The 57,671-nt window shown below is 34.3% G+C and carries 40 protein-coding genes (2 of these 40 only partly in view); 7 read left to right on the forward strand and 33 right to left on the reverse strand.

The genetic code is table 11. The features are described from left to right. From IW18_RS08820 to IW18_RS08850, 8 genes are all read right to left on the reverse strand, one after another. Window positions 1–33 carry the start of an ABC transporter permease gene (locus tag IW18_RS08820; RefSeq protein ID WP_041517223.1) on the reverse strand. The gene continues 1,236 nt to the left of window position 1, outside the view, so only the first 33 of its 1,269 coding nucleotides appear in the window; its start codon is at window positions 31–33; its stop codon lies off the left edge, out of view. A 3-nt stretch (window positions 34–36) separates the two neighbouring features. Further along, window positions 37–432: a hypothetical protein gene (locus IW18_RS08825; protein ID WP_041517224.1), complete on the reverse strand. Its 396-nt coding sequence runs from the start codon at window positions 430–432 to the stop codon at window positions 37–39. A 13-nt stretch (window positions 433–445) separates the two neighbouring features. Beyond that, on the reverse strand, window positions 446–703 hold the full coding sequence (locus IW18_RS08830) for an excalibur calcium-binding domain-containing protein (RefSeq protein ID WP_041517225.1): 258 nt from the start codon (window positions 701–703) through the stop codon (window positions 446–448). A gap of 8 nt (window positions 704–711) precedes the next feature. Beyond that, the gene (locus tag IW18_RS08835; protein WP_041517226.1) at window positions 712–936 is read right to left on the reverse strand and encodes a DUF4236 domain-containing protein; all 225 of its coding nucleotides are present in this window, start codon (window positions 934–936) and stop codon (window positions 712–714) included. Between the two features lie 89 nt (window positions 937–1,025). After that, window positions 1,026–1,184 carry a hypothetical protein gene (locus IW18_RS23195; protein WP_160113197.1) on the reverse strand — a complete coding sequence of 53 codons (159 nt, stop codon included), beginning with the start codon at window positions 1,182–1,184 and terminating at the stop codon, window positions 1,026–1,028. 151 nt (window positions 1,185–1,335) lie between these two features. Next, complete coding sequence (locus tag IW18_RS08840; protein ID WP_041517227.1) at window positions 1,336–2,004, reverse strand: response regulator; 669 nt, start codon at window positions 2,002–2,004, stop codon at window positions 1,336–1,338. Window positions 2,005–2,010: 6 nt separating this feature from the next. Beyond that, window positions 2,011–3,705, reverse strand: a complete 1,695-nt coding sequence (locus tag IW18_RS08845) for a tetratricopeptide repeat-containing sensor histidine kinase (RefSeq protein ID WP_041517228.1) — start codon at window positions 3,703–3,705, stop codon at window positions 2,011–2,013. A gap of 54 nt (window positions 3,706–3,759) precedes the next feature. Next, window positions 3,760–3,954 carry a hypothetical protein gene (locus tag IW18_RS08850; protein ID WP_041517229.1) on the reverse strand — a complete coding sequence of 65 codons (195 nt, stop codon included), beginning with the start codon at window positions 3,952–3,954 and terminating at the stop codon, window positions 3,760–3,762. 346 nt (window positions 3,955–4,300) lie between these two features. Here IW18_RS08850 and IW18_RS22655 point away from each other — a divergent pair, with 346 nt between their 5' ends. After that, the gene (locus IW18_RS22655) at window positions 4,301–5,308 is read left to right on the forward strand and encodes a hypothetical protein (protein ID WP_052480118.1); all 1,008 of its coding nucleotides are present in this window, start codon (window positions 4,301–4,303) and stop codon (window positions 5,306–5,308) included. A gap of 162 nt (window positions 5,309–5,470) precedes the next feature. Continuing rightward, window positions 5,471–5,887 carry a lipocalin family protein gene (locus IW18_RS08860; protein WP_041517230.1) on the forward strand — a complete coding sequence of 139 codons (417 nt, stop codon included), beginning with the start codon at window positions 5,471–5,473 and terminating at the stop codon, window positions 5,885–5,887. Between the two features lie 94 nt (window positions 5,888–5,981). On the opposite strand, the gene IW18_RS08865 is transcribed toward IW18_RS08860, so the two are convergent. Beyond that, window positions 5,982–8,327, reverse strand: coding sequence for a mechanosensitive ion channel family protein (locus tag IW18_RS08865; RefSeq protein ID WP_041517231.1), 2,346 nt, complete (start codon window positions 8,325–8,327; stop codon window positions 5,982–5,984). Between the two features lie 368 nt (window positions 8,328–8,695). Between IW18_RS08865 and IW18_RS08870 the strand changes: the two genes are divergently transcribed. Together IW18_RS08870 and IW18_RS08875 are read left to right on the forward strand one after the other, a co-directional pair. Continuing rightward, a complete protein-coding gene (locus IW18_RS08870) occupies window positions 8,696–10,297 on the forward strand; it encodes a Na+/H+ antiporter (protein WP_041517232.1) in 1,602 nt (533 codons plus the stop codon). A 298-nt stretch (window positions 10,298–10,595) separates the two neighbouring features. Continuing rightward, on the forward strand, window positions 10,596–12,050 hold the full coding sequence (locus tag IW18_RS08875) for a glycosyltransferase (RefSeq protein ID WP_041517233.1): 1,455 nt from the start codon (window positions 10,596–10,598) through the stop codon (window positions 12,048–12,050). Between the two features lie 432 nt (window positions 12,051–12,482). Here IW18_RS08875 and IW18_RS08880 read toward each other — a convergent pair whose 3' ends face one another. The 13 genes from IW18_RS08880 to IW18_RS08940 form a co-directional block, all read right to left on the reverse strand. Then, the gene (locus tag IW18_RS08880) at window positions 12,483–13,511 is read right to left on the reverse strand and encodes a hypothetical protein (protein WP_041517234.1); all 1,029 of its coding nucleotides are present in this window, start codon (window positions 13,509–13,511) and stop codon (window positions 12,483–12,485) included. Continuing rightward, window positions 13,502–14,740 (reverse strand): hypothetical protein, encoded by a 1,239-nt coding sequence (locus tag IW18_RS08885; protein WP_041517235.1) that lies wholly within the window; start codon window positions 14,738–14,740, stop codon window positions 13,502–13,504. The genes IW18_RS08880 and IW18_RS08885 overlap by 10 nt, the downstream gene beginning before the upstream one ends. A 177-nt stretch (window positions 14,741–14,917) precedes the next feature. Next, window positions 14,918–15,832, reverse strand: coding sequence for a DMT family transporter (locus tag IW18_RS08890; RefSeq protein ID WP_205625284.1), 915 nt, complete (start codon window positions 15,830–15,832; stop codon window positions 14,918–14,920). Between the two features lies 1 nt (window position 15,833). Further along, window positions 15,834–16,973, reverse strand: a complete 1,140-nt coding sequence (nagA, locus tag IW18_RS08895) for an N-acetylglucosamine-6-phosphate deacetylase (protein WP_041517236.1) — start codon at window positions 16,971–16,973, stop codon at window positions 15,834–15,836. A 9-nt stretch (window positions 16,974–16,982) separates the two neighbouring features. After that, window positions 16,983–20,186 (reverse strand): LamG-like jellyroll fold domain-containing protein, encoded by a 3,204-nt coding sequence (locus tag IW18_RS08900; protein WP_084607932.1) that lies wholly within the window; start codon window positions 20,184–20,186, stop codon window positions 16,983–16,985. 195 nt (window positions 20,187–20,381) lie between these two features. Continuing rightward, the gene (locus IW18_RS08905) at window positions 20,382–21,572 is read right to left on the reverse strand and encodes an AGE family epimerase/isomerase (RefSeq protein ID WP_041517237.1); all 1,191 of its coding nucleotides are present in this window, start codon (window positions 21,570–21,572) and stop codon (window positions 20,382–20,384) included. 307 nt (window positions 21,573–21,879) lie between these two features. Beyond that, window positions 21,880–23,904 carry a GDSL-type esterase/lipase family protein gene (locus IW18_RS08910; RefSeq protein ID WP_205625285.1) on the reverse strand — a complete coding sequence of 675 codons (2,025 nt, stop codon included), beginning with the start codon at window positions 23,902–23,904 and terminating at the stop codon, window positions 21,880–21,882. A gap of 134 nt (window positions 23,905–24,038) precedes the next feature. Beyond that, complete coding sequence (locus tag IW18_RS08915; RefSeq protein WP_041517238.1) at window positions 24,039–25,280, reverse strand: MFS transporter; 1,242 nt, start codon at window positions 25,278–25,280, stop codon at window positions 24,039–24,041. Window positions 25,281–25,539: 259 nt separating this feature from the next. Continuing rightward, a complete protein-coding gene (locus IW18_RS08920; RefSeq protein ID WP_041517239.1) occupies window positions 25,540–26,700 on the reverse strand; it encodes a galactose oxidase in 1,161 nt (386 codons plus the stop codon). Between the two features lie 29 nt (window positions 26,701–26,729). After that, complete coding sequence (locus IW18_RS08925; protein WP_041517240.1) at window positions 26,730–27,650, reverse strand: dihydrodipicolinate synthase family protein; 921 nt, start codon at window positions 27,648–27,650, stop codon at window positions 26,730–26,732. A 101-nt stretch (window positions 27,651–27,751) separates the two neighbouring features. After that, window positions 27,752–29,206: a RagB/SusD family nutrient uptake outer membrane protein gene (locus tag IW18_RS08930; RefSeq protein WP_041517241.1), complete on the reverse strand. Its 1,455-nt coding sequence runs from the start codon at window positions 29,204–29,206 to the stop codon at window positions 27,752–27,754. Window positions 29,207–29,223: 17 nt separating this feature from the next. Further along, window positions 29,224–32,658 (reverse strand): SusC/RagA family TonB-linked outer membrane protein, encoded by a 3,435-nt coding sequence (locus tag IW18_RS08935; protein ID WP_084607933.1) that lies wholly within the window; start codon window positions 32,656–32,658, stop codon window positions 29,224–29,226. Window positions 32,659–33,198: 540 nt separating this feature from the next. Then, a complete protein-coding gene (locus IW18_RS08940) occupies window positions 33,199–34,431 on the reverse strand; it encodes an ROK family transcriptional regulator (protein ID WP_041517242.1) in 1,233 nt (410 codons plus the stop codon). A gap of 257 nt (window positions 34,432–34,688) precedes the next feature. Here IW18_RS08940 and IW18_RS08945 point away from each other — a divergent pair, with 257 nt between their 5' ends. Genes IW18_RS08945 through IW18_RS08955 form a run of 3 tightly spaced genes read left to right on the forward strand, consistent with a single transcriptional unit; the run spans window position 34,689 to window position 36,797 of the window. Beyond that, a complete protein-coding gene (locus IW18_RS08945) occupies window positions 34,689–35,285 on the forward strand; it encodes a TetR/AcrR family transcriptional regulator (RefSeq protein ID WP_041517243.1) in 597 nt (198 codons plus the stop codon). 6 nt (window positions 35,286–35,291) lie between these two features. Beyond that, complete coding sequence (locus IW18_RS08950; RefSeq protein WP_041517244.1) at window positions 35,292–35,519, forward strand: hypothetical protein; 228 nt, start codon at window positions 35,292–35,294, stop codon at window positions 35,517–35,519. Window positions 35,520–35,540: 21 nt separating this feature from the next. Continuing rightward, window positions 35,541–36,797 carry an MFS transporter gene (locus IW18_RS08955; protein ID WP_089081929.1) on the forward strand — a complete coding sequence of 419 codons (1,257 nt, stop codon included), beginning with the start codon at window positions 35,541–35,543 and terminating at the stop codon, window positions 36,795–36,797. Between the two features lie 113 nt (window positions 36,798–36,910). Here IW18_RS08955 and nagB read toward each other — a convergent pair whose 3' ends face one another. The 11 genes from nagB to hepC (IW18_RS09010) form a co-directional block, all read right to left on the reverse strand. Further along, window positions 36,911–38,839, reverse strand: a complete 1,929-nt coding sequence (nagB, locus tag IW18_RS08960; protein ID WP_041517245.1) for a glucosamine-6-phosphate deaminase — start codon at window positions 38,837–38,839, stop codon at window positions 36,911–36,913. Window positions 38,840–38,886: 47 nt separating this feature from the next. Beyond that, window positions 38,887–39,678 carry a gluconate 5-dehydrogenase gene (locus IW18_RS08965; protein ID WP_041517246.1) on the reverse strand — a complete coding sequence of 264 codons (792 nt, stop codon included), beginning with the start codon at window positions 39,676–39,678 and terminating at the stop codon, window positions 38,887–38,889. 272 nt (window positions 39,679–39,950) lie between these two features. Then, entirely contained in the window at window positions 39,951–41,078 is a 1,128-nt protein-coding gene (locus IW18_RS08970) for a DUF4861 family protein (RefSeq protein WP_240475544.1), read from the reverse strand. Window positions 41,079–41,335: 257 nt separating this feature from the next. Then, window positions 41,336–45,379: a hybrid sensor histidine kinase/response regulator transcription factor gene (locus tag IW18_RS08975; RefSeq protein ID WP_041517247.1), complete on the reverse strand. Its 4,044-nt coding sequence runs from the start codon at window positions 45,377–45,379 to the stop codon at window positions 41,336–41,338. 343 nt (window positions 45,380–45,722) lie between these two features. Beyond that, window positions 45,723–47,099, reverse strand: coding sequence for a sulfatase family protein (locus tag IW18_RS08980; RefSeq protein ID WP_041517248.1), 1,377 nt, complete (start codon window positions 47,097–47,099; stop codon window positions 45,723–45,725). Between the two features lie 441 nt (window positions 47,100–47,540). After that, entirely contained in the window at window positions 47,541–48,503 is a 963-nt protein-coding gene (locus IW18_RS08985) for an ROK family protein (RefSeq protein ID WP_052480125.1), read from the reverse strand. A gap of 184 nt (window positions 48,504–48,687) precedes the next feature. Beyond that, window positions 48,688–49,023: a hypothetical protein gene (locus IW18_RS08990; protein WP_123902526.1), complete on the reverse strand. Its 336-nt coding sequence runs from the start codon at window positions 49,021–49,023 to the stop codon at window positions 48,688–48,690. 14 nt (window positions 49,024–49,037) lie between these two features. Beyond that, window positions 49,038–50,924, reverse strand: a complete 1,887-nt coding sequence (locus IW18_RS08995; protein ID WP_041517250.1) for a RagB/SusD family nutrient uptake outer membrane protein — start codon at window positions 50,922–50,924, stop codon at window positions 49,038–49,040. Between the two features lie 16 nt (window positions 50,925–50,940). Next, a complete protein-coding gene (locus IW18_RS09000) occupies window positions 50,941–54,093 on the reverse strand; it encodes a SusC/RagA family TonB-linked outer membrane protein (RefSeq protein WP_041517251.1) in 3,153 nt (1,050 codons plus the stop codon). Window positions 54,094–54,940: 847 nt separating this feature from the next. After that, the gene (hepC, locus tag IW18_RS09005; RefSeq protein WP_041517252.1) at window positions 54,941–56,914 is read right to left on the reverse strand and encodes a heparin-sulfate lyase HepC; all 1,974 of its coding nucleotides are present in this window, start codon (window positions 56,912–56,914) and stop codon (window positions 54,941–54,943) included. A 5-nt stretch (window positions 56,915–56,919) separates the two neighbouring features. Continuing rightward, window positions 56,920–57,671 carry the final stretch of a heparin-sulfate lyase HepC gene (gene hepC / locus IW18_RS09010; protein WP_041517253.1) on the reverse strand. The gene runs 1,228 nt beyond the window's last position, so 752 of the gene's 1,980 nt are visible here — the last part of the coding sequence; its start codon lies beyond the right edge, outside the window; its stop codon occupies window positions 56,920–56,922.

Genomic DNA, 57,671 nt, shown 5'->3' on the forward strand with positions numbered 1-57,671 from the left:
TTTTAAACTAAATAATTGTGTAAGTGATTTCATAATTTAAGAGTTTAGTTGACTAATAATTTCTTCTTTACCAATGTTTTTCTGAACGCAGTCAATAAGATAATCAGATAAATCATTAATATTTTCATCCATAAAATCAAATTTTCGGCAATACTTTCTAAGCATATTTAATTCGTCATCGGTAACTTTTCCGTCAGCCCAAATAATTCGGGTAAAATCATATAAATACTCAATTTTGGTATTTAGAGCTTCGGGAACAATAAACTCAGTATTAACAGGGTTGAGAAAAAGTTTGTCAAGTTCTTCTTTAGGAATGCCTCTTTCATCTGCAAAATGATACAGCATTTGAAGTTCTAATACATCAAACTGATCGTCGGATAGTGCCATTTGATACAATCTCAAAAAATGGCTTTTAAGTTCTAGTGTTATCATGTTTTTGGGTTTATTATTTTAAAGATTCACATGCTTTTCCGTTACCATCTCGATCCAGATTTTTGTAACACGTTTTGTTACTGTTATAAGTTGCCTGTGCTTGTGCTTGAGTTTTAAAATCGTCACAGGTTTTTGTGGGACAATTTGAGTTTGATCCTGAACTAGAACCTGAAGTTATTTCTGATGAATCTCCTGAATCTGAACAAGAAATTATAATGCCTGCTAGCATTAATGTGGAAATAGAAATTATTTTAATTTTTTTATGTTTCATTGATTCTATTATTTTAAGTGATAAATTAAAAAAGTGATAAATCCTGTAAAAATAAAAAGCACAAGGCATCCGCTATTTTGATATCGTACTCCTGATATGCCCGTTTTTACAGAATAGCCACTTTTGCCAAATGTTCCCATTTTTGTTCTTAAACTTGGAGAGATGCCAGATTTACTAATATTTAAGCCAAATCCCCCGCCAAGTCTAATTCTTTTTTGAAATCGAAAACCCATGATTTTAAGTTTAGTTTATTAAAGTTTTTAATAATTCAGAAACTTCTTTTGACTCTTCTCTTATTTCATGTCAATCGAAGTAGAAAACTTTACTTTCTTTTTTTGTAATGGTTATTAGTTTTTGAGTTCTTATACTTTCCTCCTTTATGAGAACTTCCTTTTCCATTTTTATAATGACCACTTTGTGCTTCAATAGTGCCTCCTAAAACAAGGAAAAACAGACTGAATAAAACGACTAATTTTTTCATAATTTAATTTTAAATTGATTTAATAATTCAAACTTAAACCTATTTGAAACCAGTATTTTACGGAAATCCATAATGCATGTTTTTTTAATTTTGGGCAATAAAAAAAGCCCCCGAAGGAGCTTTATAATTTAAAAATGGCATTATAATAATATTAGATAATTCCCATATCTTTTGTAATAGAAACCAGGTGAACGGTATTATTTGCCTTAAAAAAGTCTTTTAGTTTAGAAAGTCTTTTTTCCATGGCACTTTTGCTATTGGGTTTTTTACCTGAGTCTTTAAAGATTTGTACAATCTCATCCTGTGGAGTTCCTGAAGATAAATGTTTTAAAATTTCAATGTCTAAATCGTCTATTTCAAAATTGCTTTTTTCCTGAAGCGCAGATGCAACATCATGCGAAATAAATTTTCGATCTGAAGTTGAGGTTAGATGAATTGCTTTTTTTAAGTCTTCAATACTATTCCGTCCTTTTAATACAAAACCATCAATTTCGGCATTATCAAAAAGAGATTTTATACGATAGCTTTTATCTTCGACAGAATAGGCAATAATTTTAATATCAGGCTGAAGTTCACGAACCTTTTCAATAAGTTCGTCACCACAAGTAATTTTTACTTCACGATGATCTTTTTTAAAAGAAAGATCACTGATTAAAAGATCGTACGGTTCATTGTCCAGAATTGCTTTTCTTATTTTTAAAAAGGCATCATCGCAATATTTTGCGTGTTGAAAATTTACAATCTCTAAATCTTTTAAGGTTTGCTCGATGCCTAAGTTTATATCTTCAAGATCTTCGGCAACTATTACTTTTTTAAACATAGGCTTTTATTTAGGCAGCGTTATTTTTACTTTAAAACCTTTATCAGGTTCAGTGTCAAAAGTAATAGTTCCTTTTACGGCTATAATACGGTTTTCCATATTTTGCAAACCATTTTTTTTAATTTGTTCCTTTACACAGCCTTTTCCGTTATCTGAGTAATTGATAACGATATTATTTGCGATAATTTCAAACTTAAAAAAAACGACAGAGGCCTGGCTATGCTTTTTCATATTGACCATTAATTCCTGTAATACTCTGTGAATCGAGATTTTTTTAATATCGTCAATAGTATCCCAGTTTATTTTCTCGATGCCATTAATACTAATATTTGTATCATCATTATTATAGGTAGAAAGTATTTCTTTTAAATTTTTCCAATAATTTGGTCCGGTATCGATATCATTATTTTCTCTCGAAATTCCGCGAACACGCGAATAAATATGATCTAATTTTTGAATTAAATTTTCTTTACTGTCTTCATTTGTAAGAGACTGTGTTTGCGTAAAAGTAATGGCTTGAAAAACATCATTTGCTAGTTCGTCATGAATGTTTTTTGCAATTCTGGTTTCGGTATCATAAGCAGTTTCCAGTTTAATAATTTGGGCTTTGTTTTTATGGTTTTTTTTGACAAAAAACAGCACTAATCCCAGAATAATAAATCCGGAAAGAAATGAGATTTTTTCGATTTCAGATTTTTGCAGCGCAACTTCATTCTCTACTTTCTCTAAGCGAAGTTTCTGATTTTCGTCTTTTTCTTTTTTAGAATCGTATTTTATTTTGGCAAACTTGTTTTTAAAATTGTTTCTAATTCTAATAATACTATCGTTTATAGAAACATATTTTTGAGCGTATTGAGTTCCCGAATTACTAGAAATTAATAAAGATAATGCTCTCAAACGTTCGTCTACGCTGTTAAGTTTCGTTGCTGTTTCGTATGCTATTTTAGCATATTGATTTGATTTTTTAATATCGGTTTTTTCGAAAAATTCTGCTAAATGAAGATAGCTTCCAATAATTCCATAATCATCATTGGCTTCTGTTCTTAGTTTTAAACCTTCGTTAAGAAGCTGAATTCCTTTATCGTTTAATCCTTTTTTAAAATAGGCAAATCCAAGATTATCAATAACTCTGGCTTTACTTTTTACAAATTCATCAAGTGCTTTTGTTTTCAAGATCGATTCTAAGAGTTCAATAGCTTTATCATATTTTTGCTGTTTAATATAGATTACGGCAATATTATTTAAAGGAGATTGTTTTGATACTTCGTCTTTTGCCTCTTTTACTGCTTGATTATAATAAGAGATAGCGTCATCATATATAAAAAGCTCTTTATCAGCAATGCCAAAAAGATTGTTAAGAGCTACGATATAATTATTGTCATTTTTAACATAAGGTAATGCTTCAGTTAGTGTTTCTTTACTCCCATAATAATCACTATTTACTTGCTGTATATTGGCCATTTGAAGTAAACTGAAGACGATGTTTGAACTGTCTTTTGAAGATTCAAATAGTACTTTTGATTTATTAAAGTTATAGAAAGCACTGTCATAATTGCTTTTTTGAAGTTCATTTAATCCTATTTCTTGTAAAGTTTTAGCTTCTTTTTTAAAGTTATTGGGTTTAATCAGCACGGTTGTTTTCTCTTTGCAGGAAATAAGCGAGAGAAATATAAATATAAAAAAAAAGGGGGAACGCAGCATAAATGTTACTTTCCCCGAATTTAGTAATTAATTGAAATATTACAGTTTTTTTTATTATTTTTTTGGTGGTTTGATATTTACCGGATCATCATCTGGTCCTTCTTCCCCAGTTGCTTGTGTTGCATTTGGTTTTGTAATCTCTTTTTTTACCTCTGTTTTTTTAGCTGTTGTTTCAAATTCGTCTGCTGTACAAGAAAAAATTGTAAGACTCAATAGCGCGCACGCTCCCAATGTAAATAGTGTTTTCATTTTTTTATGATTTAAAATTTAGTTAAAGGGCATTGCCGTTCAAAAAGGTTCTGAACTTTGTTATGGCAATACCAAATTGCTTTGGGAAGTGAATTGCGTAGAACTATAAAACTTTATTTATACTTCCCGGAATAAACTCCGCTTTACGGTTTTCCGCACTTTTAATTAAACCAGTTTTGTACATTTGTTTTAACCGCGATTTAAAACGATAACTGATTTTGTTATGGCAAAGTAAAGACGGTTTTCCGCCAATGTTTATACGGATTTCCGGGATGTCTTAACTTTCCTGTCTAATCCGAAAAATCCGGAGAAATCCGATATAAAATCCTGAAAATCCTGAAGGCTTATGAGAAAAATTACTTTAGAAGAGATTGAAAATAATTACAAAGAAGCAATTAGAAATAAATTTAAAATTGAAAGAGTCGAAGGGAAGCATTCGCATTATTTAAGCAATCCTTCGCAAGCACTTTTAAGAGATTTGTGTTGGGAAATTTTTAGTTCAGAACCAAAAACGGATGATTTAAGTACATATCGTAAATTTTTTAGAACCGATTTTACTCCGGAAGAAAATACTTCAAGGCAGTACACAGATAAATTTAAAAAAGTAGGAGGATTTTATAAAGGAGATAAAGATCCAGCCAATATTAGTACCGTAGAATTAGCAGCAATTTTGGTAGACTTTCATCCAAGACCTCTTAATAAGTTTAAAAAAGAAATTGGTGAAGAAGATATGAAACTGATAGATGAACTTAGAAATACTGACTTTTCTCCTAAAGAAGTTTCTACTGATGAATTGGTAAAAGAAAGCGAGATAGAAAATTTTACGGATTCTAACGTCGATTTTGCAGAGACAGATTCAGTACCAATACAAAATCAATATTTAGAACCAGTAACTTTGAAAAATAAAGAGCCAAAATTAGAGCAAACACCTGAAGCAACATCAATACAAACTTTTGGAGAGTTAGTTGATAAACCGAAAGGGAAAAAAAATAGATATTTTGCAATTGCGGCTGTTTTAATATTATTAGTTGCAATAATATTTTTAGCATTGCCAGAAAAACAATGTATGCAATGGTCCAATGATCATTACGAAATAGTTGATTGTGATTTGAAAATTGAAGGTATTGGTATGCCACCTCGTATTGAACTTCTAGATAAGAGCCTTGTAAATTTGAAAAAAATAAATGTTTGTGATACCACAACTTGTTTTGATAAAAATGGACAAGCTATGATTTGGTATGCGAAGACAGCAAATGGAATTGACTTTTTTAATGGTCATGGCAGGCATCCTGAGAATAACAGCCCGTTGAGACCAGTTACCCGCTATATTTTGGATAAATATGTAAAAAAGTAAACGATGTAAATGACTTTTCAAGACGTTGACTTAACGAAATTTATTTAAGTAAGAAATTACATTGTTTAAAAGGGTGATTATGTAAGTAAAACCAAATATTGTATAACGACTTTGTTTCATGATGAGATTAATTTAGCATAAATAATTTTAAAGAAATCAAACATGAAAACTAAAAGAATATTATTCGGATTATTATTGAGCATTGGTTTATTTGCATCGTCGTGTAGTAGTGATGATAATGAAGGGGAAACAATCATTCCTATTCAAGGGAAATACAATCTTAGCCAAACAGGATCAATTGTTGGGGACAAAGAAGTGCTTTTTGATGCACCACAAAACGCAAGCGGATGCAGTAGAGATTATTTAGATCTTAGATTGAGTAATGCTGCTGTTATTGGAGATTATAATGGTAGTGATTGTGCTTTAACAGAAACTACGGGAACTTATGCAAGATCTCATAACGATTTAACAATTAGTGTTGGTAATGTAAGCTCAACAAGCGATATTATGAATCTTACGAACAAAGAATTGAAATTGAAAGACAAAACTACTGGTATAATTACTGTTTATACAAGATAGTTTGAACTGCAAATCTTAATTTAGGTTTGAATAAAAAAATCCGTCAAGCACTTAGCGTGACGGATTTTTTATAAGTCTGAATTTTGAACAGTTTTTACGTAGATAAAGTCAAACCTTTAGCTTTAAAGTTACTAAACAAAACTTGTCTCGCACTGCTAATAGTTTCTTCGGTTCTATAAATACTACACCAAAATTTCACCTGTAAATTGAATTTTCCTTCAGAAATAGCAGTGTAATAAAGTTGAGGTGTTTTTGTATTGTTTACCAATTGCATGCTTTCCAATGATTCTAATACAATTGCATTAATTTCTTCGGGCATAATATCTCCAGTAACTTCAATCGCAATTTCTACCAATTTAAAGTTGTCTGTATACGTCCAGTTAGTAATATTTTGAGATAATAAATTACCATTCGGAATAATGATTTCCGCACCGTTGGCAGCATTTATTTTAGTAGTACGTAATCCCATCGATTTTACACGACCAGATTCTGAACTAATATTGATAACATCACCAATTTGAATGGGTTTGTCAAAAATTAAAATAATACCCGAAACAAAATTATTAACCACATTTTGAAGTCCCAGACCAACTCCAACTCCTAGAGCACCCAGTAAGATACTCAATTTATCTAATGGCATTCCAGATGCAGCAACGGCCAAAAGATAACCACTTATTAATACAACAAGTCTTGTAATTAGTAATTTAGAATGTTGTCTTTTGTTGACGTTTTCTTCGTTTTCATCATCAATTTCGCCAAAAAAGTACGCGACATAATTTTGCAATAAGTGCGCCATCCAAATAATGATAAAAAACAAGACAATGTTTCCTAAAGTAAAAGTGATACTTCCAATTGTATTTGGATGACTTAGTAATGCTGCTAAACCAGTACGCAAGGATTCCCAAAAGTTTAAATTGGATGCAATTACAACCACCCACATATAAGTGATTACAATTATAAAAGGTTTTTTGAGCGTGTCTGACAAACTTTCAAAATCAAAAATCTTTTCGATACCGCGTTTTACTCGCGTCGTATAAATTTGCAAGAGAATAATCTCTAAAACTATTTTTAAAAGAACACTTAAGGCAACAATTTGTGTAAGCGAGATAAAAGCCGTTAAACTCAACATATTTGCGAGTGAAACTCTTCCAAAAAGATTATTAAGTAATGCTAAAATATTTAAACCAATAAAAATTATAGTTGCCCATTTAAAAAAGCCCTTAATATAAAGCTGATCTTTTATACTTTTTAGTTGAACGAAACCGTAACGGATTCCTAAAATATTGATGATAATAAAAGCGCAGCGTTGTATAAAACCTACAGCAATAAATAAGTCTAAGAAACATAGAACAAGAAATAATACCAAAAGTAATACCCAATTGCGCATGGCAATTTTTGACCAACTGCTCTTAAAAATAAAAGTAAGAAGTCCCAACAGCGCAAGCTGAATTAACTCTATAAACATTGCAGGCGCATATAAATTGCTTACAACGGCAATGTTTAAACCAATAACTGCAACGGGAATTATAACGCCTTTGTTTAAATATTTGAAATTAAATTGTGATAGATTTTCGGCATGACCATTATTGTTGAGGTATTTTAAATTACGGGCAATGTACCAACTTAATAATCCCATTAGTAAAACTAGTGTAATTAATCCTCCGGCTCTGTAACTTAAATAATAGGCCGCGACATTTTCTTCAATAATTATTTTAGCTTTAATATTTTGCCCAACTATTTTTTTAGCCGTAGAATCAGTACTCCATAATGCAGGATATTCTTTTTTTAGCATACTAATTCCTGATTTTTCAAGTTTAGTATCCACCATAATTAAAGCATTCGAAACGGCAATTTTTCTTTCGACAGTAAGCCTTTTATTGGTGTTTAAAATACCCTGATTTTTGGTCATTAAACTATCAGTACTTAAGTATCTGTTTTTAAGATTGGCTAATTCTTGCTTAAATTGTTTACGACGAATGGTATCTTTTATAAGTACCATTAAGGTTTTGTCTTTGCGTAAATCGATTACTCTATTTTTAATTTTTTCAAGAGCCAGATTGCGGGCATTGATTGCTGCATTTTGTTCATCCAGTTCTTGCTCAATCTCTTTCAGTACGATACCATACATTTGTTGGTTGCGAACGTTAGGATTTGAACCCTTTAAACTTGCCAAAATAAGATCAAGTTTGCTTTGAGTTCTTTTAATATCTCCAAACAAATGATGACTATTACCATCAAATTCAGTGTCGTTATGTGCAGATTCTAAAACCTCTCCAGCTTTTTCAATGGCCATTAAAAAATCACTATCGGTAGTGGTTTCTTCAAATAGTTTAGATTTCGTTTCAGTTTTTGGCGGAGTTGTTTGCGAATAGGTAAGTGGTGCGTAGAAAAAGACTGCTAATAAGGCAAGTAGGTAAATATAATTTCTTTTTTGGATCATAATTTATGGCAATGAATTTAAGGGTCAAATGTAGATTTTTTTAAGATAAATATGATTGACAGAATAATAAAATTAGGTTAAAAGAGATTTTGGTTTTTGCCACAGATTTAAAGGATTATAATGATTTATGGCGTAGCAACTTTGTAAAAGATTTAAACTTTGACAAAGTTTCAAAAGTAAACGAGATATAGTTTTACACAAAGATACTCACGCAAACTAAAAAAGAAAATCTGTTCAATCTGCTAAATCTGCGTGCAAAAATAACTACAAGCATAAGAAAAAATCATTTTAATCTGCGGCTAAAAAAAGAAAAATTAAAAATATTATATTCGTACTCTCATACCACAAATACCAAAAACAATTAGAAAATGGAGAATATTACCGTAATTATCATGTTACTATTTGGAGTCGCTTTCCTGAGTCTCGTTAGTAAAAAATACAATTTTCCCATTCCAATTGTGTTGGTGCTTTGTGGAGTAGTCATTAGTATTATTCCTGGACTTCCGGTAATTGCTTTAAGTCCCGAGGTTGTTTTTATTGTTTTTTTACCGCCTCTTTTATACCACGCTGCGTGGTACACGAGTTGGTCAGATTTTAAACAAACCATAAGACCAATTACTTTGGCAGCTGTAGGTTTAGTGTTTTTTACCACTTTTGCCGTAGCAGTTGCTGCCCATTGGCTGATAGATGATATTTCCTGGCCGTTAGCTTTTTTATTGGGAGCCATAGTTTCTCCGCCCGATGCTGTTTCGGCAACTTCTATAACAAAAGGTTTGGGTTTACACCCCAGATTAATTGCTATTCTTGAAGGCGAAAGTTTGGTAAATGATGCCAGCGGTCTTGTGGCTTACAAATATGCTCTCACCGCTATTACTGCCGGAAATTTTGTGCTTTGGCAAGCCGGACTAAATTTTGTTATCATGTCGGTTTTAGGAATCGCGATTGGTTTAGCCGTGGGTTATGTAATGAGTTTTATTCATAAAAGGTTTGTTTGCGATGAGGTGATCGAAGCCACTTTAACTTTATTGACGCCTTTTGCATCTTATTTAATTGCAGAACATTTTGAAGCTTCGGGAGTTTTGGCAGTAGTGGCAACAGGACTTTTTCTATCGGCGAGATCGGGAACGATTTTTACGCACGAAAGCCGAATGACGACGGGAACAATCTGGAGCGTTTTAACGAATATTCTAAACGGATTAATTTTTATTTTAATCGGATTGCAACTGCGACAAATTATGGAAGGAATAGGAGATTATTCCGGTTGGTCTTTATTTGTTTGGGGCGCTTCGGTAAGTTTGGTCGTAATTCTGGTGCGTTTTTTATGGGTAATTCCGGCAACTTTATTGCCAAGGGTAATCAGTAAAAAAATTCGTTTACAAGAAGAATTCGATTTCCGAAATATGATTGTTTTCGGTTGGTCCGGAATGCGTGGCGTGGTGTCGATGGCGGCTGCCTTGGCGCTTCCGCTGATGATGAACGAAACGGAGAAATTCCCATTGCGAAACCTTATTATTTTTCTTGTATTTTGTGTGATCCTTTCGACTTTGGTCATTCAGGGATTAACTTTGCCGTGGCTGATTAAGAAATTAAAAATTGAACGTTATTCAATTCTTGCCGAAGAATATGAAATACGAAATACCATTGTTTCGCAAACCATTACACATATCGAAGATAATTTTTCATTACTTAACGATGACTTGCTGCACAATATAAAAAGCAAATACGAGGTAAAATTCAACCGTCTCCAAAAAACAGAACTTCCTGCCAACTTCTTTGGAAAAGGAAATTTAATAGGTGGCGAGATCTTCAACGATTTTACTAAACTTCAAATTGATCTTTTGAATGTTGAACGTAATAAACTAGAATCCATGCACAAATTTGGTTCCGTCAATGAAGAGATTTTCAGAAAGATTGAGAAGGAACTGGATTTAGAAGAGACTAGATTGTGGATGGAGATGTATGAGGAGTAATTTTTAATGAAAAATTACGTTTGATATCAAGAAAGACTAATTTTTAGAAAGACTTTTTAGTTTATTCTTTTTCTCAAAATCCAACAAAAACTGTATACTGTATCCTAAAATCGTATAATAATTACACACATAAAAAACACTAAAAACACTTAAACTGCTAGAAACCAGTTAAAATAAATAATGGCACAAGCCTTGCAAAATGGGATAATGTAAAATCCTTTCCGATACATGAAAATAAAGCATCGGAGGGGAAACAATAAATAAAAGCCCAATAGCAAGCAATAAAAAGTAGTGCCATATGAAAAGTGAAACCCTAACATCAGAACAGTTTTATACTTCAAATCCAGATCTTAATACCGAACAAGCCTTAAAAAGTTCCATTTTTCGTATTAGTAATGACAATGTCGCATCAAAAAAAGTAAGCGAACGAACCAAAAGTAAGTTTGGGTTGTTCGTTTTGGTGAGTACTTTTATTTTACTATTTGTTGGAGCATATTCGGTGTATCATTTGCAAGCTGATTTTGATCAGTTTCAAATCGATCGAATAAATTCTTCTTGGGGATTGCCTTTCCTGATTGTTGCAGGAATATTGTTTTTCTTTCAAACAGGAGTTTTTCTATACAATTTATACTTGTATTATAACTACAAACCAATCGAATCCGTTTCGGACGAAATGTTGCCAACGGTTACGGTAATTGTTCCTGCATACAACGAGGGAAAACTGGTTTGGGATACTTTAATGAGTTTGGCAGAAAGTGATTTCCCTGCTCATAAATTAGAAATTTTAGCAGTTGACGACGGAAGTAAGGATGATACTTGGTACTGGATGCAACAAGCCAAAATAAAATTAGGAGATCGTTTAACGATTTTTCAACAGCCAGAAAACGCAGGAAAACGTCACGCATTGCACCGTGGGTTTGAACTGGGAATGGGAGAAATTTTTGTAACAGTTGATAGCGATTCAATTGTGAAAAAAGATACGCTGCGTAATTTAGTAAGCCCGTTTGTGGTGGACGAAAAATGTGGAGCAGTTGCCGGAAATGTTCATGTGTTGAACAGTAAAAAAGCAATTTTACCAAAAATGCTTAATGTAAGTTTCGTAATGAGTTTTGAATTCATGCGTTCTGCCGAAAGTAAATTGGGTTCTGTACTTTGTACTCCGGGAGCAGCAGCGGCTTACAGAAAAACTTCGGTTTTTGCTTGTCTGGATGAATGGATTAACCAAACATTTATGGGACAACCATCAGACATTGGTGAAGATCGTGCAATGACCAATATGATTTTAAAACAAGGTCAACATGTATTGTTTCAAAGAAATGCTTATGTATTGACAAACGTTCCGGAAGAATACACTGGATTGTACAAAATGTTTATTAGATGGAGTAGAAGTAATGTTCGTGAGAATATTGCAATGGCAAAATATGTTTTTACTGATTTTAGAAAAGAATCTAAATTTGGTTCTCGACTTTTATGGTTAAACCAAGCTACAAAAATTGTTATGGCATATCCGTTCATGCTTTTTATGTTCTTTTTTATCGCTATGCATCCATTATTGTTTTTGAGTTCTACACTTTTGGGAATCTTAATTGTATCGAGTTTTCCGGTTTTGTTTTACGCTAAAAGATATAATCTTGAAGATTCGCTTTGGGCATATTCATACAGCGTGTTTTACACTTTCAGTTTATTCTGGATTACGCCTTATGCTATTGTAACGGCAAACAAAAGAGGTTGGTTGACACGTGGTTTAGTTTAAAAAATACTATTATTAAAAATAGAAATTGATTTGTTTTTGAAAACTCCTATTCATTTTGAATAGGAGTTTTTTTTTTGTTACGTCGATTGGAATTAAACCCGACAGTCCCGAAGCGTCGGGATAAAACCTGTCGGGTTTGCTGTTGAGAGGTATTCGTTTTTAAAAGAACTTCTCTCGGAGCTTTGGGATAGCTTAGTTTGACAAGGGAGTTTGTGATGTCGATTGGATTTAAACCCGACAGGTTTTAAAAACCTGTCGGGTTTGTCGTTGTGAGGACTTCTCCCGAAGCTTCGGGACCGCTCAGTCTGACACAATAGTTGGATAAATAAAAAAAGCTCTAAAGTTTTAACTTTAGAGCTTTTAGATTGAAATTTTAAGTAATCAGAAAACTTAAATTACTTATATAACTTATATGGTTTAAAAAAAAGAATACTAATTCTGTTCTGCAATTGTAGACTTATTCAGTTTTAAAACTCTAATTTTTTTATTGGTATTATCAGATAAAAATAAACGATCGTTAAGTTGTACAACACTTACAATACTTCCAAATGCATTTTGTCCTAAAACATCCGAAACATTTACGCTTGCCGTAAAGTTACGGTTCATAAAGTCTGATTTTGGATAAAGACGCAAGTAATTAACGCTTCCAACATTTTCAGAAGTTACAGCCCAATCTTTACTAAAACTTACTGAAGTTGGTTTAGCATCAAAAGTTGAAGTAACTGGTTTGATTGGTTCCGTTAGCGATTTGGCAGCATTGGCTTTAATCTCAGCAATGTTATAGTACAAATAACTTTTTGCATCTCTTCCTGCAACAACTAGATTTCCTGCTTCAACATCCATCGAATAGAATTGGTCAAAACCGTTTAAAGTATTCAGTTTTGCAATAGGAGTTAAGTTCCAGTTACTAGTTTCTGTGATTTGAGAAGTTTCGAAAACTTTAATTGAAGTTTCTTTTTCTTTCACGAAAACCAATCCGTCTCTTACCACAACGCCAAAAACGTGCACAAAAGTTTGCCACCATTGACCGTTTCCTAGAATACTAATTCCTGCATTTGTAGCTTCGTCCATAACAAAAAGTCTGGACTCACGGCTTCCAATATAAATTCTACCATTATCAACAGCTACAGAAGTAATTTCGCTTAAAGGAGTTGTAGTTGTTCCTTTTTTAAATTCTGTAATTGTTTTAATGTGAGCCAGTGTTACAGCATTAAAAACTTCGAGTACATTGCCATTTGCTACATATAATTTTTCGTTGGCAATTGTCATTCCTCTTGGTTCAAGAGTTCCCGTTCCGTTTCCAATTTGAGCCGCAGTTATTGTTGCTTCATCAGTTGGGTAGAAGTAATTAAATGTTGTTGGATTTGCGTCTGCGGAATCTTTGCTACAATTAGTAAACAAACAAAGCAGTAGTAGTAAAAACGGTATTTTGTTCATGATAGTTTTGTAGGTTAGTTCCATTTTCCTTCTCCTTTATATTTTAGTAAAAATGGATTTTTAGGATTGATTTTAAACACAGGTTTTTTGTAATTACCTTTTAAATACGCTGTTTTAGAGTATCCTTTTAAAATGTCCGGATCTATAAAAGGAAGATCATTTAAAGAAATCAGGTATTTGTAAAAATCGGTTAACATTTCCTGTTGTCCTCCACCTTCGCCACTATTGGCTAAATTACTACTATGACTATACCCACAGTGGTGTGAATATTCGTGTGACCAAACCGACATTTCGCCGTTCCAGTGTCCGGTTACATAACCAGATTCCCATTGCGAAGCTAAGGCTCCACCTCCCCAGGCCGAACCACCGCCAACCATCGCCATATTTAGCGTTCGGCTATCGATGTATGTGTTATATGCTTGTTCAATTTGAGCTTTGGTAAAATAATCGTAAACACCATCTTTGTCTTCGGCGTTTCCGTGCCAGTTTAAAGCGCCGTTTATAGCCGTTCCAGCTGTTGCTGCCTGCTCTTTTTTATAACGGTCAAAATTCATAAACGTGTCATAATACAAAGGATGACTTATCGCGTACGAATAATTAATAATCATTGTAATGGCTTCTTTTGCCAAAACAGGATTCATTGGTAAAAATTTATTAGGATCATCAGCAGGATTATTAATATGGTACTGTGTGCTGAATTGAACTAGTCGATTTGATTTGATTTTTTTGAATTTTGCAAACAAAGGATCACTAGATTCTACCGAGAACTGAATAGCGCCAGAAGAGAATCCGTCAATTTTGTCGATAGTAACCGTTTTACCGTTTTCCAGTTGATAATCATGTTTTCCGTTTACTAAAGGAATTTGATGAAATGAACGATGAAAAGCGGGAACTTTTGTAAATTCATAAATTAAAAAACGTTTGTCGTAGTTGGCTAGTTTGGCGTAGATTTTTACATCTGTAAGTCCAACTGGAGAATAGAGGGAAACCTGAACAGAATCTTTTCCTTTTTGAATGATTTGCATAGGTTGATTTACACGAAACCATCGGTCTTTATTGTCGTACATTTTCGAAGAGCTTTCGTTGTCTTCAAACATTGTCATTGGGGAATTACCAACCGGTAAATTTGTAGCGTCAATTGTAGGTAAATAATTGGCTTTGTAGTTTTCTCCTTGTGAGTCGTCGTCGCTGCATCCTAAAATTATGCTCGCGAGAACAACAAAAGGGAAAAACCAGGAAATGGGTTTTCTCATTGGGTTTTGTAGATTAAATTTGGGGTTAAATTTTAATAGAGCAAAACTACCAATATCCTTGTAGAAAACAAGGGTAATGACAGAAAATTGCTATTTAAGTTTGTTGTTTGATTTGATTTTTATACGATTTTATCACTATTAATGTTTTTGTGTTTTTGAAAAATAGATCCTCGTTCATTATTTTGTTTTTTTATCAACTGAAAGACTGGTGTATAAACCAATTATAACAAAGACAACACCAAATAGTGTGTATAAAGTAAGCGGTTCTTTGACCATAAAATGGGCAATTAAAAATCCGAATATCGGACAAAGAAAAAGCCAGTAGGAAGCTTTTATTGGGTTGATTTTTAAGAGATACAACCAAAATTGAACGGCGCCAATAGATACTGCTATTGCAAGCCATGATGTTGAAAACCAAAAATCACTATCAAAAATATTTTTGTTGGCCTGATAGGTTAAAAATAAAACCGGAAGCAGAAACACTGCGCCAATAATGGTTTGCCACCCATTAATGGTAAGAATGTGTAATCCGTTCCAGTTTTGTTTTGAATAATAAATTGTTCCTAACGAGTAAGCAATCATACTTGTAACTAAAATAAGTATGCCGCCGGGGGTTGCAAAACTGCTTTGTAATAATGGGTATGCCGCTAGAAATACGCCAATAAAACAAAGAACTAAACTCAGAATGTTTTTAAACTTGATTTTATGCGATAACCAAATAGCCGAGATCAGAACAATAAAAACAGGATTAGTTGCAACAGCTAAACTCCCCAAGCCAGCGGATACTTTTTCCATGGCAATGACGTACAAACCCAAATAAAAAGTGATATTAAACAAACCATAAATACTGATTTGAATCCACTCTTTTTTTTGTGGAAGTCGTTTTGTCATTACGATATGTGAAATGAAAAGCATAATGCTCCCGGCTATAATAAATCTAAAAATAGAAATCACAAAAGGTTGCGCGGCATGTAATCCAATTTTGGTTGCAGTAGATGCTGAAGCCCATAAAAAGGAAAAAATAAGTCCGGCAAAAATGATCTTAAATTCTTTGATTTTATTGGTAATCGGAAGCATTTTTTCTTTGATCATTTTAGGAAATAGTTGTTGAGGTTTTAGAAAAATCTAAAGTTTCTATCTCAGATAAATCATCATTAAATTGTACAAAAGTCGCTGGAAATCCAGTTTTTATTTTTCCGAATTTATCCGCTAAACCAATCGCACTTGCTACGTGTGAAGTTGCCATTTTAATCGCTTCATCTGCCGAAACTTCTAAATGATTATAGGCATTCTGTACTGCTTCAAGCATCGAGATTGTTGCTCCGGCTAGATTACCATCGTCATTTCGATAAAAGCCATTGTCTAAATGTGCATCGAAATTATCCCAATTAAAAACTTCTACTTTTCGGCCTAAAAAGGTAGCATCGCTAATTAAAAAGAATTTGTCTTGCTTTAATTTGTAAGCCAATTTTGCAGCTGCATAATCGCAATGTGCACCATCTAAAATAACAGGAGCAAATACATTTTCGTTTTCGAGGGCAGCACCAACTAAACCTGGTTCACGATGACCGAATTGTGTCATTGCATTAAATAAATGCGTTACGAGTTTTATGCCTTTCGAAAAATAAACCTGAGCTTCTTTGTGTGTAACTGTCGAATGTCCAATTGAGATTGCAATGTCACTTTCTAATAACATATTGAGTTGTTCGTCAGTAAAACATTCCGGAGCAATCGTGATAACTTTAATAACACCTTTTCCAAGTCTGATAATTTCTTCAAGCTCAGCATTTGTTGGTTTTCGAACCTGATCAATACTATGTGCACCACGTTTTAACGGATTCAAAAACGGACCTTCTAAATGCATTCCAATTATGCCATTATCATGCTTATTTCTGTAATCGCGCACAGCTTCAATTCCCTGTAGAATGGTTTCGTGAGAAGACGATATTAAACACGGAAGTACTTGCGTAGTTCCATATTTTAAGCTAGCATCATAAATATCCTGAATCGCTTCTTCGGTTGGAGTTTGGCTAAAATATAGTTTTTCTCCACCGTTAATCTGAATATCGATAAAACCCGCAGCAATATGTTTTCCCTTTAAATCAATTGTTTCAAGATCATTAGGAATGTCTTTTTGAACTGCTGTAATTTTTCCGTTTTCGATGATAATTACTCCGTTGGCAATAATTTCATCGCCTGTGTGTACGGTCGTATTGATAATCGCTTGTTTCATTTTTTAATTTTATTTCTTTATTATTTTTCGGCTTATGGTAGTATTTGTATCATTTACATTTACAAGATAAATACCTTTGGCTTGATTTCCCAATGAGAAGAAAGTTTCTTTTTCATTTGATTGTAAGACTTCGCTACGAATCATTTTACCAGACAAATCAAATATTTGTATTACCACTTTTCCTTTAGGATTATTAATGCTAACTTTTATTAAATCTTCGGTAGGATTTGGATTTATAGTAATGTTGAAGTTTTGATTTTCAGTTGTGTCAACTTTTGCAGGTTTTTTACTGAGCGTATTATTATTGGCAGCAACAAATGTATCAGCACCATTAGTTAACCAATTTAAACTAAAGCGAACAAAATACATTTGATAGGTTGAACTTTCGCCATTTTCATAATAAATACCAATAGTTCCGTCAGGTAAAATCGTTAAACTTGAATATGCAGATGCTCCTGCAAAGATAGTTTTTGGCGAACCCCAAGTTGTTCCTTCGTCAGTACTCATTAAAACGCTCACATTTTTTCGACTGCTTGAAAACGGAATTGAATGTAATAAACGATTTTTATCGTAACCGTCAAGGGTAGAAGTATAGCGAATAAAATCGCCATCGCAATTTGGATCTGTTATGCTCGTTTGATTGTAAGCTGTTCCCCAAGTTGCACCTTTATCTGTAGAAACATTAAAACGGCGTGTTCCTGAGTTACGAATACTCATCATAATATTACCATTGTTCAATTCAACAACTTTAGATTCGTCACCGTCTAATTCGGCTCTTCCGGTAGATGCTGTCCAAGTAATTCCGTGATCTGCGCTTGTAATCATATAATTGTTGATATGTTCAACACCAGATACATTTTCGCGTACGGCAATTGCCGCTACAATTTTTCCATCACGCAATTGATGCGCTCTTCCTGATGCTACAAATAAGCCTTTCCAGTTTGGATTTGGACCATAAATTTGGCTTGTAATATCAACAGGAGTTCCCCAAGTTACACCGTTGTCTGTACTATGAATTACTAAAATTTTTGCAGGCGCAGCATTTGTAGAAGCAAAGAAACCTTTCTCAGCAGAAACCAAACAAATTAATTCGCCAGTGGTTTTGTCTAAAACCAGAGCAGCATCTCCCGCGCCAGTCGAAGCACCAAAATTTGCAATCGTTAAAGGTGCCGACCATGTTTTTCCATTGTCTGTACTACGACGAACTACAGGATCAATTTTGGCGGCTAAATCTCCTGCACCATTCCATCTTTTATCCGTTACAGTTACCAATGAACCATCGGCAGCAGTAATAATTGCCGGAATACGATAGTTAGATGAACCTGCATCTCCGGGTGTAAACAAAAGAGTATTGGCTAATAAAATTACGCGATTACCCGTAACAGTATTGGTTGTTGTATTGTATGTAATGCTATTGGCTACAATAGATTCGCAAGTAGCATCTAATATATTTCCTTCGGTTGCAGATGCCGAAACATCATAGGTTATAAAAAAATAATTGTCTCCGCTTGATAAAGCTTTTGAACCATTTGTAACAAGATTTCCGCTTGCAGGTGTTACAGTTCCAAATAAAGTTGCAGTAGCAGGATCAAAAATTGCCGTAGCTCCGCTTGAATAAACTTTGATATTGGTAACATCAGAAATAATAGTTGTACCAGTCATTGTAAATTTTAAAGCACTCATTGTTAACGGATTTAATGTTCCGCTAACTGAAGCTTTTACAGCAATAATACGTTGGTTTACATCTCCAATACCAGTAGGTAATTCCGTTTGAATTAATGCAACCGAATTAATTTGCATTTCGTTAGTTTGAGCAATTACAGCCGCTCCGTTATTTAATGTACCCGGATGATTGTGTCCGGAAATGTCCGGAACATTTGTCCCGCTTACATTTTCAAAATCCCAAGCCGCAATTAGATTCGTTTCAGTTCCCGTTATAACGGCCGTTTTATCGGTCAGTATTTCGGCAGCTGTCATCGCTTTATTCCAAAAACGAATATCATCTAATTGTACATTCATGTAAGATGCAAAATTGCTAAGCGTTCCAAACAATAAATCTCCCGTGTTCGAAACGGTACTCGTTGCGCTAATATTTGTTGACGTTTTGGTTTGTTGCAAAACACCGTCGACATAAATTTTACAACTTGTTGAAGCAACATCGATTACCATTGCTAAATGATGCCAAGTATTATCGGCTATATTTGATGTTCCGTACGGAGGTCCCGCAGCGCCAGCACTTGTCGTTAAATTTACTCCAAATTGTCCTCCGCCAGACGACGTATTATTGATAAATTCGTATCCAATACCAGCACCATTTGGACGTTTACTTAAAATACGTTTTCCGGTATCTGCTGTTTTAATTTTAAGCGTAACTGTTAAATTTTGACCCGCTGCAATATTAAAATCACTATGATTAACCACAGACATATAATCGTTGATACCATCTAAAGATAAAACATTAGGAAATGCATTTGATACTGTTGGAGATCCAACAAGAGTTCCGGGATGGTTATTTCCTGAAACATCCGGAACCGATGTTCCTGTGATGTTATCAAAATTCCAAGCTGCAAGTAAATCGTTTGCAGGAGCATTTACGACCGCAGTCATATCAGCTTGCAATTCAAGTGCTGTCATCGCTTTATTCCAAACACGAACATTATCAATTTGACCTGCCCATTTATAACTATTACTAGCATCTGAAGTTGCGCCAACAACAAAATTTACAGCATTAGAAAAATCTGAACTAACCGATGTAAATGTTTTACCAGTATTCGCCAGAACGCCATCAATATAACCGTACATCGTTCGATTGCTGGAAGCATCCATAACCAAAGCAATATGATGCCAGGTTCCGTCTGCAATTGAATTTGCAGAATATCCTGCTGTACTTATGTTACTTGGAGTTCCGGTGCCACTCATATTCATGGCAAATTTTCCGGCATTAGTACCATTTCCAGTCCAAAATTCATATCCGTTTCCGGAAGCTCCGGTTCTTTTGGCAAAAATTCTTGGAGTACCAGTATTAGTAGTTGTTTTGATCCAACAAGTAATAGTCTTGTTTTGGCCTGCGCCAAAGTCCAAATCGTTGTGATCGGGGACAGTCATATAAGTAGAAATTCCATCAAGGTTTAAAACCTTACCACTTTGTGCACTAATACCTGCACAGAAGAAACACATAAAACACGAACAAAAAAAGAGTAATGATTTTTTCATAGTTTTTAATATTTGGTTAAAATTGGTTAATAAGCGTAAGATTTAAAAACGAACGACTTGATGTAATTGCTAAATTATCATAATACTATTTAGAATATAATCTTTGTAATTTTATTGTACAAATAGAAACATAGTTTTTAAAATGAAATTTATAGACTATGTTTCTATGTGTTAGAAATTATATTCAACAGATTATTAATTGTTTTTTTCAAGATATTCGTTTAGTATTTGTGTACAATACCATTCCTGACGTGGTAAATGAAAAGGTCCTTTATAAAGATTTCCTTTGGCAGTTTGTGCTACACTTCCGTCGCGGTGTAAATATCCAAACCATTCTCCGTTCTCTTTATCATGAAATTTATCGTACGAGTAATCGTGAATCATTTTATGCCATTTTGCGTATTTTTCGTCACCAGTCATTGTATAAGCCAGTAACGTTGCAATGATAACTTCGTTATGTGGCCACCAAAATTTCATATCCTGCCAGTATTCCTGAACTGGCTGACCATAAACGTCACAGAAATATAAAATTCCGCCGTGTTCTTTGTCCCAACCGCGTTCCCACATATAATCCAGCATTTTGCAGCCTAATTCTATTAAACGAGGATCATTGTTTCTGTGTTTCGCTTCGTGCAATATAAACCAAGCGCCCTCGATAGCGTGTCCCGGATTTAAGGTGCGACCGTCAATATGATCGATTATAGAACCATCTGGCGCAACTTGTTCCATAACACATTTTATATCGTGTTTTACAAAATCATTTTCGATTTCGGTAATGCATTTCGTGATATAGTCGTCGCAGCGCGGATCGCCAATAGTATCTCTAAGTTGTTGCGCTGTATTGATCATAATCATTGGAGAACCAATTCCTTTTGAAGGGCGAACGGCTGTATATTTTGGTTCTAATAATCCCGGAGTGGTCGAGTATTTTATGCATTCACCAAATAAAAAACGGGCTTGTTCTGCAATGGCTTCATCTCTGCTTGCTTTTGCGTAAGCACTCATGGCAATTACGGCAAAGGTTTCAGAAAAATAATAACGTCGTTTACGAATTGGACTTCCGTCGCGAGTTACGTGAAAAAACATTCTTCCATCGGTATCAAAACAATGCTTATTTATAAAATCGATTCCGGATTTTGCATCGTCCAGCCATTGTTGTTTTGGTTCAACTGTGTTATAAAGTGTCGCTAATAACCAAGAAGCGCGTCCTTGAAACCAAACCGACTTATCGTCATCGATTAAATTTCCTTTTTGATCGCGCATCAATAAATAACCTCCGTGAATAGGATCAACAGAACGTGGAAACCAAAATGGGACTGTGTTATTTAATAATTGGTTCTGATAAAATTCTTTTAATTGTAATAGATCAGTTTTTGAATAACTCATTTTATATATGTTTTAGACTTAGTGTTTTGTATTTACTAAGTGTTGATTTCGTAAGTTTTTTAATTTTTTAAACACATAGAATCATAGTTTTTTGGAGCGTAAAAAGGCATTTCATTCCAAATAAAACTCATAGTGCTATGTGTGTGTGGAAAATGTATTTTCTTTAATTCTCTTTTTGCGTATCGAAATCTATGTTTCTATGTGTTTAATTTTTTTTACGCAGATTTTATTTTTTACTTTCGGAGCTTACTTTGAGTTGAAAAGTCGAACAAGGCAAATTGGCTTCGTTTGTTAAGTTTGCCGTTGTTTATGGTTTCCACGCGTATAAAATTGTTTTTATTTTTTCGTCTTTTGGAATTTGAATTCGAACTTCATTTCCAATAATTGTGGCGCTACTTTCTATCCTAAATCCTTTTTCGGTTACTAATTCAAAACCAATTAGCTCTTTTTTATTTGCCGTAGATAATTGTTTTGCATTCGAAAAAGAAATTAGAATTTTCTCTCCTTTTTGTATTGCTTTTACCGCCTGAGGACCATTTGCAATAATGGCTTTACCGTAAGTGTTTTTTAATGCCAAAAGTGCGAGACGATCTGCAATTTGTTTTTTCCTGATGGGATGAACATTTGTAGCATCACCATAATCCATACTAACTGCCATTCCGCTGTTTGGAATTTGTTTTTGTATTCGGTTTTGAGCATCTCTAAACAATGGCCATGTTGGACGATCTATACTTGACAATTGAACGTAGTAGAAGGGAAGTGAAGCGCCCCATGCTTGTCGCCAACTCTGAACCAAAACGGGCATTAAATGTTCGTATAATTCAATATTATGAGCGTTGCTTTCGCCTTGGTACCAAATAATTCCTTTTATGGGGAAATTGGTAAAATTTGATACGCCGGCTTCAAAATTGTAACAAGGTGAGTATGGATGTCGTTGTTTTGGGTTTTTCGCATCTTTTAAATTAACATCGGCTCGTGATCGTACCCATGGCATTATAAAATCTGATTTTCGCCAGTTGGTTAAGGCGTCAACAATTTTGTCATCGTGCTCAAAAGTGTAGCGATCAATCCAGGATTCTATGGGTGAACCGCCAACGGCAACTTGTATTAAACCTATTGGAACATTTTCTTCCTGAGCAATGTTTTTTCCGAAGTAATAGGCTATTGCCGAAAAATCTTTGGCACTTATAGAATCACTAACTGCCCATTTTCCTGAAAAATATTGTAATTGATTCGTTTTTTGCAACGTAATAGAATCCCAAGCTTTGTCATCGGTTTCTTCGATTGCTTTATAATTAAATAGTCGAAGTGTTTTATTGTTTAAGGCTTTCTTTACTTCGGCAATTCCATTTTCTGATTTTTCTAATGTAAATTCCATATTCGATTGTCCGGAGCAAAACCAAACATCGCCAATTAGAATATTTTTTAAAACGATATTTTTTCCATTTGATGCAATCGTAATTTGATGTGTTCCTCCAGATTTCATTGCGGGAAAAGCAGCTTTCCATTTTCCATATTCGTTTGCAATTACATTTTTTTTCTGATTGTCAAATGCGATTTCGACATTCTTACCACCATTTGCATTTCCATAAATTAAAATGGGTTGGTCGCGCTGAAGCACCATATTATCTGTAAAAACTGGCGCTAGTTGTAATCCGCCAAAATCTTTGGTAATATTTCCGTAAACGGTTTGAGCCAAAATCGTTGCGCCTTCTTTTGTTGGATGTAAAGCATCTGGAAAAAGATCTGGACGATTGTATAATTTTTCGTGTAGGTCGATTAAGCTTACTTTGTTAGCTTTTGCTATTGAAGAAATATGTTCCTGAATTTGCCAAAACCAATCCCGAGTTCCGGATTTAAAACGAGGATGCTCATTAAATATGGGAGTCATTTTGCAGATGTAGATTTTTACTGCCGGATTTTGTTTTCTTAAACTATCAATTAACCAAGAATAATCAGCATCAAAATCTTCTCTGTAATTTGCCCAATTTCTCGGGTCAGTATCATTTAATCCCAAATGAATAATAGCAATATCCGGGCGATAGGCAATGGCTTCTATACATTTTTCAGTTTTAAAATAAGGTGTACTTCCTTTCTTTAAAAGAGTAGCTCCGCTGTGTCCAAAATTTTTAACCTCATATTGATTTCCCATTAAAATTTGAAGTTGCGAAGGATAAGATTCTGCCGAAGGATTCGCTAAAAGATAACCCGCAGTTACAGAGTCTCCAATGCAGGCAATTTTTGTAATGGTTTGTTGCGCTGTTATTTCAAGATGCAGCATCATCGAAAGTAACAGTGTGACTATAAAAATATTTCGTTTTTTCGTTCTCATTTTTTCTCAGAGCTATTATTAAAAATGTGGCATTTATGAGCTGGGCAGAACGCATGGCTCCGCCCTAGCTTATAAAAACAAAAAGCCAACTAACATTTTTTAAAATTTAAAAAGGGGGTGTGAACGACTAGGTTCTAGGCATCTGCAAAGTCATTTACTTTTGGACGCAGAAAACTAATTTGAACCAGTAATGCAACCAACACGACACCGGCCATTAGGGCAAAACCAAAACCTAGAGTTCCGGTGTCAGCTGATTTACCAAGTAATGATGTAACCAACGCACCACAACCAACTCCGGTCATATTTAATACACCATAGGCAGTTGCCCGGTGTTTAGACGAAACAAATTGACAGATGATGGGCATATTATTCGCGTCAAACATTCCATATCCTATACCAAAACATAAAACCGCTCCAACTACGTGAAATAATGAATGCCCAAAACCAATCAACATTAATGCGGGTATCGTTAAACTCAGCCCAATTGCACTGGTATAAACTCTTCCCTTAATATTTTTTTGTACCCATTTATCAGATAAGATTCCTCCAAAAATTACTCCGATTAATGACGATAATGAGATTGTAATTGTTGCTATTGGACCTGCCTGATCCATTGAAATTCCTAAATTATCAGAGAATAGGGTAGGAAGCCAGTTTTTGGTTGCCCATCCCGGTAAACTAATAATGGCGAAATAAAATAAGATTACCCAAAATGAAATGTTGGTGAACAATAATGCCAATCCTTTAAAAAGGGAATCTTTTTCGTGTGTTTTATTAAATTGAGTGTCAAAAGTTTTAGCAAGATCTTTTTTCTCACTTAAAAAGAAAACCAAAACGATCGAATAAACTATTCCAATAATACCAAAATGATGAAAAGTAGTATGCCAAGAAAACTTTGCTGCGATTGTAGCTCCAAAACCACCCAATGCAGACCCAACGTAAAGTCCTGTCATATGAATACCAATGGCAAGCGATCTTGTTTTTTGTTGGTGATAATCGGCGATTAAAGATAATCCTGCCGGAATATACAAAGCTTCACTCACGCCCATAACAGCTCTTAACCAATAAATTTGATTGTATGTTGTAGCATAACCCATTGCATATGTAACAGCAGACCAAACAAATAAACTACCAATAATTAACCATTTACGGTTTAATTTGTCGGCAATAATCCCTGAAATTGGGCTCATTAAAGCATAAATCCAAAGAAAAATGGCCATTAAACGTCCAAAATTTTCGCCCGATACCAATTCCGGAATGTCAGCTTCCATAGATGGTCTCATGGTTGCCAGCATTTGCCTATCCATATAGTTAAGCAACGCTACAATCCAAAGTAACGCAACTACCAGCCAAGGATAATATTTAGAGTTTTTCATATTTTGATATGCTTTATATTTTTATTTAATGGGTTGCATTTTGTTCTAACACATAGAGACATAGTTTGCATTGTGTGAAAAGGCGTTTCACTTCAACTAAAACTCATAGAACTATGTGTAAAAACGTGTTTTTTTTAATGAACTTTTTTTCAATTTGAATCTATGTTCCTATGTGTTTAATTTTTTTTTCTCGCAGATTGAACAGATTTTATTTTCATTTGTTGCTAAACCTGTCAGGTTTAATAAACTGATGAATAAATTATTTAATAGTTCCCAACATAACATCTGGTGTACGAATACCAGGTTTTATTTCTCCGTTTGATAAAACAATTTTATCATTCCAGATTGTTGCTGTTGTTGTTACATGAGCAAGAAATGGCAATTCGCCAATTTTCAACCATTTGTTTGTGTGTGTGTTGTATAGTAAAATGTCGTTGTAAAAACCTTTGTGGGTAGTGTTTAATATATTCTTTTCGGCAATAAGCCTTGATTTTTCTTCTTCAGAAGTGGCTTGTGCGATTTGAGATAAATACGTTTCGATTTTATGAAAAGTAGTGCCGTTATCTCCGCCAACGATTAAAATGTATTCTTTTCCAATAGCAACTCCGGCACCGGCCGAAAAGTTGGTGGTGTGTTTTTCGTCAGAGATATCAGCTTTATTTTTCCAAACTTGCTTTTTTAAATCAAAAGCCAAAGTTGTATGATGCAAATCGCTTATTCCTGATGGTGTCTTAGTTCTTCCTCCAACAACATAAATTTTACCATCTTGGACAACTGAAACTGAATTTGCCAAAGCAAAAGGCAATTTGGTCAACAATTTCCATTCTGGTTTTTCAGCATTCAAATCAATACTATAAATTAGATCTGATGATTTTTTTGCTTCATCGCCGCCAATCGCATAAACGACATTCTCACTATGTGTTAGCGCGATATTGGTAATGGCAATTGGAAAATTAGGTAATGATTTTGTTTCAACTTCATTTTTGGATGCATTCCAAGTTAGCATAAAAGCTTTGCTCGAAAGCCCATTTTCATTTTCTCCACCTACATAAACAATTCCTAATTGCGTAGTTGTATTTCCCGGATAGGCGATAGGTTCCGGTAAATTACTTGCGTTTTTTTTGTTCCATTGGTATTGATCGCCAACTTTTTGCAAAACATGAATTTCGTTCGAATAATGTTTTTTTCCACCTTCCCAAGGCATTTTATCCTGAAAATTTGCTCCGCCTGCCACAATCAAAACGTCATTGCTCACGCCATTAATTGGTCCCGCAAAACCTAATGAAATAGTTCCGTCTGCATTTTGTAATTGAGCAGCTTTTTTCCATTCGACATTTGAAATATTTGTTTTTTGCGAAAAACCAAGCGTTGTTGACATAATTGTAATAGTAAGGATTAGGGTAGAAATTGACTTATTCATAGTGTTTGTTTTAGAAAAAACGAACTCGTTTATTTTGATTTAAAAGCATCGAAATTTAAACCTGCAACATCTTTTTTGAAAAGTTCGAATTGTTCTGCACTCATATTTTTAACCGGTAATCTAAAACCTCCTAAATCATGACCAACTAATTTCATGTATGCTTTTCCAACAGAGATTCCGCCGTATTTGCCTAAGAAACGAATCATGTCGATCGATTTTTGTTGAAGTTCACGAGCTTTAACCAAATCATTTGCATTAAAAGCATCAATTAAATCATAATAAAGTGGAGCTGCATAATTAAAAGTACTTCCTACAGCACCTTTTGCACCTAATACTAAAGCTGATAACATATTTTCGTCACGTCCCCAAAGCATATCAAATTTTCCGTTTTCGTAGCTCATGCAACTCTGGAAATCCATAAAATCTTCGTGTGTATATTTTACTCCGGCAAAATTTGGAAGTTTACCATCAAGAGCTCTAACCAAGTCATACATTGCAACATTTACACCGCTTAATACTGGAATGTGATAGTAGTAAAATGGCATATTTGGAACGCTTTCTCCCACTTTAATACAAGTTTCGGCTAATACATCAACATTTGCAGGTTTAAAGTAAAAAGCACCTGTTAATGAAACAGCATATAAACCAATTTCGTAAGCATGTTTTGCCAAATCAATACAATCATCCAGACAAGTTCCTCCAAGAAAAACCATTACTTTAAAATCGTCATCATGATTAGAACAATCTGCCCAAGCTTGAGCAACTGCTTTTTTTTCTGCCAATGTAATAGAAACTCCTTCGCCAGTAGATCCGTTAATAAAAGCTCCGGTAACGCCGTTTCTTTTTAAGAAAGCGTAATAAGGAGGGATAAGGCTTACATCTAGTTTTCCGTTGCTGTCAAAAGGTGTAAATGGAGCAGAAATCAGACCTTGTAAATGTTGAATTTTCATGAGTTTAATTTTTAATTTGTTTATGTTTTTTTGTTTTTAATTAGACTGGAAACTTTTACATTTCCAGCCTAATTGTAAACTGTAATCTTTAATTCTGGTTTTTATAGTGGATTTTGAGTAATTTTTGGATTAAAGTTGATTGTGTTTTGAGAAATTGGAAACAATATTTGTTTTCCTGTCATTGATGGTACCCAACTTGTTCTGTTAAAACGAACTAAATCCCACCAAGATTTTCCTTCAAAAGCCAATTCTTTTAAACGCTCTCTCAAAATTGCATCGTCATTTGCAGTAGGCGTACTGTTTGTAAAAGTTGCTGAAGCATCTGCTCTTTGCATTACCAAATTCATTTCTGTAGATGGATCTTGTCCTAAAGCATTTTTAATCTCCGCTTTCATTAATAAGATATCAGCCCAACGGTAAATGATAATATCACTTACAAATCGTCTCACAGTTCCGTCTACAGTTCCATTATATTTTACTAAACCTGTAACTACAGGAATTGCTCCGTTGTATAAAGTTAGGTAAGTTGCTGCTTTTCTGGTATCTGTAGAAGCAAAATTAAATCTTGTAATGTCTGGTTGAACTCTTGAGATTCCTGCATTACCAGCTCCAGATCCTAAAGTACCAAAAGTTGCAGTTGCTGCTGCCGATGTTAATGGAGCAAAATCTGCCGGTCCAACAAACATAAACTGATTCCAATTGTCTGCTAAATTCGATGGTAAATCTGCAAGAGAATAACGAACTGCAAAAACTACTTCGGCATTTGCTTTTTTATCATATGCAAAAACATCTTTAAAACTTGGTAACAAAGTTGGAGTTCCCGGAATTGTATTTATTGCTGTCAAGGCAGTATTTAAATCTGCTGTTCCTCCACCTAATTGTTTCGCTGTCCATAAATTCACATCGGCTTTTAAAGCGTATATTGACGGAAGTGACAATTGTATTTTATTATTAGACGTGTCTGGATAATTTGCAATTGCTAAATCAATATCTTTTTTGATGAAAGCAAATGTTTCTTCAATCGAATTACGTGGAACGATGTATTGAGATTGATTGGTGTTTTCTGTAGGATCTGTAACAATTGGCACTCCACCCCATGAACGAGCCATGATAAAGTAACATAAAGCACGCATTGAATATGCTTGTGCAAGGTATCTTTTTTGTTCGTTTACGGTACTTGGGCTAAATGGAATTTGCGGAACGTACTTTAAAACTAAGTTTGCCTGATGTATTACAGTGTATAAACCTCCCCACTCAACATCTATGTTTTGTGGTGTAAGATTGTTGTTGTAATAATTTGCTAAAGTTAATGGCGACTGAACACCACCAGTTATTTCGGCACTTCTTGCACCACCCAACAAATAATAGTTTTGTTGTGTCTGGATTCTAAAGTTTACATACATACCGTTTACACCAGCTTTGGCGTCATCTTCAGTTTTCCAAAAACTATCAGATGTAATTACACTTGTAGATGTTAGTTCTAAATCATCCTGACATGAGTTGAATAGAGAAAGACTAGCAAAAAGTATTGTGTATAAAAGGAATTTCTTTTTCATGATTTTATTATTAAAATTTACAAAGTGATATTTAAACCAAGGATAATATTTCTAGGAACTGGATATGTACCAGTAGATCCTGCTGCTGTTAATCCTAAACTAGATCCTCCGTCAATACCTTGTACTTCTGGGCTTAATCCTTTGTATTTAGTAAAGTAGTATAAGTTACTTCCGGTTACATACATACGAAGTGATGTTAACCTTGCTTTTTCAACCCATGTTTTTGGGAAGCTATAGCTGAAAGTAATTTCTCTTATACATAAATAATCTCCACTTTCGTAATAACGGCTATTACCTTGAAACATATTTGTGTTGTATGCTGCACCACTAGCTTCAGATCTAAACAAGTTGTTTTGATTGGTTTGATCTGCCCAACGGTAACGAGGTACATCTGTAATGTCTCCTTCTTTTTGCCAAGATTGTGCACTTTCGGCTAATAAACCGTAGTTACCTTGAAATTGACCTAAGAAACGAGCTCTTGCTTCGTTGTAAATTGTAGCTCCCAAAGAGTAATCTGTTCTAACTGTTACAGAGAATCCTTTGTATGCTGCATCAAAGTTAAAACCTCCTACAAACGTTGGAAACATGTTCCCCATATAAGTTCTGTCTCTACTATCGATAACACCATTATTATCAGTATCTGCAAAAACGGCATCTCCAGCGAATTTTTTACCTTCTGGATTTCCTCCGTTTGCTGCTGTTTTAGTTACATATGTATCATGAACTTTTAAGTTATAAGCATCGGCTTCAGCTTGTGTAGATAAAATGTACAATTGTTTGTGTGCGTAGAAATTTCCAATTTTTTGTCCTTCCTGCAAACCTCCAACATATTGGTAAGAACCACTTTTTTCGTCCCAAATTTGAGTTCCACCAATTCTGTTGTTTAAGTTTCCGTTAAACGGAAGTTTTTCAACTGTGTTTGTATTGTGAGAAACGTTTGCTCCAACATTAATTTTCCAATCGTTTTGATTGTAAAGATTTGCTTGTACCTCTAACTCAAAACCTTTACTTCTTAATCCTCCAAGATTTGTTAAAACTGTAGAGAAACCACTATTTGATGGTAAAGTCAAATTCGTTAATAAATCTGAAGTTAATTTGTTGTAGAAATCTCCAATAACTCTGATTTTATCTCCGTTGAAACCTAAATCGAAACCAGCATTTACAGTTTCAGATTGTTCCCATTTTAAACCTGGATTTGCAATTTGCGAATTTATAATTGCCGATTGTCCATTGTAACTGTTTGCAATTCCATTTGTTGAACCAGAATATAATCCTCCAGCCTGAAAATCGCCCAAAGTACCTAAGTTACCATTTACACCATAACTTCCACGAAGTTTAAGAGAAGAGAAGAATTTTGGCATTGCTTTTTCCCAGAATTTTTCTTCTTGTACATTCCATCCTGCCGAAATTCCAGGGAAGAAACCATATCTATTATCCGGTCCTAAGCTTGAAGATCCATCATAACGGAAAGATGCTGTTGCAAAATATCTGTTTTTATAATCATAATTTAAACGACCAAAAACACTATTTAAAACCAATTTTGTATCGTTACTGTAAACTGAAACCGGAATTGGAGAAGAGTCTAAGGTTTGAGCCAAATCTGATGGACTTCCTTTTCCTGAAGCATTAAAAGCTTTTATCGTTCTGTCGTATTTTGAAGCTCCTAACTTAGCATCAAAATCTCCAATATTATCCCATCCTTTTTTATAAGCAAAAACTCCTTCGTATTGAACTTGGTAAATTTGATTACTCAATCTTGTTGCTGTACGGGTATTGTCGACTAAACCACTACTACCACTTAAAAAAGCTTGTTGAAAAGTATTGTCATTTTCGTTTTCGCTATAAAGAGACATCGACGGAAGGAACGTGAAATCTTTGGCAAGTCTTAATTCGCCATCAACGCTCATTTGTAATTTATTGTTTTCGTTGATTCCTTTAATTTTACCCATTTGGTACAAAGGATTTCCGTTGATGTTATTTTGACCCGGAGCCAAAGTTCCATCTTCTAGGTATAATTTTGTAGTTGGTGAGTTTCCTAAATATCTGTTGAAAACTACACTGTTTGCAACCACTTGATTATTGCTGGATTTAGAGAATAATACGTGGCTGTTAACAGTAAAATTATCGGCTACTTTTAAAGAAGCGTTTAATTTACCCGTAAATCTTTGATAACCTGTAAAGATTGTAATACCATCACCTTTTAAATATCCTAAACTTAAATCGTAAACACCAGTATCATTACCACCGCTAATACCTAAGTTATGATTTTGTGTAATTGCATTTTGAAACAAAATATCATTCCAATCCGTGCTTTTGTACATAATTGTACTATTAGGATTTAAAGGATCTGCCATTTCCTGCCAGCCTTTTGCTTGTAATTGTCCAATTGTACTTGCTGATAAATTAGATTTTAATAAAGTAGCAAACGGAGTATTATTTTGAAGGTTATTACCTGTACCTGCAGGTGTTGCACCAGTTAACTGACCTAATCTTGCAATACCTGTTGTTGTAGAAAGTCCTGCAAGTTCGGCAGCATTATAAAGACCTTGACGTTGAAATTTGATATAATCTCCGCCATCCATGAAATCGTATTTTTTACCAATTCGGCTGTTTTGAGTCGAAACATTATAGGTAATTTTCATTTTTCCGGCTTTACCTGTATTTGTTGTAATAATAATTACACCATTTGAGGCACGAGCTCCGTAGATTGAAGTTGCAGCTGCATCTTTTAAAACCTGAAGTGAAGCAATATCAAAAGAGTTAACGTCATCAATTTGAGAACGAATTACACCATCTACAATATATAAAGGTGTAGCTCCAGAAGGATTGTCGATAGAAGTACCTCCACGAACTAAAATGTTTGAAGCTTTTCCTGGTTGACCAGATGATGTTTTAACCACCAAACCGGTAACGCTACCTTGTAATGATTGAGTTACGTTGGTATAAGGTACGTTTTCTAAAACTTTTTTGTCTAGTTTAGAAACTGCCGTACTTAATGTTCTTCTGTTTTGAGAACCGTATCCTACCACAATAACCTCATTCATTTGTTGTCCTATCTCTTTAAGAACAATATTAAGAGGAGCAGTACCAATCGCTACTTCTTGTTCTTGTAGACCAATATAAGAAACAACTAAAGTAGTAGCATTATCTGGTACATCTATAGTAAATCTTCCATCAAAATCTGTTTGAGCGCTAAAAGTAGTTCCTTTAGCAACGATATTTACACCCGGCAAAGCTTCGCCTTTTTCATTTGTAACTTTTCCAGTTACTTTCTTCTGAATCGGATCATTCTTTTTTACAACTTTATCTGTAAAAACAATACTTTTTTCTGTTTTTGCAGCGGCTAACTGCATGGTGAAAACTAAAAGTAACGTTGAGGTTAATTTAATAACTTTTACGTGGTTAGGAGTAGACCTACAATCTTTAGGTTTACTTTTAGGCAATAATTTCATACTTTTGTAATGGTTTGGTTAATAATAACTTTGTTAAAGGTCTATTATCTATATTCGAATCATTGTTCCTTAATGGAACCGGCCAGCAATGTTTCCAGCATTAGCTGGCTTTTTTATGATTTAAAAACAGATGTTGTATGCAATTGTATTTATTGTTATTGGCGTGTGATCTTTAATTTTTTTACTTACATATATAAAACTTGTATTCTTTCCTCTTTCCTCTTCTCAGTCTTAAATTCTAAGCATCTTTTTTTTACTTATTAATGACAGAGTTTATTATCGTGCTTTTTTTAAAAGTTTGTATTCAATAATTATTAAGCTATATTCTTGAATAAAATGTTTTTTGTGATTAACTACCTTTTTGTAAATCTATTTGTTGATTTGGCCATCATTTAACACCTAAATTTTATATTCTGAATAAATGTTGTGATAACCTTATGAATAAATTAATTTTTTATTACGAGGTAAAGATATAAAATATTTTAATATAACAATATTAGTTATTAAAATATTTTAATAATAAGTAAAGGATAAAAAAAATTAATTATTAATTAACGGGAATAACATCTTTTCTTTGATAACACAACATGCGCCAATAACGCCCGCACGACGGCCTAAAGTAGACTTTTTGAGTTTCATATCACGGTTAACTAAACCAAGTGAATATTTTTTTAATGCAGACTGGATTGGTAGTAATGCGTAGTCGCCAAGTTGTGCGAAATCTCCGCCAATTACCAGTAGATCAGGGTTGAAGATATTTAATAAAATAGATAAATAACGTCCCATTTTTTCGCTTTGTTGCGTTACCAAATCGACACAAAGTGTGTCTTCGAGGTTTACGGCACCCGCAATAATAGCATTGTGTTGTAGTGTAGAAGAACTTTCGTCAAGAACGACTTTAGACAGTTTTCCTTCGTTTATGGCATCTTTAAACTGGTTAATTAAGGACCAGCCGGAAATTTCGGTTTCTAAACAACCCAGTTTTCCGCATTGGCACATAATTTCATTATTAAAAATAGTACTATGTCCAAATTCTCCAGAATAGCCAGATTTTCCGTAATATAACTTACCATCAGTAATCATTCCAATAGCGACTCCCCAGCTATAGTTTACAAAAATTATGTTTTGCTCATCGTCTACAACTCCCTCACAATACTCACCAAATGCCATGGCGCGGGTATCGTTTTCTAAATGTACAGGAAGATCTAATTGCTCCGAAATGATTTCGTTTAAAGGCCTGTTTTCGCTAAAGAAGTAATTATAGCTAAAACCTTCCATCGAGTTAATACGACCGGAAAAGTTGATGCAAACCCCAACAATCATTTTTTTCTCTACAGAACTATCTTCAATAAAAGAGTTGATGAGTTCACAAAATTTTAATAATGATTTTTGAGAGTTTTCGAGTATAAAAGAAGTGCCTAAGTCGACACTAACCAATTCGTTTTTGATATTTTGTAATCCAATAGACATGCTGCTAATACCAACTTCAACACCCAAAAAATAAGCACAAGTTGGGTTAATACTATAAAGAGAAGGTCTTCTTCCGCCGCTGTTGGTAATTTTTCCCATATCAACAACATAGCCTTCAACTAATAATTCGTGAACAGCTTTGGTAACAGTAGGAACACTCGATTGTAATTCTGTACTTAATTCTGCAATTGTAGCATTACCGCCAGACAATAATCTTTTTGTAATAGATTGTCTTAGCATATGCCATTTTTGCCCTGAGAGGCTTTTGTCTTTACTAACGTCTAATAAGTCTTTTAAACTCATGGTTTTATAAATTACAAAAATTGTACATACAAACTTAACATAATTTTTAAATTAATGATAGCGTTTGAGTTTCAATATTAAAATTTTTTTCTATTCGTATTGATATTTTAAAATTTTATAAAAAGACTTGTCTAAAACTGATTCATTTGAGATTTTAATAATAGAATAAAATACTTGTTTTCTGAAACTTCTCAAAAAATAATAAATAAAAGAATGTTCATTCATTTATTGTTTTATCTTTGCAAAAAAATATTGAAATGAGAGTAAGAGATGTTGATAAAGAGAAACTGGTAATCGCGACTGCAATAGATCAAATTGTTGAAGAAGGTTTTCAGGGATTCAGTATGAATAAGCTGGCAAAAGCTTGTTCTATTTCTGTTGGAACTTTATACATTTATTATAAGGATAAGGATGATTTAATACAAAAAATAGGAGCAATCATTGCACTTAAATTTTTTACGGGTACTATTAAAAACTTTTCGCCCAAAATGACTTTTGAAGAGGGATTGTGGAAACAATGGGAAAACCGTGCAGATTTTACAATGAAATATCCTAAGGAAGTTGCTTTTTTTGAAATCGTCAAACATTCGCCTCATGGAGAAGCAATTTTAGACTCTATAAAAGAATTCTCTGATTTTAGACAAATCATGAAGGAATTTATTGAAAACGGTTTACGGAATAAAGAGATTGTTCCGTTAACATTTGAGGTTTTTTGGTCTATTGCTTATGGACCGCTATATACATTATTAAACCTGCATACTGAAGGTAAGAGTATGGGAGGGAAGCCATTTTCACTTACCAAAGAAATGATGCAAGAAGCTTTTAAGGCTACAATAAAAGCACTAAAACCATGAAAAATTATGGAAACCAATTTAGATACAATACATATTTTTAAAACCAACATTGGAGATCAGGATCCAAATTGTCCTGTTCGTCAAAAACTTAATGCCCACTCAGCTATTCAACAATGGAGTATCGACTGTGATGATGTCGATTGTGTACTTCGCGTTGTTTCAGAAACGCTTATGCCGGAAACTATTATCGATATGATTACAGAGTTTGGTCATGAATGTCAAGAGTTGGACTAAAACAATACACTTAAAAATTAGATGGAAAAAAATACCATAGAAAGCCCGTCTTTCACTTTAAATCAAAAAATGATTATCGCCATATTGGCACTTTTACAATTTACAGTTATTCTGGATTTTATTGTTATTTCGCCTTTGGGAGATATTTTAATGAAAAAGCTGGATATGACCACAGCAAATTTTGGATTCACGGTTTCGGCATATGCTTTTAGTGCAGGAATTTCAGGTTTACTTGCTGCGGGTTTTGCAGATAAATTTGACCGAAAAAAACTTTTACTCTTCTTTTACACAGGATTCATTATCGGAACTGTGTTTTGTGCACTTTCTACAAACTACACGATGTTGCTTTTTGCAAGAATCTTTACCGGACTTTTTGGTGGAGTAATTGGTTCTGTTTCTTTGGCAATCGTAACCGATTTGTTTGTTATTCATCAACGCGGGCGTGTCATGGGGGTTATTCAAATGGCTTATGGAGCGAGTCAGATTTTAGGAGTACCATTAGGACTTTATTGTGCTAATCATTGGGGATGGCATTCTTCATTTTTAATGATTGCCGTTTTGGGAGTACTTATTTTACTGGCGATCATTACACAAATGCCTGCCATTACCAAACATTTAGAATTGCAATCAGACAAAAGTCCGTTTTTGCATCTTTGGCATACGTTGAGTAATAAAAATTATCAAATTGGTTTCGCGGCAATTGCATTACTTTCGGTTGGAGGTTTTATGATGCAGCCTTTTGGAAGCGTCTTTTTAGTAAACAACATTCATATTAGCCAGGAAGATTTACCAATGGTATTTTTCTTAACCGGACTTTCGGTATTGTTTATCATGCCAATTGTTGGAAAATTAAGTGACAAAGTAAATAAATTCAAACTGTTTACCGCAGGATCTATACTTTCGGTAATTATGATAATTATTTACACAAATCTTGGGCCTATACCCTTATGGCAAGTTGTAGTATTGACTATGATTATGTTTATGGGAATCATGAGTCGTATGGTTCCTGCAACGACATTAAATACTGCAATTCCAGAAATGAAAGATCGTGGTGCTTATATGTCTATAACCTCTTCGATGCAACAAATTGCGGGCGGAATTGCAGCGGTTAGTGCAGGATTTATTGTGCATCAGGAAACGAAATCTTCTCCGCTTGAAAATTATGATATTCTTGGATATGTAATTTCGGTACTTACACTTTTTACCGTGTTTTTAATTTGGAGAGTAAGTCAGTTGGCAAAAAGGAGAGAAAATGCTGCAAAAGAAATCGAAATTTAGTATTTAAGTTTGAAGCATTAGAAGCATCATTATATAAAAGAGAAAAGGGAATAGTTTATTAAAAACTATTCCCTTTTTTTATTGCCTTTTTAATTTTTAGAAAACAAAAACTACTAAAATTTCCATCTCACAAAAGCTTCCATTGCGGCATAACGAGACAAACCTAATTGGTTGTACAATGCTGCAGTTTCTGCATTTCTATCTTCGGCTCTTTGCCAAAATTCTCTGGCATCAGTTCCCTGAAAAACAACACCGTCTTTTTGCGATTGATGTTTAAAAATTCCATGACGTTTTTCTAAAACCTGATCCGGGCTCATTGGTACCGCCATTTCGACTTCGTCAATTCCCCATTCCTGCCAAGCTCCGCGATATAGCCAAACCCAGCAATCATCCATGAAAGGTTTTGGTTTTAATGTTTTTACAGCTTCAAAAATGGCGTCCAGACAAACTTTATGAGTTCCGTGTGGATCTGCTAAATCTCCTGCCGCATAAATTTGATGTGGTTGTATTTTTTTTATCAATTCGATCGTAAGCTGAATATCGTCTACACCCAAAGGTTTTTTCTCAATTGTTCCGGTTTCATAAAATGGTAATTCCATAAAATGAATTTGCTCGTCTGGCAAACCTACAAAGTGACTTGTCGCACGGGCTTCTCCTTTTCTAATTAATCCTTTAATGTAACGCACTTCAGGAATATCAATTTCACTGTTCTTTTTATTCTCTAAAAAGGTTTGTGCTTTTTTATAAATATCATCTGCTTCGGCGCTTTTGATTCCAAATTTCTCGTTATAATCAATTACGAATCTTGCAAAACGCAATGCTTCATCATCGGCAACAGCAATATTTCCGGATGTTTGATAAGCTACATGCACTTCGTGACCTTGTTGTTGCAAACGCATAAAAGTTCCGCCCATACTAATAATATCATCATCAGGATGCGGACTAAAAATCAATACACGTTTTTTAGTTGGTTCTGCTCTTTCCGGACGATTGTTATCATCTGCATTTGGTTTTCCGCCCGGCCAGCCCGTGATTGTATTTTGTAGTTTGTTGAATATTTTAATGTTTATGTCGTATGCAAGACCAGAATCAGCCAGTAAATCGCTCATTCCGTTTTCGATATAATCTGCATCAGTAAGCATCAAAATTGGTTTTTTAAGATCTAATGCCAATCCCAAAACTGCTTTTCTAATTAATTGATCGGCCCAGACAATTTTCTCGACCAACCAAGGTCTGTTAATTCTGGTTAGTTTTGAAGAAGCTTCTTTATCTAAAACAAAAACCACATTGTTGTGTTCCTGTAAAAATGAAGCCGGAATTTGATTGGTTACTTCTCCTTCAACAGATTTTTTTATAATATCTGATTTTCCTTCACCCCAAGCCATTAAAATAACTTGTTTGGCTTCCATTATTTTTTTTACTCCAAGCGTAATAGCGGTTCTTGGCGTATTACTTAAACCAGAAAAATCGCCACTTGCAGCAACTCTCGTAATATGATCCAGGGCTACTAATCTTGTTTTTGAATTTTGTAATGAACCGGATTCGTTAAACCCAATATGACCATTTCCGCCAATTCCAAGAATTTGCAAATCGATTCCGCCAAGAGCTTCAATTTTAGCTTCGTAATGATGGCAATAATCAGCAATTTCTTCTTTAGACAAAGTTCCGTCCGGAATATGATAATTCTCGGGTAAAATATCAACCTGATCTAATAATAGTTCTTTCATAAATCGAACATAACTATTGATAGAATCCGGTTCCATCGGATAATATTCGTCCAGATTAAAAGTAATTACATTTTTAAAACTCAATCCCTCTTCTTTATGCAAACGAACCAATTCTGCGTATAATCCTTTTGGAGAAGAACCAGTTGCTAAACCTAAAATACAAGATTCGTTTTTTTCTTGTTTAGATTGGATAAGTGCTGCTATTTGTTGCGCAACAGCTCGAGATGCTTCAGCCGAATTTTCGAAAACAACGGTGTTGATGTTTTCAAATCTTTTTTCGAATCCTGTTGCTTTATCCAGGGTACTTTTTATCATTTTAAATTAATTTTTATAAATAAAACACTCAACGAGTCAAGGTATAATTACTCGTTAGACGGTTTTCCAATTGTAGCCAAAATTCCGCCATCAACATAAACAACATGTCCGTTTACAAAATCACTGGCTTTTGAACTTAAAAATATTGCAGCACCTTGCAAATCTTCAGGATTTCCCCAACGTCCGGCTGGAGTTCTGCCCATAATAAATTCGTTAAAAGGATGTCCGTTTACACGAATTGGAGCCGTTTGACTTGTTGCAAAATATCCAGGGCCAATTCCGTTAGTTTGAATATTAAATTTAGCCCATTCTGTAGCCATATTTTTAGTCAGCATTTTTAGTCCACCTTTTGCAGATGCATAAGCACTTACAGAATCTCTGCCCAATTCGCTCATCATAGAGCACATGTTTATTATTTTTCCGCCTCCACGCTCAATCATTCCTTTTGCTACGTTTTTTGAAACGATAAATGGGCCTGTTAAATCTACTTTTATTACAGCTTCAAAATCTGCAACTTCCATTTCTATAATTGGAGTTCTTTTAATGATTCCGGCGTTATTGATTAAAATATCGATAGGTCCAACTTCAGCTTCTATTTTGTTAATTGCCGCAATTACTGCTGTTTCATCTGTAACATCAAATAAAAAACCGTAAGCTTCAATTCCTTCTGATTTGTATTCTGCAATAGCATTGTCTACTGCTTCTTGCGATGAATGATCGTTTACTACGATTTTTGCTCCTGCATGTCCAAGTCCTTTGGCCATTGCCATACCTAGTCCGTGAACTCCTCCTGTAATAAGCGCTGTTTTCCCTGTTAAATCAAATAAGTTAATTGACATTTTTTTGTTTGTTTTTGGTTATTAGTAATCTTTATTTATTTTTCTTTGAAGACGTTTTTTTTTAACACATAGAAACATAGGATCTTTAAGCTTTTGGAAAGAAGATTAAAAAGAAACTCGTTTCTAACACATAGCTAGTGTATGAGTAGATTCGGCTTGTGGGACTTCGACTTCGCTCAGTCTGACAATGTTGTCTAAATAACTTTGGCAGATATTTTTAAAATCGATGTTTCTAGGTGTTTAAAATATTTGGCTTAGTATTTTTTTTGAAACTATTTTACAATCACTATCAAAGGATTTTGAAGTTGCTGATAAAAGTGATTTAAATAATGGAACCATTGTTTTGAGTTTGTAATTTTTCCGGCTTTGTCCCAAGCTGCTCCAGAATAATACACAATTGGTTCGTTATTATTAACGGTCGTTTTAGCTAGAATTTGAGTTTTATTTACCGACATTGTACTTACAGGAGTTGTTAAAATGGATCCAACGCCAGTTGTACCTTCTTTTTCAGTTGGTTCCCAATAACCCATAACGCCTTGTTGTTCGTTTAATGATATAACGCCAGGTTTTTCGCGTCTAATAATTCCAACCACAACAGGCAATGGTTTGTTATTATCGAAAGTATAATTGTTTTCGATGCGATTGAGCTGGGATCCTGCATCTATTGAAATGGTTTTTGTTGCTTTAACTTTTATTCCGCCAGCGTTCCAAGTATCAAAAGTCAATTGAAAAGTCGAGCGCAAAGGACCATTGTCTAGCATTTTCCATTGATGATAATTGGCAGAATATCGGATGGTATCGTTTACAAACGGAGCCATATTTCCTGCGCCCAATGTATAACCTACATGATAGTAGTCTAATCCGTCGCCGTGATCAATATGATATTCATTGCGTTTATAACGGTCGTTTAAGATCATTTTATCTATTCGTTTTACCCAAACATCATAACCGTAAGCATCGCCCTCGGTTTTTTCTAATGCTTTGCCGTAGGCACGAAAAGCAATTTTGTCGTTTTCCCACGCAAAATCGTCAAGACGTTCCGGTACGTAACGCGCATAAGTTTTAGCGGTAAATGGCGCAGGTTTTCCTTTTTGAATTAAAAGTGTAAGTGTCGATTTTGCTTTAAGATCTACCTGAACTAATAAGTTTTGAATTGCAGTAGTTCCTTTGTGTTCTAATTGATAGGCAATTTGTTTTTTGGTATTGCCATTAATCACTACAAAATTGCTCGTATCAATTTGCGGATAAGCATTTGATATAGTTGCCCATTTAATGGTTACTACAGTTTCTTTTCGGTCTAAAGCCGAATTGTTTTTAATGGTTACTGTTGCTTTTGTTTGTGCAACGGTAATTATGGGCAAAATAAAAGCGAGTAAAAAGAGGATTTTAATTATTTTCATTGGAGTTATTTTAATTAGTAAGCACTATTATAGTCGATGTTTTAGGATTTAAATTTTATCAAATAATTGGTTCGGTTAAGGCATAGTTTGGGCTTCTCACTCCAAAATGATCGCTTCATTTGGGCAGGATTATAATTTTCAAAATTGAAATTTGTAATTGATTTATTAGCTCTTAATAAACTTCGTTTCAGTTGTTTTAATTAAGAGGAACTAAGATGTTTTTTCATATCATAATAGTGGTGTTGTTTCAATTTCTATTATTCTTTTGGATCTTCTAGTTTTGCTAAATATTCGCTTGGCATACAGCCGTAATGTTGTTTAAAAGCGGTTGAAAAATAAGACGGCGAGTTAAAGCCACACATATAGGTGATTTGTGCAATCGTGTAGCGTTTACTTTGCATGAGTTCTACGGCCTTTTTAAAACGGATTCGCTTAATAAAATCCATTGCCGATTCGCCTGTAATTGCTTTTAGTTTTAAATAAAGATTAGACCTGCTCATTCCAATTTCTTTACTAAATTGATCGACAGAGAATTCTGAATCTGCCAAATGATCTTCGACAATTCTGATGGCTTGTTTTAAAAATTCTTCGTCAAGTGTATTAAAAGCAATGTTTTCCGGAACCATTTCTTTTCCAACAGAATAATACTCTTTTAAGCGTTTACGCGAGCGTAATAAATTGGTGATTTTTGCTGCCAGTAATGGTGTCGAAAATGGTTTTGTGATATAATCATCGGCACCCATTTCTAGTCCTTTTATTTGCTGACTTGTTTCGTTTCTTGCTGTTAAAAGCATTAGCGGAATATGCGAGGTATTGATGTTTTGTTTTACTTTTTTACAAAAGTGTAAACCATCCAATTCCGGCATCATAACATCGCTAATAATGATATCAAATGGCTGAATCTCTAATAATTCCAGCGCCATTTGCCCATCATAAGCTACTGTAACTTCATAAATTTTACTAAAATAGCCTTGCAAATAATCTAAAATCTCTTTGTTATCGTCTACAATAAGCAGTTTTATGGGTTGATTTCTTTCGACGATTTCATTTTCTTCGGGCAATAAAGAATCATCTGTTTCGAGTTCATTATCAGATATAATAGATAAATCATAAGCAGATTCTTCAACATGCTGATCGTTTTTGTAAACCTGATCCAAAACCGGAATGGTAACGGTAAAAGTACTTCCTTCCTGCATGGTACTTTCGGCAATAATTTCGCCATGATGCAACTCGACCAAACGTTTGGTAAAAGCTAATCCAACACCGGAACCCAAATTCATCTCGCGGTTATTTACCTGATAAAAACGATCAAAAACTTTAGATAAATCTTCCGCGCTAATTCCAACTCCCGTGTCGGCAACTTTTATTTGTACAGTATCGTTTTTCTTGACCAATTCTACACGAATAGTTTGACCGGCTTTGGTATATTTAAAAGCATTTGATAAAAGATTAAATAAGATTTTCTCCATTGCATCTTTATCAAAATAAAATAACAATTGCGATTCTTCTGAATGATAGGTATAATGAATGCTGTTTTTTTCTGAAAGCGGTTTAAACGATTCGAAAATTTCCTGAGTAAAACTTACAATATCGGCTTTGCCCACTTTTAGTTGACGCGTTCCCATTTCGGTTTTTCTAAACTCAAACAACTGATCGACTAAATTGTAAAGTCTTTTAGCATTAATAAACATTAATTCGTGTTTCTTTTTGGTCGCTTTATCTGCAAAAGGCATTTTTAATAACTCTTCTAAAGGAGCCAAAATCAAAGTTAAAGGGGTTCTTAATTCGTGCGAAACATTGGTAAAAAAGTCCATTTTTACCTGATTAATGTAACTCACACGTTCTTTATCAATACGTTCTACTTTTAATTGCTGAACAGCTTTTATTCTTTCTTTTATAATTTTAAAACCAATGTACGCCGCTGTACCAATAATAGTAAGCAATAATAACGAAAACCAAATTGTTTTATACCAAGGCGCAAGAATTATAATTTTTAGACTTCTTACTGCGCTCATTTCGCCATTTGGACCAATGGCTTTGATTTGAAAATTATATTTTCCAGCAGGTAAATTGCTGTAACTCACTTTTAGTTCGTCAGTTCTTTGCCAATCTTTATCGATGCCGTCTAATTTGTAATAGTAGTACGTTCTGTTGGATGAAATGTAATTGAACGTATTAAAAAAGATGCTGAATTGTTTGTATTCAGGGCCAATTTCCAATTCGTTCGTCTGGTCAATATGTTCTTCCAAAATACCCGTTTCATCGTCTACAGCAACCGTTTTGTTTAAAACTTCTAAGGCAGTAAAACTTAATTTTAAAGGCAAAGGACGTTGTTTTACCATTGATGGATAAAAGTATGAGACACCTTTAATTCCGCCAAAAAGCAACATTCCGTCTTTAGCTTTGCAAAAAGCATAATCATTAAATTGTTTGTTTTGAAGACCATCGCTTTCGTCAAAAGCCTGAACAGAATCTTTATCCGGATTGAATTTTATTAATCCGCTGTTAGTTGAAATCCAAAGGTTTCCATCGTCATCCGGAATTATTCCGTAAATCGTTTCTTTAACAAAATTCTTTCTCGCATTAAAGCTTATAAAAGTTTCCTGACTTTCATCATACAATCGCAAACCTTCTCTGGTACCAATCCAGATTCTGTGTTTTTGATCTTCAGTAATACAATTTACAATATCATCGCTAAGTTTTCCGTGTCCGATGTTTCCAAACAAAAGCGTTTCGGGATAAAATAATGTTACACCGTTGGTGGTTCCAATCCAGATTCTATGTTTACTATCTTCAAAAAGAAAAGTAATATCGTCTGATGCCGGGCGTTTTCCGGCCTTGTCTAAATGAATGTGTGTAAAGGTTTTTGTTTCAGGATGAAATTGATCTAATCCAGATCTTGTTCCAACCCAAATACGCCCTTTGGAGTCTTTTAATAAGCTGTAAACCAAATCGCCTGCAATGGTGTTTGGATTGTTTTCGTCGTGGCGAAAGCGCTGTACAAATCCCGTATTTGGATTCAGTAAATTCAATCCGCCGTTGTGTGTACCAATTAAAACATTTCCGCTATTATCAAATTCGATGGCTTTGATATTGTTGGAACTCAAACTATTTGGATTGTTCTCGCTATTTGAAAAATAGGTAATTGTATTGGCATTTTTATTCCAGCAATTGATTCCTTTGTCGTTGCTTCCAATCCAAAAGTTACCTTTTGTGTCTTGTTTTATTACGCCAATTACTTCATCGTTTAATGATGGTTTTCCTGAATTTTGACTTAGTAAATTGAATTTAATATCATTTTTATGATAATAGTTTAAGCCGCCATAATAGGTTCCTAGCCAAATTCCGTTTTGTTTGTCTTTAAAAAAGCAGCGAACAGAATTTTGACTAATCGTGTAAGGTTGAGATATTTGATGGTAATAGTTTGTAAAAGAATCATTTTTTGGATTAAAAATAGAAAGCCCTTTAAATGTTCCAAGCCAAATATTTCCTTCGGTATCTTTTCCTACGCATCTAATGTTATTATCGGCAATACTATTGGCGCTTGAACTGTGAAGTAGCGGATTTGCTTGTCCCGTTGTGGCATTGTATCTAATTACTCCGTTGCCTTCGGTCGCTACCCAAAGGTTTTTTCCGTCAACATAAACGTCATTGATATAAGGCTTTTTTGCGCCTAGATTAATTTTTATTAGTTGATGTGAATTGGCTTTTAGTTTAAAAAGTCCAACATCTGTACCTAGAATAATTTGTTTTTGCCAAACGCCTATGTAGGCTATTTTTTTAATTTCGTGAGAGGAAGCATTAAATTTAATGGTTGTAAAATTTTCGGCTTCAGGTGCAAGAACAAAGACTTCGCCTGTAATCGAGGTTGCCCAAATTTTATGTGTGCTATCTTCCGTTATAGACGAAATGTACCATTCGCCAATACTACGTGGAAGTTTATAATTGGTAAAACTGTCTGTGTTATAATTGTAAACGCTAATTCCTTGATTTCCGCCAACCCATAATTGCCCTTTATGATCTGTAAATAAGCTACGGATGTAATACGATTGCAGGCTGTTTTTTACATTCTTGATGGGTCTGTAAACTTTAAAACCTTTACTGTCATAACGATTTAAACCGTCTTGAGTTCCAATCCACATAAAACCTAATGTATCTTGCTGAATGGCAAAAACGGAACTTTGTGACAAGCCTTTATCTACCGAAATATTACGAAAATATCGGTCTTGCACCTGCGCATGACTTTGTGCGGCAAAAAGTACAATGTAGAAAAGCGCAAAAAGTGCTATCGTTTTCTTCATGAATGTGGTATTATAATTATTTTGTTTATGCTTTTTCTTTATTGAAAATATTTATTGTGATGTTTTTTTAACACATAGAATCATAGTTGTTTGGGTACTAAAAAAGGCGTTTCACTTGTTTTAAATGCACATAGTTGACTATGTTAAAGAAATGTATTTCTTTTTTTGTATTCTTTTATGTTCTAAAATCTATGTTTCTATGTGTTTAATTTTTTTTCGATTTATATGCAATGTTTTTGATATTCTAAAAGTAATTCTATTTTCAAATAAATAAATTAACCTCTAATGTAAAGAAAAAGTAAATATCTTATTTTGTTTAATTTATATCTCTCCTTAAAACAGTTTATAATCCTGATGTAAAAGAATCTCCATTGTTTTTGCACCATTGTTTTAAATAACGACGCATCGCAATTAATTCTTTTTTATAAGTTTTATTTACTGCCAAATTGGTGATTTCGCCCGGATCTGTCGTTAGGTTAAAAAGTTGCTCTTTTAATTCGCCTTTGTTGTATACAATATATTTAAAATCATTTGAGATTACGGCGCGTCCGCTAATATTCATGAGTTTGTCGTTATCGGCAAAATCAGTTTCAATAACTAGCGTATCGCGCAGTTTTTCTGTTGGATTGGCAATTTTTTTGCTAATGTCAATTCCTTTTAAGTAAGTTGGTTTTGGTACTCCGGTAAAGCCACAAATGGTTGGAATAATATCTGTTCCGTTGCAAACTAACATATCATCTGTTCGAGGTTTCCATTGGCCTATTTTTGAAATTATAAAAGGAATTTTGGCTGATTCTTCGTATAATATTTGTTTCTGATTCCAACTATGTCCGGCATAACCATCGCCATGATCTGCTGTAAAAATGATAATGGTATTTTTTTCGATATTGTATTTTTTTAGAGAGGCTAAAACCATTTCGATATAACTGTCTACTTTTTCGACAAGTCGGTTGTAAGCCCAACGATATTGACGCCATTGATCTGCGTTCCAGTTAACGGTTGGATAGGTTCTAAAACTTACTTTTTGCTGATCGCGAACAATCTTAGGTTCGAAATCGGGAATTTTCCAGTTGGCTGGTAATTGCGGACATTGATTTGGTGGAGGTGCTTTTTCTAAAATATCCATTTTTAAATCTTCATCTCTTGCCCATTCGCAAATATCGTGTGGATTTAAAAACGAAGCCACTAATAGAAAAGGAGTATTTTTATTTTCGCTGATAAAACGTGCACAAAAGGATGGTGTTGCCGCATCGTTGTAATCCAGAAAATTGGTGTTTTCGATATACTCAAAACCATGCTGACTTTTTTTGGTGGTAGGAACGGGAAGGTGCCATTTGCCTACATAACCGGTTTTGTAACCTCCGTTTTGGAAAATTTTCCCCATCATCAATAAATCATCAGGCCATTGACCGTCTTTTTCTGGAACGTTGCCAATAAAACCTGTTTCATAAGGCATTTTTCCGCTCATTAGTGATGCACGTGATGGCGAGCATAAAGGCTGAGCGCAATAAGCTTTGGTAAATCGTACTCCGTTTTGCGCTAATTTATCCATTGCGGGAGTATGCAAATCTTTGTTTCCTGCTATACTCATGGCATCAGCAGTTTGCTGATCGGTCATGATAATTAGAATATTTGGACGGTCGGCAGTTTGAGTATTCCCTAAAAAAGGAATGTGCAATACCACGAGTAGCCATATAAAAAATATGTTTTTTTGAAACATGATCTTTGAAGATTATAATTTGTTTTGTGAACGCTCTGAATTACAAAACGAATTTAATGATCAATGTTATAAGAAGGTTTTGAATTTGTTTAAAATGATATTAAATTTATCTAAAAGCCTTTAATTAGCCAACTTTGAGAAAGATTTAACTGTAAAGTGAGCTAAGATTTACGCAAGGTGCGCTAAGTTTTTTGCTCGCAGATTTGGCAGATTTAGCAGATTTAGCAGATTTTTTTTTAGGGAATTAAAGATATAATTCGTGTAATTGCTTCGCCTGTTCGCTATCGCTCGAGTCGTGGCGAAATCATCCAATATAGTTTCACGCAAAGTCGCAAAGTCGCAAAATTTTATTTGTTTAAAATTGAAGTTAACACAAAGTTTAAAACTTAAAAAGGATACTTTGCGCCTCTGCGTCTTTGCGAGATTAATTTTGAACTTTTATTACAGCGCGTATTCTGTCTTTTTAAATTTTTGGAAAGCATTTGCACATGCGCCCAATAATCCGGCTCTGTTACCAAGTGTTGCTGCGACAATTTTAGTGTTTGAAAAAGAAACCGGAAGTGCACCTAATTTTACTCTTTGTGTTAATTCGTCAATATAAAACTGACCCGCTTCGCTAATACCACCTCCAATAATTACTTTTTGTGGACTAAATATATTTACACAATTGACTATTCCGCCCGCTAAATAATCAAAATGATGTTGCATTGTTTTTATGGCATGTTCTTCTCCGGCAAGATATTTTTCGATAATGGTTTTACCATCAATATCTTCATCTGCGGATGGGTTTTGAGATTTGTAGTAACTAATTAATGCCGTTACAGAAGCATAGGTTTCTAAACATCCACGTCCGCCGCAAGCACATTGTAAGCCATTTTGCTGAATTATAGTATGTCCTAATTCGGAACCACGATTTTTGAAACCGCCAAAAAGTTTTTTGTCAATCAAAATAGCACCGCCAATTCCTGTGCCAATGGTGAGAAAAATAGCATCGTCGCTGTCTTTGGCAGCACCATACATTAGTTCGCCTAGTCCCATTAGGTTTGCGTCGTTGTCAATTACAATATTATGGCCAGTTAAGTCTCTAAGAATTTTACCTAAAGGCAATTGCTCAAAACCTGGTAAATTAACGCCACCGCCAATAATAACATCATTCTCAATTAGACCGGGAAAACCAATTCCGATTCCAACAATGGGTTCATTTAATTGATCTGTACATTGTTTAATTGCGTCGACCATTAAGTCTATAACTTTGGCTTCGGTTTTAGCTTCTTTTAAAGATACTATAAATGAAAATAAAATTTCTCCGAGTTCATTAACAACGCCACATTTTAGTGAAGTCCCACCAATATCTATCCCAATTGTATACGAATTAGATATTTGTGTCTCGTTTAAAGTATTCATAGTGTTCATTTTTATGATTGTATTTTACCTGTTTCTATGTGTTTAAATAAAATGTCATTACGTGTTTTCGAGGGTTTTATATTCTCCTGGAAACAATTAATGCAGAACGGCAAGTTCTGCATTAATGTCCAAAAATCGTGTAATTTTCTAAAAAAAATATGCCCTTATTTTAAGCTGATTCCTATTATGACTTGGTTTTATTTAAGGATTTGCCAAAATCTCTCCAAATTTGAAATTGTTCAGGAGTCAGAATCGCTTTTTCTTTTGTGGTTATGTCTTTTTTCCAAGCTTCTAATTTTTCTTGTCTTTGATCATAAAAAAGTGCCGGATCATCTTTAATGGCTTTTTGTCCTTTACCATTTTCGGCAATTAAATCATGCATTTTTTGTCTGTTGACCGGACTAAGTTTCATAACTGTAAAAATAGAATCTCTTAATACTTTCATGTTTTTGGGCTTGTCTTGTGCAAACATGACTGTTGTCATTAAGATTAAACTGAATACTAATACTATCTTTTTCATAAGTTTCTAGTGGTTTAATATTTAGGATTTTGACGTGTTATTGATTTGTTTACATCTGTTTCGTTTTGCGGATAAGGATACAATTCGTGTTTACCTGCTACGAAATTAGTGATGCAAGGAAAAAAGTAATTGGAACGAATTAGCTTCACGGCTGTATTTGTTTCATTTAACTTAGTCGCTAAAATTCCCCATCGAATCAAATCTGCTCTTCGGATTCCTTCGCCCGAAAGTTCCCAGGCTCTTTCTTGTTGTAAGGCTTTTAAGAAATCATCTTTGCTAAGACCTGTTGGAAGACTCATTTCGGCAGTTGTTGGTTTTGTAAGCAGTCTTGCAGTTGCAGTGGCTCCAGTTCCTTTTCCGTCTGTACTTGTAATTGTTACCGTTGGAGCAGAGGTATAACCATCTCCGGAACGTAACATTCCAATTGTATTTATACCGCCACTTGCAAGTGTAATTACAGCTGCCGAAGCATCTGTTCCGCCACCGCCTGTTATATTTATAACGACTGTAGCGGCAGAGGTGTATCCCGTACCTTTGGTTTTTAAGTCAATAGCAATTCTGCTTCCTTGGATATCTGCACCAAAACCTCTTTTTCTAACTTGATTAATTGCATCGTAGGCAATTGCATTTGGACCTTCGTTTAATTCATTTTCTACTTCGGCACGCATTAAAAGTAAATCTGAGTAACGCATTACAACCCAATTGATATGTGTGTACACTCTTTCGGCAACTGCATTGGTTTGGTATTCACGGCTCCATTTACCAACAGTCCAAGATTCATCTTGTCTGGTCGTTAAAAGCGGTAATTTATTCCCTAAATTATTGATAGAATAAGTGGCTATAGAAAAATCTCTTCGTTGATCGGCGTCGTTAAAACTGGTGTAAAACGGTTTTGGTACTAAGCATCTTGCAGTATTTGATGGATAAACTCCGCTTGCAGTTGCAGGACCATTAAAATTACCAACCCAAGAGGCATTTCCAATATTTCCTGACGGATTATAAAAGGCAACTTGAAAGATATTTTCTGTAGGTTCTAAAACATGTTGACATTGGTTTTTGAATACTTTAGAATAAGAAGGATTTAATTTGTACGGATTTTGTGCCATTACATCATTAATTTCCTTTTGTGCTAATTTGTAATATTCTTTGTAATTGGCAGGACGTTTCATATTTCCATCTGCGCTTAACGAAAATCCTCCTGCAAATAGGGCAACTCTGGCGAGCATAGATTTTGCTGCCCATTTGTTGATGCGTTCGTCTGTTGGGGTTTGTTCCGGCAACAGAAGAGCAGCTTCCTGCATATCTTTTATAATTTGTGCATAAATTTCGTAACGATCCACCAAAGCACCTTTTAGATTATCTCCAGATTGTGAGCTTTTAGTTTTAAAAGGAACATCGCCCCATAAACGTACTAATTCAGAATAATAAAATCCACGAAGAAATTTAGCTTCTCCAATCATTCTGTTTAACTGGTCTTTTTGAGATTGAGTTCCGCCGGTATACAAATCCATTTTTGGGATTCTTTCAATAACAACATTGGCTCTGTCAACTCCTTCATACAATTTGCTCCATGAATTATATAAAGCATTTGTTTGAGAAATTCCCTGATAATGTGGTATGGTTCTCCAGTCGTCCGGACCAGTTCCGCTTATTTGTTGAATATCAGTATCGGCATCAAAAATTAGAGAAATGTTCCATCCATAAGCATCCATAGACGACATCGATTCGTAAACGCCTAATGTTGCCATGTAAGCTTCGTCTACATTAGAGAAAAAGTTAGCGGTGGTAAAATAGGAGTAAGGAGTAACATCAAGGTCTTTGTCGCAAGAATTTAATGGCAATAATAGACAAGTAATACTTGCCAGAAGGATTGCTTTGCGGGAAAATATATATTTTTTCATCTTATTGAACTTTAAATTATAGAGAAATGTTTAAACCTGTAACAAAGGATTTGCTTCTTGGATAAGCACTAAAATCGACTCCTCTTGTTATTGCATTATTAAGAACATTTACTTCAGGATCGTACCCGGAATATTTGGTAAATACATATAAGTTGTAGGCGGTGAAGTAAATTCTTAAATTAGAAATTTTTGATTTTTTCAGCCATTCTTTAGGTAATGTATATCCAAGACTTATATTGTTGATTCTTAAAAATGAACCATCTTCGATAATATCGCTATACAAACGTCCTGTACTATTACCGTTAAAGGCAGGATTGGTTTTTCCAACATTTAGAGCTGCCAGTTCAGTAGGATCAGTTACACGTTGTCCGGCTGCATTAATAGTAGTCCATCTGTCAGCATAAATTGCAAGTGTATTTAAATTGTCTCCGTCCAGTCTGGAGTTGTTCAGTACATTGGCATTGTAAATGTCATTTCCTACTGTAAAATCCAGAAATACACTTAAATCAATTCCTTTGTAACTAAAAGTATTGTTTAGACCTCCGGTATATTTAGGATTTGCATCTCCAATAACAGTTCTGTCCAAATCATTAATAACTCCGTCGGGCGTTCCGTTTGGTCCGCTAATATCTTTAAATTTAATAAAGCCGGGTTGTACTGCAATATTATCGCTAACGACACCTGTTTTTAGTGTATAAGCTTTTGTTGTTGTGTTATAATCGAAATCATTTACCTGATATAAACCATCTCTCACATAACCGTACATAGTACCTACAGGTTGTCCTACTTTTAAAATGTAATCATTTTTATCTGTGTAACTGTTAGTAATTAATGCATTTTCGCCTTCGCTTAATGCAAGAACTTTTGTTTTATTAAAGGCAATATTAAAAGTTGTGTTCCAATTAAAATTGTTGGTTTTTACATTGATTGTATTCAACGTAAATTCGATTCCGCGATTAGAAGTAGCTCCAATATTCTGAAACTGTTTTTTAAATCCTGAACTTGCCGGTACACGCGTGTTGTATAATAAATCTTTTGATTTATTATCGTACAATTCTGTTGTTAAAGATATTCTTTGTTTAAAGAAACCTAAATCAAGACCAATATTAGTCGATTTTGTAGCTTCCCATTTTAAGTATGGATTAGGAAGGTTGTTTTGAAATGCTGTAATATTCACTTGATTATTTAACGGATATGATCCTGAATTAAAAATACCCAAAGCGGCATAATTTGCAATTCTGTTGTTTCCGGCTTCACCATAACTTACACGAAATTTTAAATCAGAGAAAACAGGTACTTTTCTCATAAAACTTTCTTCGATTACTCTCCATGCTGCCGAAACGGATGGGAAATATCCCCACTGATTTTCAGATCCAAATTTAGAAGAACCGTCAGCTCTAATACTTGCAGCAAATAAATATCTGTTTTTATAAGAGTAATTTGTTTTTGCGAAGAAAGACAACATTTTATCATCTTCGGCAAAAGTTGTTGGGATTCCTGCAATAGTTCCCAATTGTAATTTATCCCAGCCTAAATTTACAGCAGGAAAACCAGAAGCCGTAGCTGTTACTCCTTCATTATAATTGTAAATGTATTCTTGTCCGACAGTAGCATCAAACTTGTGAATTTTATTGAAGGTTTTACTAAACGTTAATACGTTGTTGTAGTTTAGACGTGTCGAAATATTGTGTGTAACGCCACCATTTGCACCACCGCTTCTAATGGCTTGAATACCTCTGGAATCATTAAAATATTTGCTTTTCATGCTATTATCAGTATAACTCACCAGTCCGCGATAAATTAAATTTGGAGTGATATTGTACTGAAACTGTAAACTCATATTAATAGATCGCGTAATTGCTTCTCTTTTTTGGCTGTCAATTGTTATAAGCGGACTTTGAAATGCTGGTGAACTCTGATTGTCTAATGGATCTACAACTAAGTATTTAAGATCGTCATCGGATCCTGTTTTTCCAATTGTAGGTCTGTATTGCAATAAAGTTTGCAACATGCTTAATCTTGCATTTCCGCCATCGTTTGTAGATAATCCGGTTACTTTTTGATTCGAGTAATTTACGATTGCGTTAACTGTAAACTTTTTACTGATATTATTTATAACGTTTAGTTTGGCAATATTTTTTACAGAACCGCTTCCAAGTAAAATTCCCTGATCGTTGTTTACAGAATTGAATGCGTTGTATTTGGTATCATTTTCGCCTCCGCTAATGCTTATTTTGTGGTATTGACTTTCTACTGCATTTCCAAAAACCTCGTCTTGCCAGTCAATTCCTTTTCTGTTTTTATAAAGACCTTCTAATTCATCATAAGTACCAAAAGCGTTTACAAATTTTGTCATTCTGGTATCATCCGTTGCGGCTTCATACAGTAATTGTGTGTACTGATATGGATTTAATACTGGAAGTGTTTTGGCAATAGTTTTTATTCCTCCGTAAGTATCATAACTAATGGTTAATTTGCCACCTTTAACTTTTTTGGTCGTTACTAAAACTACTCCGTTTGCACCTTGAGCACCGTAGATAGAAGTAGAGGCTGCATCTTTCAAAACATCTATAGATTCAATATCCATTGGATCTAAAAAGCTTAATCCTCCGGTTTGTGCTACACCATCAACTACATACAAAGGTTCGTTACTTTGGGTAATTGAACTTCCTCCTCTAATTCTAAGCGAAGGTTCAGCACCCGGAGTTCCGTCAGACATCGTAACCTGCATACCTGCAATACGACCTTGCAATGCCTGAGCTACGTTTTGTACCGGAACTTTTGCCAGTTCTTGTCCTTTTACAGATGAGATGGCTCCCGTAAGATCTTTTCGTGTTTTGGTTCCATAACCTACTACAACTACCTCGTCAAGATTATTAGTGTCGTCGATAAGTTTAGTATTAATTTGTGTTCTGTTTTTAACGTGTTCTTCTTTTGGTTTTGTTCCAATAAAAGTAAACACCAAAATAGCATTCGGTTTTACTTTTATTTGATAATCACCATCCATAGAAGTAACGGTAGCATTTTTGGTTCCTTTTTCAGAAACAGTTGCTCCCGGCATTGGCATATTTTGCATATCGGTTACTACACCTTTTACGGTAATAATATCCTGCCCATACATCATTTTGCATGTGGTAAGCAACAAAAATAAAAATATAGTCCTTTTCATAATTTTTTTTTAAACCGGAACAAGTTTTTACTCTTAATTCCTATTGATGTTATTTAAGTTGAGTTTTGGTCTTATTACTTAGATCAGCCACTGGATCTTTTTATTTGTGGTGAAAATTATAACAATTTATTAACCTGATAAAGGTGCTGGGGAATTTTGCGCCGGGTAAATAAAAATAGATTTTGCAGAAGTCGGTTTGTTTCTTTTGGATTAGTCATGTTTTTGCTGGTTTTAATTAAAACAAATATATAAATCGGGGTTGCATGACAGTTTTGAATATGTCCAAAATACTATTGAATTTGATTAATACAACGTTTTAGTTGCCCGTAAATACAGGGAAAATTAGGTTTTTATGTTGTTTTTGTAACATGTTTTTTTTAAGAAACTACCGTATTTACTAATCAATTTTGAAATATGTTGTATTGTATATAAGTTAAACGAAAGGAAGCAAAATGTTAAGCGAAATACTGGTATTTTGAGGTGATTTTTAATGTTAGATTTATCAATTTATTTTTTTGATTCAGATAAAACTTATTAATTTAAAAATCAAACGATGATTTATTCTTAGATGAATTAAATTAAAATTTTAAGATTGGTTTTTATTTTCAATAATTTGGTAAAAATTCGTAAAAGTTATAACATTCAAAAAGTGTTTTTAAAGGTAAGGAAGAGATAAAACAGATAAAATAATTACACTTTTAAGGTCTTATTTCAGTAAGATTCTTTTGGTTTTTATTCGATAAATGAATTAAAAACGAACTAGAAATATCAGCTTACATTATTGCAAAAAAAAGACGCCTAAAGAATACTTTTAGGCGTCTGGGCAATATGTGTAAAAGAAAAGTTTTTACTCTTGTAGAGTCGTTTTTACCTCACTTTTTTTACCATCAATCGTAATATTTAAGCTGATATTTCCTTTTTCGAAATCATTATCAGGATTAGTCTTGATGCTGATTTTAGGAGCTTTATTTCCGTCAAACGGATATACTATGCTAATGAATTGTTGGGTTTTCGCATCTTTTTTAGGCTTTTCAAAAACAAAAGCTGGTCGCGCTGTTTCTTTTGCATAAACATAAGATACTTTTCCTTCTTCTTCATTCAGTTTTACTTTGTCTGTGTTTAAGGATTGAATTAAGAGATTATTTCCATCGGCATAAGTGGTGTAAACACTATTGTTTTTCTTGTCGTAAACAGGTTTGCTGTCTTCTTTTAATTGAAAATGTACGCCAAGATTTCCTGTAGCTTTGCCAATAGCTTTATCGATGATTAAAAAGTATTTTTGATCAATAAAAAGCACACTACGTTCATGGTCTAAATCTGTATAACTTGGGTTCGTATACGTTAAAACATCAAGGTTTTTACTCGTTTCCCATTTGTTTTGGTGCGCCTTTGTTATTACCATATTTTGGTTGTCGAGTGTCAAAGTACTGTGAACTCTGGTTTGGCGGTACCAGTTTCTCATCTTGGTAACTTCGGCATCTCCGCTGTAAATATAACATCCTGTATCTGGCGTAAAATTGCGTCCTTTTACCCAAAGTTCAAATGTTCCGTTGTCCGGTTGTGCATGAAATTCGCCTGGCGGACTGGCTTTTAAAACCATAACGGTCGATTTTTTATCCCAACCATTTCTAAAAGTATAAAAACCTGCAACCTCTAATGCTTTTGATAAATAAGACAGTATTTTACCTTCTTTGCCATCGGTTGCAAAATATTGAATGGTTTGGTTGTCTGGAAAAGCAGGTAACCAGTTTTGATATTGTTTTTGCATTAAAGTCTGATTGACAAACCAGCTGTCACCAAACATTGGAAAGCTATAATCAGGGAAAGAATAGTTGATATTGGCCAAAATCATTTTTTCGGTTGTTTCTTTAAAACTTGCCGGAAATTCTTTTTCAACGCCACTCAACTGAGCCATTCGTAAAGCCTTTAAAAAAATATTTACAGTTGTGTAATGATAAATTGGCGAAAGCTCGAATTGCATTCCATCGCTATAAATTTGTTTTTTAATTTCTCTATTTAATACTTCAATACCACTTTTTCGCCAATCAGCAGCATTTTTTAGTTCAGGAAAAAATCCGCCGGCATAAATTAATCGTTGTGCTTCAAAAAGCAAATGATTGCCTGCATCGCTGTAATTTTTTGGAATATAAGAAGCTTGTTGATGATAACTCGTTAAAAATTCGAGTAAAAAATCAGGTGTAAAATTTGGAGAACTAATAAAGATATTGAAAGTTCCTGTAAGGTCTTGCACACGAGTAGAAACTTCCAGCGGTCGCCAAGCAAAACGATCGTTGTCTGGAGAAAGTCCAAGCGGATTTTTCTTTACCCAATCACGAAACTGAAGCACCCATTCTTTCGCATATTTTTCGTCGCCAGTAGACCAATACGCCAATCCCATAGGTTGCCACCAATATACGCGGTGTAAAACCCAACGAACTTCGTTGTCTTTTACAGGCCAATATTGCCAGTTAATGTCTTTGCCATAATCATAATATCCATAGCCATCGTGAGGTTCAAATTGATGTAATAAAGCCTTATCAACTTTTTCCATTACAGCTTTATCTAATGGTTTTCCAAAATAGTTGGCGCGATCAGTTACATTATAATCAGGATGTTTTATGTTTTTTCGTTCTCTAAAATAACGAAGCAATTCTGTAGCTGCCGTTTCATAGTTTTTAGAGGAAACAAGCGTTCTTACTTTTTCAAGTCCGGGATAATTAAGGTCAATGGCATCAAAACTAGCTTGCGTGAGTTGTTGTGCATTTGCGAACCAAGATAATAGAAAGAGCAAAAAAAGTAAAGGATTAAATTTTGTTTTCATTTTTATTATTTAGTCGAATTGATTTTTACTTGGCTTTTTTTACCATCAATTGTAATTGTTAAACTGATATTTCCTTTTTCGAAATCATTATCATTGTTAGGCTGAATCGTAATTTGAGGCGCTTTATTTCCGTCAAACGGATATACTACGCTTATAAATTGTTGTGTTGTAGCATCTTTTTTAGGTTTTTCGAAAACAAAAGCCGGACGTGTTACTTCTTTTGCATAAACATAAGATACTTTTCCTTCTTCTTCATTTAATATTACTTTATCTGTATTTAAGGATTGGATAAGGAGGTTATTTCCATCTTCGTAAGTGGTATACACTTTGTTGTTTTCTTTATCATAAACAGGTTTGCTGTCTTCTTTTAATTGAAAATGTACACCAAGATTTCCTGTTGCTTTGCCAATGGCTTTATCGATGATTAAAAAGTATTTTTGATCGATAAAAAGTACGCTACGCTGATGATCTAAATCAGTATAACTTGGATTGGTGTAGGTTAGAATATCTAGTTTTTTATCTGTTTTCCATTTGTTTTCCTGAGCTTTGGTAATGACCATATTTTGGTTGTCGAGTGTCATAGTGCTATGAACTCTGGTTTGGCGGTACCAATTTCTCATTTTAGTCACTTCGGCATCACCGCTGTAAATGTAACATCCGGTATCTGGTGTAAAATTGCGTCCTTTTACCCAAAGTTCAAACGTTCCGTTGTCTGGTTGCGCATGAAATTCAGCCGGAGGACCTGCTTTTAAAATCA

The organism is Flavobacterium hibernum, from assembly GCF_000832125.1.
GTDB classification, from domain to species: Bacteria; Bacteroidota; Bacteroidia; order Flavobacteriales; family Flavobacteriaceae; genus Flavobacterium; species Flavobacterium hibernum.

Bases quoted from the DNA above. Each gene is read 5' to 3' on its own strand.
- IW18_RS08980 (WP_041517248.1), bottom strand. From the start codon at position 47,099: ATGTTTCAAAAAAACATATTTTTTATATGGCTACTCGTGGTATTGCAC.
- IW18_RS08905 (WP_041517237.1), bottom strand. From the start codon at position 21,572: ATGAGTTATTCAAAAACTGATCTATTACAATTAAAAGAATTTTATCAG.
- IW18_RS08915 (WP_041517238.1), bottom strand. From the start codon at position 25,280: ATGAAAAACTCTAAATATTATCCTTGGCTGGTAGTTGCGTTACTTTGG.
- IW18_RS08950 (WP_041517244.1), top strand. From the start codon at position 35,292: ATGGAAACCAATTTAGATACAATACATATTTTTAAAACCAACATTGGA.
- IW18_RS08835 (WP_041517226.1), bottom strand. From the start codon at position 936: ATGGGTTTTCGATTTCAAAAAAGAATTAGACTTGGCGGGGGATTTGGC.
- IW18_RS08920 (WP_041517239.1), bottom strand. From the start codon at position 26,700: ATGAATAAGTCAATTTCTACCCTAATCCTTACTATTACAATTATGTCA.
- hepC (WP_041517252.1), bottom strand. From the start codon at position 56,914: ATGAAAACAAAATTTAATCCTTTACTTTTTTTGCTCTTTCTATTATCT.
- IW18_RS08875 (WP_041517233.1), top strand. From the start codon at position 10,596: ATGAAAAGTGAAACCCTAACATCAGAACAGTTTTATACTTCAAATCCA.
- IW18_RS08935 (WP_084607933.1), bottom strand. From the start codon at position 32,658: ATGAAATTATTGCCTAAAAGTAAACCTAAAGATTGTAGGTCTACTCCT.
- IW18_RS08845 (WP_041517228.1), bottom strand. From the start codon at position 3,705: ATGCTGCGTTCCCCCTTTTTTTTTATATTTATATTTCTCTCGCTTATT.
- IW18_RS08940 (WP_041517242.1), bottom strand. From the start codon at position 34,431: ATGAGTTTAAAAGACTTATTAGACGTTAGTAAAGACAAAAGCCTCTCA.
- IW18_RS08930 (WP_041517241.1), bottom strand. From the start codon at position 29,206: ATGAAAAAGAAATTCCTTTTATACACAATACTTTTTGCTAGTCTTTCT.
- IW18_RS08885 (WP_041517235.1), bottom strand. From the start codon at position 14,740: ATGAGAAAACCCATTTCCTGGTTTTTCCCTTTTGTTGTTCTCGCGAGC.
- IW18_RS08990 (WP_123902526.1), bottom strand. From the start codon at position 49,023: ATGAAAAAGATAGTATTAGTATTCAGTTTAATCTTAATGACAACAGTC.
- nagB (WP_041517245.1), bottom strand. From the start codon at position 38,839: ATGATAAAAAGTACCCTGGATAAAGCAACAGGATTCGAAAAAAGATTT.
- IW18_RS08860 (WP_041517230.1), top strand. From the start codon at position 5,471: ATGAAAACTAAAAGAATATTATTCGGATTATTATTGAGCATTGGTTTA.
- IW18_RS08965 (WP_041517246.1), bottom strand. From the start codon at position 39,678: ATGTCAATTAACTTATTTGATTTAACAGGGAAAACAGCGCTTATTACA.
- IW18_RS08925 (WP_041517240.1), bottom strand. From the start codon at position 27,650: ATGAAAATTCAACATTTACAAGGTCTGATTTCTGCTCCATTTACACCT.
- IW18_RS08975 (WP_041517247.1), bottom strand. From the start codon at position 45,379: ATGAAGAAAACGATAGCACTTTTTGCGCTTTTCTACATTGTACTTTTT.
- nagA (WP_041517236.1), bottom strand. From the start codon at position 16,973: ATGAAACAAGCGATTATCAATACGACCGTACACACAGGCGATGAAATT.
- IW18_RS08945 (WP_041517243.1), top strand. From the start codon at position 34,689: ATGAGAGTAAGAGATGTTGATAAAGAGAAACTGGTAATCGCGACTGCA.
- IW18_RS08825 (WP_041517224.1), bottom strand. From the start codon at position 432: ATGATAACACTAGAACTTAAAAGCCATTTTTTGAGATTGTATCAAATG.
- IW18_RS08865 (WP_041517231.1), bottom strand. From the start codon at position 8,327: ATGATCCAAAAAAGAAATTATATTTACCTACTTGCCTTATTAGCAGTC.
- IW18_RS09000 (WP_041517251.1), bottom strand. From the start codon at position 54,093: ATGAAAAGGACTATATTTTTATTTTTGTTGCTTACCACATGCAAAATG.
- IW18_RS08900 (WP_084607932.1), bottom strand. From the start codon at position 20,186: ATGAAAAAATCATTACTCTTTTTTTGTTCGTGTTTTATGTGTTTCTTC.
- IW18_RS22655 (WP_052480118.1), top strand. From the start codon at position 4,301: ATGAGAAAAATTACTTTAGAAGAGATTGAAAATAATTACAAAGAAGCA.
- IW18_RS08830 (WP_041517225.1), bottom strand. From the start codon at position 703: ATGAAACATAAAAAAATTAAAATAATTTCTATTTCCACATTAATGCTA.
- IW18_RS08910 (WP_205625285.1), bottom strand. From the start codon at position 23,904: ATGAGAACGAAAAAACGAAATATTTTTATAGTCACACTGTTACTTTCG.
- IW18_RS08870 (WP_041517232.1), top strand. From the start codon at position 8,696: ATGGAGAATATTACCGTAATTATCATGTTACTATTTGGAGTCGCTTTC.
- IW18_RS08890 (WP_205625284.1), bottom strand. From the start codon at position 15,832: ATGATCAAAGAAAAAATGCTTCCGATTACCAATAAAATCAAAGAATTT.
- IW18_RS08880 (WP_041517234.1), bottom strand. From the start codon at position 13,511: ATGGAACTAACCTACAAAACTATCATGAACAAAATACCGTTTTTACTA.
- IW18_RS08955 (WP_089081929.1), top strand. From the start codon at position 35,541: ATGGAAAAAAATACCATAGAAAGCCCGTCTTTCACTTTAAATCAAAAA.
- IW18_RS08995 (WP_041517250.1), bottom strand. From the start codon at position 50,924: ATGAAAAAATATATATTTTCCCGCAAAGCAATCCTTCTGGCAAGTATT.
- IW18_RS08970 (WP_240475544.1), bottom strand. From the start codon at position 41,078: ATGAAAATAATTAAAATCCTCTTTTTACTCGCTTTTATTTTGCCCATA.
- IW18_RS08850 (WP_041517229.1), bottom strand. From the start codon at position 3,954: ATGAAAACACTATTTACATTGGGAGCGTGCGCGCTATTGAGTCTTACA.
- IW18_RS23195 (WP_160113197.1), bottom strand. From the start codon at position 1,184: ATGAAAAAATTAGTCGTTTTATTCAGTCTGTTTTTCCTTGTTTTAGGA.
- IW18_RS08840 (WP_041517227.1), bottom strand. From the start codon at position 2,004: ATGTTTAAAAAAGTAATAGTTGCCGAAGATCTTGAAGATATAAACTTA.
- IW18_RS08985 (WP_052480125.1), bottom strand. From the start codon at position 48,503: ATGAATACTTTAAACGAGACACAAATATCTAATTCGTATACAATTGGG.